This is a genomic window from Moorena sp. (assembly GCF_982860115.1).
Genome location: NZ_CEYLVT010000015.1, coordinates 1 through 57,671 on the forward strand (window position 1 = coordinate 1; position 57,671 = coordinate 57,671).

Below are 57,671 nucleotides of genomic sequence, written 5' to 3' on the forward strand. Positions count from 1 at the left end.
ATCGCTTCTATTTTACCCACCCCCCACACCCCACACCCCATACCCTGTCTAGTTTAATGCCTTGTTGTCACCCCCTGAGTCCTTTCCCCCTTGCCCCTTCTCCTTTTCCAATCCCAACTATCTGTAGCACAATTAGATAGAATCGATAGTATTTTGCCTTTGTATCCCAGCCTTTTGTCGCCCTTGGTCAATGGAAAAAAAAACCCATCGATATTATAGGATGGGGATTTTTTGATGGATTTTCCATTAAGGATTTGCCATGGCGCATGCTATAGAACTTGTGCCCTCAGCCAGGCTATCGGTAAGGATAACATCTTACGGAGTTTGGGGACATAGGCTCTTTGGCTAAATACATCGTAATGGTTGTATTCAATCACATTGAGAATTTTCTGATAGAGCATCAACGCAGACCAAACCGGCCAACGGGCATCACGGCTTAGGGCTCTAATACCTCTTTCTGCTTTGGTATAGTAATCCCTTGCCCGTTGAATTTGGAAACGCATCAGTTCCTGCCAACGGTCATCAACCACACCTTTGAACAAATCATCCTCAGTGTAATTAAACCGTTCCATATCTTCTAAGGGTATGTAAATACGACCTCGTCTAGCATCCTCTCCAATATCTCGGAGGATGTTAGTTAGCTGATTTGCAATACCTAATGCGATCGCTTCTCCCACTGGATTATAGGAATCTATTTGCTGATCCCAGGGTGCTTTACTAGTGGAGTTGTCAACCCCGAGTACAGCACTAGACATTAACCCCACCGTACCCGCCACCCGATAACAGTAAAGATTCAGTTCATCAAAGGTTTCATAGCGACTACGGTAGAGATCCATCTGCTGACCGGCAATCATATCCTTAAAGGGTTGAATATCTATGGGAAAGCGTTCTAGGGTATCGACCAAAGCCACATCATAGTCATCGATGGGATGTCCCGCAAAAATAGATTGCAGATGTTCTTCCCACTGATCTAGGGTTTCAGGAGTGGTTAAAGCCGCCTGGGGACCATCGACTAGTTCATCAGTTCGTCTGCACCAGACGTATATTGCCCAGATGGCTCTACGTTTGGCTTCTGGCATTAGTAGGGTGCCAAGATAAAACGTCTTAGAGTACTTCGCCGTAATCTGGCGGCATAATTCGTAGGATTTTGACCGGGAGGCCAGGTTTCTCATGGGCTGAGATTTGGGCAGTTGGAGCATTCTTAGCAACGTTGGAGATTGGAAGCTTTCAACTTTCATCCTTCAGCCCTCAGTACTGGCCCTTGGCATGGGTGAAGAGACTAACGGGGTGTCAATCTCTGCTTTCTGATTGCCGGCTAGTGGTTGAGCGCTGGTTTTTGAAAGCCTAGTGCTGTTGTTATTTATTGCCTGCGATGTCAGCTTACCAGAAAGTACGGCTCCTTCCATACTTGCTAGGTAACGTTGCATAGTGTAATCCCCGCTTAGGAAGAAATTGGCAATGGGTGTTTCTTGGGAAGGACGGTGGTTCTGGCGTCCTGGGGTTGCTTTATATACCGAACGGGGAGTCTTAACCACGTGGTATTTTAGCAGTTGAGCTGAGTTATCACTACCAAAATGCTTGGGGAACAGTTTCTCCAGTTCTGCTAGGGTGGCATTCACAATTTCGAGATCGGATTTGCCAATCCAATTTTTAGCAGGCGCTAAGACCAATTCCAACATTGAGCGGTCGGGATTGGCGTACTCCTTGCAGGTATTGCTCATATCAGCATAGACACTAAGCAGGGGTGAGCGAGAAAATAACAGATGGTCAATATCCGTCAGTTTGCGGTCAAACCACATCTGCAGGTTAATTACCGGTACCCCCTCTAGCCCATCCAGCTGTTTGAAAAATTCCATTTCACCCCAAGGTTTGGGGATCATCAGCTTCAAAGGGTCTACCGGCATAGCTGATACATAAGCATCCGCTGTCAGAACTTGATCGGGCGCTCCATTCAATCCCCGGATCAAGAACCCACTGACACTGTTGTCTGAATTGAGTAAAAATTCTTTAACTGGGGCATTCAAACGTACTTCTCCACCCCCCTGTGTGATATAATCAACAATAGGTTGGCAAAGCCGCTCGGTGGGAGAACCATCTAAGAATGCCATCTTGGAACCGTTCTTTTCCTGTAGGAAGCGGTTAAGAGCAGTTAGAATTATAGTGGACGAAATTTCATCAGGCCCAATAAAGTTTAGTGCCTTAGACATGGCGATGAAGACTTCCTTCTCTACTCGTGGTGGTACGTTCTGTTTTTTCAACCATTCCGAGAAGGAGTATTTGTCCATTTGTTCGACATACTTTTGCCCTTGAAGCATTGCCGGAATCAACCCTATCCCAAAGCGAATCTTCTCGGGCCAGGTCAGCATGTCGTTATTGCGCAGAATTGCCACAATCCCATTGACGGGAGCTGGTATATCCGGGAAGTCAAACCGGGAGTATGTTCCGGGTTGATTTGGCTGATTAAAGATCATGGTGTGCTCTTTCCACTGCAACCGGTCTTCAATACCGAGTTCTTTAATTAGCTGCAGCATATTGGGATAGGCACCAAAAAATATATGAAGACCAGTTTCATACCAGTCTCCATCTTGATCTTTCCAGGCTGCCACTTTACCGCCTAAAACATTTCGTCGTTCTAGGACAATCGGGGTGTGACCAGCGTCGATTAGATATTTAGCACAGGAAAGCCCTGCTAGTCCGGCTCCAGCGATCGCAACTCGCATGTGATGGTAATACTGTAAATTTTTCGCTTAGGGGTGTTCTTCTCATTATACTTTGCATTTCGTTACATTTTACATCTTCCAGGTTTTTCTCAGGGGTGCAAAAAGGGGGAAGTCCGGGACGAACGAAATTCTTTGGTCTGATGGCATTTTTCTGACCTGCTGTAATACTCTTTCTGCAACCATGGCATGCTCCCCCCTGTTCACTCAGGTTAACTAAAACCCTAGCGCTATTTTAAAGCACACGGAAAATAAATGGGTAGCGGTAGGATACATTGGGATCCCCAAGAATCTTGATAATTGCCATAATCGGCAGTACCCAACTGAACAGAAATAACAGAGGCAGCAAAAGCCAACCAATTAGGATAAAAGTCAAAACCCCAAAAATTACCCCGTATAACCATACATTGAAGTGAAAATTAAGGGATTCTTGAGCATTATCTTTGACTACTTGATCATCGGAGATTAACAAGATAGCCAAGGGAATTAAAACGGATACAAATGAGGCACTAATGAAAATAGCTCCGTGACATAATGCTGATAACAGCTTGCGCTTGTCGGGGTCATAGTCGATGTTATTTTTCTGGTCATACACCATAGCTTATCTCCTTGATTTAGATAATATATTTAATTTTTACTTACCAGTATTTTAGCGTCTATAACCCTATAGGATAGGTCGTAAAGTCCGTCAAAAATTAGGGATGATATCACGACATTATTATTGATGAGTTAGTAATTACTAGACTTATGGCAGAAGTAGGGAAAAGTAAATGGAAAAACAGGAATAGGGAAATTGGCTGGCTAGTTAGGTCTTTAAGAAAGACGTGAGTGTGTGGTGACCGGGTGGGTCGTGGGGCGCATAGAGAAATATACCTATTGGTCGTTAACAATTTTTATTCGTTGTTTTCCGGTTTATATCCTGAGGTGAAGTCCCAGGTTTGACCCTGAACTAAAAAAATATATACCTCTCAGGTAGGAAGTAGGGAATAGGGAAACAAACCTGTGTAGGTCATTACTATCAGAAACGCTATAATATATAGAGAATTATGTAAGAATTAAGCGAAAGTCCCCTATCTAGTCTTTTTGGATGTCCACTGAACTTGAAGCAGAATTGCTCAACGCTGTTGAACACCGCCGTAACTTTGCGATTATTTCCCACCCGGACGCGGGTAAAACCACATTGACAGAAAAATTGTTACTCTATGGTGGAGCAATTCACGAAGCCGGAGCAGTGAAGGCACGGCGAGCTCAGCGCAAGGCAACCTCGGACTGGATGGAAATGGAGCAACAACGGGGGATTTCGATTACCTCCACGGTGTTGCAGTTTGCCTATCTCGACTGTCAGATTAATTTACTCGACACACCCGGACACCAAGATTTCAGTGAGGATACCTATCGCACTCTGGCAGCAGCTGATAATGCGGTGATGCTGATTGATGCAGCAAAGGGTCTAGAGCCCCAAACCCGCAAATTGTTTGAAGTGTGCAAAATGCGATCGCTTCCTATATTTACCTTTGTCAACAAGCTTGACCGTCCCGCACGAGAACCCCTAGAACTCCTCGATGAGATTGAACAGGAGCTGGGCTTACAAACCTATGGGGTCAACTGGCCGATTGGCATGGGCGATCGCTTTAAAGGAGTGTTTGACCGCCGCAGACAACAAATCCACTTGTTTGAACGCACCGCTCACGGGTCCAGGGAGGCGAAGGATACGGTAGTTGATTTGGGAGACCCTCAGATTGAACAGCTCCTGGAACAAGACTTATATTATCAACTAAAGGAAGAGTTAGAAATTCTCGATGGTGTTGGTCCAGACCTGGATTTAGATCTGATTCATTCTGGTCAAATGACCCCTGTGTTCTTTGGCAGTGCGATGACTAATTTTGGGGTGCAGCTGTTTCTGGATGCTTTTTTGGACTATGCCCTGAAACCAGAATCTCGGAAATCCACAGTAGGCGATATTCCTCCAACTTATCCAGACTTTAGTGGCTTTGTGTTCAAGCTGCAAGCGAATATGGACCCCAAGCACCGGGATAGGGTGGCCTTTGTGCGGGTGTGTACGGGTAAGTTTGAAAAGGATATGACTGTCAGCCATGCTCGTACTGGTAAAACCGTCCGTTTGTCAAGACCCCAAAAGCTGTTTGCTCAAGACCGAGAATCCATTGATGTTGCCTATGCCGGGGATGTTATTGGTTTGAATAATCCAGGGGTGTTTGCGATTGGAGATACGATTTACAACGGTAAGAAGTTGGAGTATGAAGGTATTCCTTGTTTTTCCCCAGAGTTGTTTGCTTATTTGAAGAATCCTAACCCGTCTAAGTTTAAGCAGTTCCAGAAAGGAGTCAAAGAATTGCGGGAAGAAGGGGCTGTTCAAATTATGTACTCTGTTGATGAGTCGAAGCGGGACCCAATTCTGGCAGCAGTGGGACAGTTACAATTTGAAGTAGTCCAGTTTCGCCTCAGAAATGAGTATGGCGTAGAGACTAGGTTGGATATGTTGCCCTATAGTGTGGCTCGTTGGGTAGCCGGTGGCTGGGGAGCCTTGGAAAAAGCTGGGCGTTTGTTTAATACCGTGACAGTCAAAGATAATTGGGGACGTCCAGTCCTATTGTTCAAGAATCAGTGGAATTTGCAGCAAGTCGCAGGAGACCATCCAGAGTTGGATTTGAATTCTAGCGCGCCTGTGGTGTCTGGCTCTCAACCAAAGTCTACCTAGCATCATTGTGTTGCTTCCGCTAAAAGCGAACGCAAAGCTTCATCGCGTAGCGTGGCCGTAGGCCAATCGCATAATTTTAATAAAATCTAGCGCGATAGAGTAAAAAACGATAACTGGTAAGCTAATCATTAGTAATGCGTTGGCGTAGCGTGGCCGTAGGCCAATCGCTTAATTTCCATTAAACCAATCGATAGCACAAAATTCGATAGTGGTAAAACCATCAGCAGTTTTGCGATCGCGTAGCGTGGCCGTAGGCCAATCGCATAATTTTAAATAAAAATATAGCGCTATAGTAAATTACTATAATTTGGTTTCTCAACACAAATCTGTTAAGAACACAACTGTTGCTGCCCCGACTCCCGACTCCCGACTCCCGACTCCCTTGACTCCCAATTAAAAACTGCTATAATCCCCCAATAACCTACCATAATCGAGAAACCAAAACTCTTTTGCCTGCGTCTGCGATAATCAAAGGCACCAGAGTTTTTCCCATTGTTGAGCGTTAAGCGTCACCATCGATGACGAAACTAATTATTCAAATCCCCTGCTACAACGAAGAAAATAGCCTAGGGATTACCCTTTCGGTGCTTCCCCGTCAACTGAGGGGTGTAGATACCGTTGAGTGGCTAATTATCAATGATGGCAGTACAGACCGCACCGTAGACGTAGCCCGCTCCTATGGCGTAGACCACATTGTCAATTTTAAACACAATCAGGGACTAGCCAAAGCTTTCATGGCAGGAATCGAAGCTTGCTTGAAAGCCGATGCGGACATTATTGTCAATACCGATGCGGATAATCAGTACTGCGCTGATGACATTCCCAAACTCATAGAACCTATTATATCAGGTCGAGCCGAAATAGTGATCGGGGCGCGACCGATTCAGAAGATTAAGCACTTCTCCCCTATCAAAAAGTGTCTACAAAAATTCGGTAGTTGGGTAGTCCGAATTGCTAGCAATACTAATATCATTGATGCTCCCAGTGGATTCCGAGCCTTTAGCCGAGAAGCCGCCTTAAAGCTAAATGTCTTTAATGAATACACCTACACCCTAGAAACTATCATTCAAGCTGGACAAAAAGGCATCGCTATCACGTCTGTCCCAATCCGCACCAATCGCTATTTACGCCCCTCCCGTCTAGTCAAAAGTATCAGTGCCTATGTTAAGCGATCGCTAATCACTATCCTGCGAATCTCCATGACCTACAATCCCCTGAGATTCTTTATCACCTTGGGGACAATTCCATTTACTCTAGGAACCTTACTGGGGATTCGTTGGTTAATCCTATACTTCGCTGGTACTCCCAAAGCTCACGTACCCAGCCTAGTTTTAGCTGCTATTCTGATTCTAATGGGCTTTCAACTGTGGATATTTGGCTTAGTAGCAGATCTAATGGCAGTCAATCGTCAACTTCTAGAAGACATCCAACTGCGACTACGCCGATTGGATGTTGACTCCAATCGCACTCCCCATTGGCCATCCACCGGAAATCAACAACAGCGGGAAAACCGTGATGAGGGGGGAGAAGGAGAAGAATTTGTCAATAGTTTCTTGAATAGATAACAGTCCCATTGTTATAGTTAGAAGCTCTTAAGACTACTTGTTATAGTGGGAAACTCTTAAGAGTACTTTTGGCTGAAAAGAATTTATCACTCTCGGACTCTCGGACTAACGCACTCAGCAGTAAATAATGACCAGAGACCTATTCGCCCGTCACGCCCTAAACCAAATCCCTAAAATCCTTACCCTCCTAGACCGCAATCCCCACAGTCCCACCTACGGCTGCTTCGATCGTAATTTCTGGCACTATAAAATTATTGATTTCCCTAGTGGCATGGCACAGGAATTTGTCTGGCCTCTAGCACTAGCCTATCATACCGATTTCCCAGATAACCCGTTCTACCAGCAACCAGTAATTCTCGATTGGGTCGAAGCAGGGATACTTTTTGCTGCATCCAGTTCCCATCCCGATGGCTCCTGTGATGATTATTTCCCCTATGAGCGTGCTGCTGGAGCCGCCGCCTTTTCTTTATTGGCTAGCATCGAAAGTTACAAAGCCATGGGACTCCATAACCCCATTGCCTTACAATTCTTTGAAAAACGAGCAGATTGGCTAGCCCATCACATGGAAAGTGGACAGCTCAGCAACCACCAAGCCTTGATTGTCTTATGTTTAGACCTGCTATCGGAACTGTTGCATACCAATCAATGGGATAGAGCGCGATCGCAAAGGCTAGAGCAAGTATTATCCTGGCAAAGTCCCGAAGGTTGGTTTATAGAATACGAAGGCTGCGACCCAGGCTACCACACCTTAACCATTTCCTGTCTAGCCAGGATTTATCTGTTGAGACTAGACCCACGCCTAAAAGAAGCTCTGATCAAAGCTGTCGAATTAGCAGCACAATTCATCCATCCCGATGGTTCCTATGGGGGAGAATACACTAGCCGTAACACTTACAACTTTTTTCCCCATGGGTTTGAATTAGTAGGACGCTGGTTTCCAGAAGCCCTAGAGATTAATGACCGCTTCTTGGTGGGATTAGCTAATGGTCTTGCTCCTTGTTATGCCGATGATCACATTATTGGTCACCATACCTGGAATTATCTCCTATCTTGGCGAGATTTTGTCAGTAACCGACCCAAACCAACTCCCCGTCCCAGTGGTCGCGTATGGTTGAAAGACGCCAACATCCTAATTGACCGCCGTCGGGGAACAGAGCTTTATTTAGCTTTGAATAAAGGAGGCGTTTTTAAGATATTTCGAGACAATCAATTAATTGCTTCAGATACCCATTTTTCCCTACTAGTACAAGAAAGAGGTAAATTCAAAAATGCTGTCGGTCATCTGATCGATGACTATCAAGTTAAAGTCAGTGAGGATGAAATTCTGATTGAGGGAAACTTGGGATGGGCGAAACAGAAACAAATGACTCCAATGAATTTACTAATTCTGCGGGGAGTAATGTTAACGGTAGGACGCTTCTTTCCCAATTTAATTCGGAAATTATTACAGAAATTATTAATTACTGGTAAAAAAGAAGCTCCCTTCTGCTTTCGCAGATATTTTTATTGGCAAGGTGAGCGATGGTTAGTCATTGATGAATTACAAGCTAAGTCTTGGAAATCGGTACAAAGTGTCGGAATTGGTGGGGACCAGACATCCATTTATGTGGTCATGAGTCGTACCTTTCAAGCAGGACAATTACAACCCTGGGTTGACCTAAGTGATGAGGTGCAAACCTTGGATGATTATGAATGGTTGAAGTTCGAGCAGCGTTTTTGAGATCAGATTACCTCGAAAATACTGCTGAGTGCATCAGTGCTCAAATACTGTGTATTGAAGTTTTACAAAACTATAGCGCTATTTAATTTTCGCTAACTGCTGCATTACTTGCTCACAAAGCTATAGCGCTTTAATAAACCAAATTATTAAATTATGTAACATTTGTTTTAAAACACTAGCGCTATTTTAAAAAACTGTGTTAGATTTAAATCATGAAAAAAACAATAGCGCTAGATTAAAAGGCAAAGACATGGCAGCACAACAGATAACCACCATTGGCACCACTCAAGCAGCTTATCTTTTAGGTATTTGTGTCCAACGAGTTCGCCAACTTCTCAAAAGCGGCAGAATTAAGGGCGCTCAAAAAGTTGGCAGATTTTGGCAAATTCCCCTATTTAATGGGATGCCTAAAGTAATTCCCGGTAAGCGTGGACCAAAAGGAACCTGGAAAAAAGTTGCTCAAAAGGTGGCGACTTACATCCACGTCAACCAGCACATTATTAAGGAAAATAGAAAATACGATACTTACAAGCCTGTCCTGACTGTCAAACAAGGCAACCGTAACACCTACGGTCATTATGTAGAAATCAAAGGCCCATCTCGGTTAGTCTATCAACCCAATTGTCCAAAGCATTGTGGGGCTACGGTGTGGCTAGAAGTTGACCCCGCTGTTGAAATTCTGACTAAAGTTTTTGGTTAGCATCATATGTTGAAGTTTGTTCGCCTTTGGCGTTCCCCTAGGGAAGGTTGAAAGTTGCCTGTTGCCTGTTGCCTGTTGCCTGTTGCCTATTGCCTATTGCCTATTGCCTTTTGCCTATTGCCTGTTGCCTGTTGCCTATTGCCTTTTGCCTGTTACCTGTTGCCTGTTGCCTGTTGCCTATTGCTGCTAATCCATGAAACGACTCATCTCCATTGCCATCAGCCTAGTCATCCTAGGGGTAATTTATACCAAAATTGACTTTCCCCAACTGATCGCTGTATTTAAAGAATGCGATCGCATGTGGATGGCGATTAGTCTGGGCATGGTGATTCCGATCACCCTGTTCACGGCTTGGCGACTGCAACAACTAATGCCGACGGGTTCCCAACTCGGATTTTGGGAAGCCAATCGCCTGATTTTAGCTGCCAGTACCCTAAATATGGTCTTGCCCTCCAAAATGGGAGATATAGCTAAAGCCTACTTTATGAAGCAGCGGGGTAATTTAGCTGGGAGCTTGTCCTTAGCCATCGTTATTTTTGAAAAAGCTTGTGACATGCTGTCTCTACTGCTATGGTGTGTCTTTGGTTTATTACTTTATCCTGGGAAAAGTGGCTTTTTTTGGTTGATGACCGCTGGGATAATTTTCGGCTTAATTCTCGGGATTTTCCTCCTCAGTTCCCGCCAATTTGCCCATTTATTTTTCTTAGTGACCAAAAAAATTGCCCCAAAAAAATTCCGCTCAAAGCTAGAAACAATGCAAATGTCTTGGGGGGAAATGCACGGCTACTTCTGGCATGACCCCAAGCAGTTATTCAAAATTACCCTAACTTCAATTTTTATCTGGTTCTTACACTTATTGCAAATTTGGTTATTTATCCTTGCCCTCAACGCCTGGACACCCTTTTTAACCAATCTCGCTCTGTCCCCCCTAGCTATTCTAGCGGGATTGTTACCACTAACCTTTGCGGGGGTTGGCACCCGTGACGCTGCGCTAATTTTCTTTTACCAACCCTATTTTCCGGCTGCTACCGCTGCCGCCTTAGGGTTACTGTGTACTTCCCGCTACCTACTTCCAGCCATTGGTGGCTTACCTTTTCTAGGACAATATTTGACTGCAGTCCGCGACTTGGGAAAAAAGCCTTCTTAATTTGACGTTTGTCAAGGGGAGATCTATGTTAAATTTATTTAAATTCCGAGCAGTTTAGTTAATAGTTTTGTAAAAAACCCCTCAGGGATGGCACAATTCCCCAACAGCCAATACTATAGTCTGTACCGGAAACCCATCCTTCAAGAGGCAGCTGCAATGCTCAATAGTCATGGTCGTGAGGGAAAAAGGTGAGGCAACAATCTATGTTAATAAGTCCCGGAACTTTACCCCCTAGCTCTGGCAAGCGGGTCAAACCTAATCCAACGGTTCACAAAAACTTCACCAAGTGGAAAACTAGTTGGCAACCTACCAATCAGACACTAGCTGAGCCAATAATTGACCGTAAAAGAGTGGAAGAATCTCTCTTAGCAGTCCAACAGAGATATCGGTCTCTATTTGAAAACTCGACTGATGGTATCTTTCAAATTACGCCTGATGGTTACTATATAGCCTGTAACCCATCGCTAGCTAAACTATATGGCTATGAATCACCGACCCAATTTCTGAGTCATGTAACTGGTGTTGGGCAGTACCTTCACAAAGATACCCAGCGACGCTACCAATTCCTTGACCTACTGCACTCAAAGGGTTTGGTAGAGGATTTTGAATCCCAGGTCTATCGCCAAGACGGCACCCTAATTTGGATTTGCGAAAGTGCTTGGGCAGTGCGTGATGCTACTGGTTACATTCTATACTACGAAGGTTTAGTAAAAGATATTACTAAACAAAAATTAACTGAAGCAGCGTTACAAACAGCACAAGCCAAATTAGAAGCCCAAAGCCAGGAACTGGAGAATGTCTTAAAGAAGCTGGAACTGGCTCAAGACCAGTTAAAGCAAAGTGAAAAAATGTCCACCTTAGGACAGTTATGCGCGGGTGTTGCTCACGAAATCAACAATCCACTTAACTTTATCTGTGGAAATGTCACTCCAGCAAGGGACTATGGCGAGGATTTATTAAGACTGTTGGGATTATATGCCAAACACTATCCCCAGCCTGCAGCCGAAATTCAACAGTACGCTGATGCAATTGACCTAGATTTCCTGATCGAAGATTTTCCTAAAGCCCTATCATCTATGGGATTAGGTGCAGAACGCTTGCAACAGATTGTGCAGTCAGTGCGCCACTTTTCCCGACAGGATACCGATGAAAAGCAGCGCGTAAATATTCATGAAGGTATTGATAGTACCCTGACTATCCTCCATAACCGCTTAAAGCCCAAAGGAAAGAATCCCGGGATTACCGTGACCAAGGACTATGGAAAACTCCCTTTAGTGGAGTGCTACTCTGGTTCAATCAACCAAGTGTTGATGAACCTGCTGTGCAATGCCATTGATGCTCTAGAAGAGTCACAGGTTAACAGGTTCAAAGTTACAGGTTCTGCAGCTGTTCAAGCAGAGAGGTTCCAGGTTCCAGTTTCCCCTCAGTCTTCTGATGATTACCCACAAGGTATAAAGCAAAAAGCAGCAGCCCCCCCTAAGATCACCATTCGGACAGAATTTCTAGGCAGCGATGGTGATCAAGGGGACAGTTCTGGTGGACAGGTCGTGATCAGAATTATCGATAATGGTCCGGGAATGACACAAGAGGTCAAACAGAAGATATTTGAACCATTCTTCACCACCAAATCAATCGACAAGGGAACTGGCTTAGGGCTAGATATCTGCAAGAAAATCGTTGTTGAACAGCATGGTGGTCAAATCACATGTACCTCTAATCCGGGTAAGGGAACAGAATTTGCGATCGCAATTCCTGTGGGTTCATATCATAAAGGCTTGCAGGCAAAAGATCCGAACCAATGACTAACGACCAATAACTTAATTAATAACTAATTAAACTGTTAGCCTCCAAAGACTTGAGATATTCAGTATTGACTCTCGATTCTCGGGTTAGGGCGATTTGGCCAGTCCGGGCAATTTCACGGATACCAAACTTATTCAGCATTTGGGTTAGTGCTACCATTTTCCCAGGGTCTCCCACAACTTCTAGAGTTAGTGAATCATCAGATGTATCTACGACATGGGCACGATACACCTGGGCTAATTCAATAATCTCCGAGCGGGTGGAACTAGTAGTGTTAACCTTTAGCAGCATTAACTCCCTTTCGACACAGGGAATTGGGGTAATATCTTGTACTTTTAGGACATTAATTAGCTTATAGAGTTGCTTAGTCAGCTGCTCAATGCTGCTGTCATCTCCAGGTACTACCATAGTAATTCGAGATATACCAACCTGCTCAGTCGGTCCAACGGCCAGACTTTCGATATTGAAGCCTCTACGGGCAAATAAACCAGCAATGCGAGTTAGAACACCCGCTTCATCTTCAACTAAAACGGAAAGGGTATGTTTCATAGTTTGACTTAGGAGTTGGCTTGGGAGTGCTGGGGGCCTGTGTTGCCTAAATTGCTATCAGAGTGATTTATTGGTCAAACTGTTGACTGTTAAGTGTTGACTAGCCCCTTTTTTAAGGGGCGATAAGGCAGGAGCAACGGTTAACTGTTAAGTTTTTTGAAGCTAAGGGTCAACGGTCAACGGTAAACCAAATACCATTTTATCCAGGTTTTGAGTAACAAATAACTCTATAGCAATCCTAAATAGGTCGTGGCAATTTTGAAAACTGTGATCTTTGCTATACATGGGTTTCAAGCTTATCACCTGTCACAACTCAAATAGGATTGCTATAGTAACACAGTGCTGTATCTAAAGATATATTTTTTCTAAAACTAGGCAGCTAATTGGAAAATTCCTCGGTAAGATAAAAATCGTTAAAAACTGATTGGAGTGAAACCAAATATTTATGGGTTTTTTACAGCGGATTTTTGGATTTGGAAGCCCAGACGAAGCTCCCGCAGCTACTACCCCTTCACCAGATGCACCAGCAGGAGATGACATTCCCCCAGAGCGATTGGGGTTAAACGGAGAATACGACCAAAGCGGCCTTGCCAAGCGAGTTGTTTGGGCCTTTGACCAAGACAACGATCTCGATGACGAGGAGAGGCTCTGGGTTGCTCAAACTGGCGGTAAAGTTGTGCTAAAAGGAGAAGTAGCTAGCCAGGAGGTTCTAGATAAGATGGTTAGTGTTGCCTCCGGTGTGGATGGTTGCACGGATGTTGACACTGATCAAGTGAGCGTCGGCTAATAGGGATTTTGGGGATAATCAAACCTTAGCTCCCAACCACTCTAATAGGATCAGATTCACCTGTTCCGGACATTCATCGTGGGGACAGTGACCAGCATGATCTAACTCCAATAGCTCTAAATTAGAATTGAGTTTAACAAACTTGCGAGCTAACATAGGGGGAATCATCCGGTCTTCTAGTCCCCACATCAATAGCATAGGAATATCTAATTTAGGTAATAGGGATTTGACCGGTAGACTAAAGTTAGGAGCGGTCATCCCTCTCAAAAGTCTACTAAAGGTTGCCGCAGCTCCAGGATCGGTGGCAGGGACACTCAGAATTTCTACTAAATCATCTGTAACTGCCTCTGGATTAGCATAAGCTAACCCTGCCCATTTACGCACAATCCCTGGACGTCTTACCACGTAAAATAGGGTTTTGAGTAGCACTGGTGATGCCACTAGACTCTCAACAGTTGAGACTATCGGTCGGAGCCAACTAGGTATCGCTTCTTCTCGGGCTTGGAAATCTGGTAAATTAATCATCACCAGACCTTTAACCATCTCTGGATGGGTCGCTGCTGCTCCTAGACCAACTAGCGAACCAATGGAGTTACCTACTAACACTACCGGTTTTTGGATAAAAGTTTGCCAAAATTCATAAACCTGAGCTACCCAAAGGTCAATGGTATAGTCAACCGCAGCTTTCCGGGATGCCCCAAAACCCAGCAGATCTAAAGCATAAACGGTATGATGTTGACCGATTACCTCTAGGTTATTACGCCAATGCCCTACCGAAGCACCAAACCCATGAAGCAGAATAACTGGTGTTGTCGGCTGGACAGTTAGGGGTTGGGGTGGGCGAAAATAGGTATAACGGATCGGCCAACCCCGCCAGACCCAATCCCTTTGACTACCAACTCGTTGCTGCCAATGCAAAGATTTGGTCACAACCTGCCTCAACTTCAAAAATATTTACACGCGCCACTTGAGTCCATTATGCCTTCCCTATCAGCCAAAGGAGTAAGTTATAACTATTCCATAGGCCTTGGTTTCCTAAGTGATGTTAATAATTTGAACAGAAACAAGAAAGGAATCAGTAAAATGGCAAGTGTATGTAGTAAGTCTATTTTTTGATTAATCCACTTAAGAAAATAAACAAACGCCTGTGAGTGATAATAGAAGACGCCAACGCGATCTACCCCAAATTAACGAAAGAATAAGGTTTCCCAAGATTAGAGCCATTGATACCGATGGGGCACAGCTGGGTATAATCACACCTCAAGATGCCCTGCGGATCGCTGAGGAAAAGGAGTTAGATCTTGTCCTGGTTAGTGACAAGGCAGATCCGCCAGTGTGTCGCATCATGGACTATGGCAAGTACAAATTTGAACAAGAGAAGAAAGCCCGTGAAGCAAAGAAGAAGCAGCACACGGCTGATGTCAAAGAAGTGAAGATGCGCTACAAAATAGAAGACCATGACTACAATGTGCGGGTCAATCAAGCGGAGCGCTTCCTCAAATCTGGCGATAAGGTCAAAGCTACCATTACCTTCCGAGGTCGGGAAATCCAACATAGTAATTTAGCCCAGGCACTACTCGAGCGCATGGCTAAGGATTTACAAGAATTGGCAGAAGTCCAGCAAGCACCTAAGCGGGAAGGTCGCAACATGATGATGTTACTCTCCCCCAAAAAATAGTGGTTATAGTGATTGGTCATCAGTCATTGGTCATTGGTCATTAGTCATTGGTCATTAGTCATTGGTCATTAGTCATTGGTCATTAGTCATTGGTCATTAGTCATTGGTAACCACATGCCCAGGTGCCTGGAATTGAGACCTCAATACCCATGCACAGATCAAGCAGCTTAAAATACCAAGGACAACTGACTGAGGACTAGTCACGAAGGACTAATGACTCTATGAAATTGCCATCTCCGACTCGCCTGAAGGGTTACTGGATTAGAACAATCCTAGAGTGGGTGAATCTTCGCCCAGAAGAAGGCGAGCGGACATTGTTGATGTTCGTCTTCCATACCACCACTTCCATGGGACTGCTTTGGTTAGAGTACAGTGCCATTGCCTTGTTTCTAGAGAAATATGGCGCGAAGTGGTTACCGGTGATTTATATTGCTAGTTCCGTGATCTGCTCTGGGTTGGGAGTATTATACTCCTGGTTGCAGAGGATTTTACCCTTGAGGTCAGTCTTGGTAGCGATCGCTATCCTAGCTGCCTTACCCTTGTTAGTGTTCCGCGTAGGCTTGGAGATCGAGTATGGCTATATTACTGTAGTCACCATCTTTCTATTGCGATTGTGGATGGATGCCGTGTACATCCTCAATGACCTTAATTCCCAGGTCACGGCTAATCAGTTATTCAACATTCGGGAAATTAAGCGTACCTACCCCCTAATCTCCAGTGGGCTTTTGGTAGCTGATGTCCTCTCTGGCTTCTCATTACCTCTATTATTGCTGTTCGTGGGACTCAACAATGTGCTGGCTTTTGGGTCTGGCATGATGCTCATCGGAGCACTGACCTTGGTTTATATATGTCAGCACTACCAGCAAGCCTTTCCTAACTCCCCAGCACGACAGTGGGAAGAAATGGAGCCAGACTTCGCTGTGCGTCAGCCTAGTGAATCCCTCAGACGCTATGTCATCCCTTTATTTGCCTTTTTTATCTTAGGGGAAGCCCTGTACCTCCTAATTGAATTTCAGTATATGGGTCAATTGGAGGAAACCCTGGATGGTTCAGCAATTGCTGGTTTTCTGGGTATATTCAGTGGTACTTTGGGACTTTTTGAATTGGTGACCCAATGGTTTATCTCTAGTCGGGTGATTGATCGCTTTGGTCTTTTCCTAAGCGCTATGGTATTACCTGGTGCTTTATCTGTGATTGGCTTAGTGACCCTAGCTAAGATGGCAAGTTGGGTAAAGTTTGATATTGGGTTGCCTAGCTGGATAACAGGGCTATTTATTGGTGTAGTCTTACTCCGATTCGTTGATGAACTATTGCGATTTACTTTAGTAGCTAGTGTTGAACCGGTACTTTTCCAAGCCTTACCGTTAGGGTTACGGTCTGTGGTTCAAACTACTGTGCAAGGGATTGCTAAACCCATGACTACTGGCATTACTGGTCTTGGGATTTTAGCCACCATTGGGCTGCTAAATTGGGCTTTCCCCAATTTTGAGCCATTGCGGCATTGGGTGTTTATTTTCATGGTAGTGATTTTTGCCCTATTATGGCTGCTGAGTACCTGGTTAATGCGGGCTAATTATGGTTCATTGCTGCTGATCAATGCTGAGCAAGGACGTTTGGGTTCTGCCAATACCAATTTCCTGGATACTAAGACCGTCTTTGAGGAAGCGGTAAGACGACTGAAAACTGAGCCGAATAACCGCTCTGCTTACATTCAACTGTTGTCTCAAATCGCTCCAGAAAAAGCGAGTAAGGTTCTTTCTCCCTTGCTGGTAGAAATGTCTACAGATTTGCAGCGCCAGAGTTTAGAGGTGATGTTGCCCTATCCCAACCCAGATTGTCTAAAAGATGTGTCTGGGTTGATTGATCAAAGACCACCAGTAGAAGTCCTGGCCTTAGCATTGCGCTATTTTTGGCTGGCTCAGGAAGACCTGAATATTCGGACAATTAAGCCTTATCTACAACCGGCTGTTGACCCAACCGTAAGAGCTACAGCAGCTGCTTTAATTATGGGTCGGGGTACACCAAAAGAGAAGTTTGAAGCCGTCAAAACCCTGCGGCGGATGCTCACCTCAAAAAAAGAGCAAGAACGGTTAATGGGTACCCGAGCTTTGGCAGAGATGGATTACTTGGAATCCTTGGTGGTTTATATTGATAACCTGTTAAGGGATAAGTCATTAAAGGTACGGTGTGCTTGTTTAGATGTGATTGCTGCTAAACGATTTGAAAAGTACTATCCGTCTTTAGTCAAGGCACTCTACTACACATCTACCCGCAATGCTGCTCGTATAGCGTTGGTCAAACAAGGGGATGAAGCCATTCCTTTATTGAGGGTTTTGTCTGAAGATATTCACAAGCCAGACGTAGTAAGGCGGCAAGCTTGGATGGCTCTCGGTGAGATTGGCAGACTCCACGCCCTAACTGAAAAGGGTACTCCTGAAGCTATGAAGCATTTGGTGCAACAGTTGATGAGTAGTTGGGGGACAACCCGTCGTAATATTCTCACGATCTTGCTCAAGATTCCAGGGGAAGTTGGGATTGAAGCGGTGATGAACCAGTTAGGGCGTAGTGGTATAGAAACTTTAATTGAGCAAGAATTGATGTTTTTGGGTCAAATTTATGGCGCACTGCTGGATTTGACCTCAAAGAAAATAGCTGGACTGGAGGCAGATTTGCTGCGGCAGGGGCTTAATGATCTTCAACAAGATCTTGTAGAGGTGTGTTTCTTACTGATGAAGTTTCTTTATCCATCGAGTGCCATCAAAGCAGCTGAGTTTAATCTAGCATCCCATTCTCGCTCAAACATTGCCCTAGGGCTAGAAATTTTGGATAATACCCTAGATATTCCTAATAAGAAAGCATTTTTGTCAATTTTAGACCGGCGTTCTCTGAAAGAAAAATTAGCTGCCCTAGTGGATTTAGTACCTTATCAACCCATGAATGTAAGCGATCGCTTACGTCGCTTAATCGAGTTACGACATTTTCTGTCAGATTGGCCCCTAGCCTGTTGTTTTCATGTGGCCAGAGCAGCACGCTGTTCCCTAGCACCAGCAGCGGCTCTAAGTTGTCTACGTCATCCTACCGGTTTTGTGCGGGAAGCGGTTGTGGCTTATCTCAAAGAGATGTCACCTCGTGCTTGTGCAGAGTTATTGCCAGTGCTTAGGAATGACCCAGACCCTTTGGTAGCTGCTCAAGCACAAGAGATAATCGGATAGTTTGATCAGTATAGTTGCCTATTGTTTGTAAACTTTGCTGGCATCATCTCTAATCTCTAATGTCTGATGGCAGTGGACAGTAGACCATGACGTTCAATAAGGTCTGAAAGTAAGCTATCAGCTATCAGCTATCAGCTATCAGCTATCAGCTATCAGCCATTGGCCTGTGGCCAAGCTACTTGAGGTGCGAACAGCTTTTGAATAAAATAAGCTGACCGCTGACCGCTGACCGCTGAATACTTACGTCTGAAATTACTACAGTACAGTGGTTGAATCTTAATTTCACCCCTTAATACCACCTCATGGTCTAGTCAGCCATTAACTATAAACAATTATCCCTATGGGTTAAACTTGTATTTTACTACAGCACGGCTATTCGCTAGCAGCCAACCGCAAACCCAACCACTAACCAATGTTATCTAGCATTGATCGTTTAATTTTTATCAGGGGTGTCCCAATTTTTCACGAATTGCGGGACGATTTTCTGATGCGACTAGCCTCTGTGATGGACGAGCTAGACTTTCCTTCTAACCATACCATCTTTGCTCAAGGGGAAGAGGGTAGGGAACTTTATATTGTAGTCTCAGGTTTGGTAAGAGTTCACATTGGTGAGCGGAATTTGGCACAGTTCAAGCAAGGAGCGTGCTTTGGGGAGATGTCCTTGTTTGATGCAGAACCTCGTTCCGCTTCTGTGACCACGATCGAACCTTGCCATTGTTTGATGTTGACACAGCTACAACTTTATGATGCCATTGATGAGACACCAGAATTTGCAATTAAGATTATTCGTATGTTGTCCCGCCGTATTCGCGAACTTAACCGAAATTTGAATGCTGATCAGGTTAAAAATCCACCATCGGAGTTGAGAAGGGTTGGAAGTCGTTTAACTGATTTCCGTGCTTAAGATAAGCCTAGTTTTTTGGGACTAGTTTTTTTGGGACTAGTTTTTTGGTACTAGACCTGGCTCGTAAGTCCGTTAATCATTCAAATAATCAGCAACATCGGTTTATAATTAACAGTAACTATGTCTTTTGTTGGTCTACACATTCACAGTGATTATAGCCTACTGGATGGAGCATCTCAGCTACCAGCACTGGTGGATCGAGCTGTTGAGTTGGGAATGCCTGCGATCGCACTGACAGATCATGGTGTGATGTATGGTGCTATTGAACTGATTAAAGTTTGCCTAAAAAAGGGCATTAAGCCGATAATCGGTAACGAAATGTATGTGATAAACGGTGATATTGAGGTCAATAAGCGTTACCGAAAATATCATCAAGTTGTCTTAGCAAAAGATACCCAAGGGTACAAAAACTTAGTAAAAATAACAACTCTTTCTCACCTCAAAGGGATGCAGGGCAAAGGAATTTTTGCTCGTCCCTGTATCAATAAAGAATTACTGAAGCAATATCACGAAGGATTAATTGTTACCAGTGCTTGTTTGGGGGGCGAAGTGCCCCAAGCTATCCTAAAAGGTGACTTAGATGAAGCCCGTAAAGTAGCTAAGTGGTACCAAGAGGTTTTTGGGGATGATTACTATTTAGAGATTCAAGACCACGGCTCTGTAGAAGACCGAGTGGTTAATGTTGCGATTGTCAAAATCGCTAATGAATTAGGAATTAAAATTATTGCGACTAATGACTCCCACTTTATCTCCTGCTATGACGTAGAAGCTCATGATGCTTTGCTGTGTATTCAAACCGCTAAACTGGTTACGGAAGAGAAACGGATGCGCTATAGTGGCACGGAGTATCTCAAGTCAGCAGAGGAAATGAAACGGCTGTTTCGAGATCACTTAGCGGCCCAGGTGATAGAGGATGCGATCGCAAATACCTTAGAAGTGGCCGATAAAGTCAAGCACTACAATATTCTGGGAGAGCCTCGCATCCCAGACTACAAGGTATCCAAGGATTATACCCCTGACACCTATTTAGAAGAAATTACCTGGAATGGACTGATGAAGCGGCTAAAGTGTCGCTCTCGTAGTGAAATTGATCCAGTGTATAAAGCACGGCTGGAGTATGAGTTAAAAATGCTCCAGCAGATGGGGTTTTCTACCTACTTTTTAGTGGTTTGGGACTACATCAAATATGCCAGAGACAATGATATTCCCGTTGGTCCGGGTCGTGGTTCAGCAGCAGGTTCCCTAGTGGCTTATGTCCTAGAAATTACCAACATTGATCCTGTACATCATGGGCTACTGTTCGAGCGCTTTCTCAATCCAGAGCGGAAATCAATGCCAGATATTGACACAGATTTCTGCATTGAAAGACGGGATGAGGTGATTAAATATGTTACTAATCTCTATGGTGAAGACCGAGTAGCCCAGATTATTACATTTAACCGCATGACCTCTAAAGCGGTATTAAAAGATGTAGCGAGAGTGTTAGGAATTTCTTACCAAGACTCTAATCGTATGGCTAAGATGATTCCAGTGGCGCGAGGTAAGCCAGCCAAACTCTCAGTGATGATTTCTGATCAAACACCAACACCAGAGTTTAAAGAGGCTTACGATCAAGATCCGGAAGTGCGTCGCTGGGTGGATATGGCGATTCGGATTGAAGGAACAAATAAAACCTTTGGTGTCCATGCTGCTGGTGTGGTTATTTCAGCAGATCCCTTAGATGAAATTGTGCCATTACAACTGAATAATGATGGTGCAGTGATTACCCAGTATTATATGGAAGACCTGGAAGCTCTGGGACTCCTGAAAATGGATTTTTTAGGACTAAAGAACTTAACCACTATTCAGAAAACCAAAGAGTTAGTTGAAAAGACTCAAAATCTTAAACTGGATTTAGATCAGATTCCCCTAGATGAAATTAAAGCTAAGAAAATTTTAGACAAGGGTGAACAGAAGAAAAAACCCCTAGATATTCAAAAAACTTATGAGCTCCTAGAGAAAGGCCAGTTAGAAGGAGTCTTCCAATTAGAATCTTCGGGAATGCGTCAGGTAGTGCGAGACCTGAAACCTGACAGTATTGAAGATATTTCTTCAATTCTCGCTCTTTATCGCCCTGGTCCTCTGGATGCTGGTCTGATTCCTCAGTTTATTAATCGTAAACATGGTCGAGAAAAAGTAGAGTATCAACATCCTCTATTAGAGCCTATTTTACAGGAGACTTATGGAATTCTATGTTTACCGAAAGGTACGTTAATTGATCAGCCCGATGGTTCTTATGTGCCCATTGAAGAAATTAAATCTGGCGACCTAGTATTAACCTCTGATGGTAAACAAGTTTGGCCAGCAAGGGTAGCTAAGCAATGGCGCAGTGGTATCAAAGATATCCTGAAAATTACCCTATCTAGTGGTACAGTTATCTATTCCAGTAAAAACCATCGCTTTTTAACACCAGATGGAGACAAATTTGCCTATGAGCTGAAACCAGTAAACCCAGTCGTCAAGAATGCTCATGGTTTGGGTTCTCAAGTTTATGAAAAATATCCCGGAGCCAGCAACAGTTTAGACCCGGTGGTGCGTTACGGGACGGGCTGTTCCAAAGCTGGCTACGAGGTGGAAAATCAGGGCGAGCCCGTCCCTAACGCACCCTACGGAACTCTACAGGCAACCCTATCTAGACCGAAAGAGTCACAGTACAAGACTTGGGATGTTCGGATAGTTTATGTTACCGCTGTGGAAGAGAGTGGGCAAGAAGAGTGTTTTGATCTACAAATGGAGGAACAATCTTCCCCATACTTTCTGGCTCATGGCGTAGTCGTTCATAACTGCTTTCAGGAAAGCATCATGCGGATGGCGCAGGATTTGGCCGGTTATTCTCTAGGTCAAGCGGATTTACTGAGGCGGTGTTTGAGTGGATCAACTGAGATAGTGGATCCAGCAACCGGTCGTTTAGTTTCCCTGAGGGAGATTGCTTCTAAATCTAGTTACTGGTTGGGACGAAAGGTTTTTTCTCTGAATTTAAAGACCAAAAAAATTACCCAACAACCAATTATCGAAATTCATCCTAATGGGATTCGTGATGTTTGGGAGATTACTACCAAAACTAACCGCCACATTCGCGCCACCGATGATCATCTTTTCTACACCACTCTAGGATGGAAGCCTCTGAAAGAGTTTACTATAGGAAGCGCCATCGGTTTAGCTAAAGCATTACCAATTCCCTATACTCGTGAACTGTCGAATAGTAAAGTTAAGCTAACTGATAATATCATTAGACTTGTTTCAGAAGTCGGGAACAGGGAACAGTTAACAGCTAAAAGTGGAAACGAATTAACTAAAACAGTGGCGACTCCGAGTTTAGCACGTCACCAAGGTATTGCTGACTCAGATATTTTCTGGGATGAGATTTTTGAGCTGAAGTATCTTGGCCAAGAGGATGTTTTTGATTTAAGTATTGCTGACACTCATAACTTTATTGCCAATGACTTTATTGCTCACAATTGCATGGGTAAGAAGAAAGTGGCTGAGATGCAGAAGCATCGGGAGATTTTTATCGATGGTTCAACCAAAAATGGCGTGACTCAAGACATAGCTGAAGAGTTATTTGACCAAATGATTAAATTTGCCGAATACTGTCTCAGCTATGATACGGAGATTATCACAGTAGAGTATGGTCCGATGGCGATTGGTGAGATTGTCGAAAAAGGTATCCCATGTACTGTTTATAGCGTTGATAGTAATGGCTATGTGTATACCCAACCTATTGCTCAGTGGCATAACCGGGGAGAGCAAGAGGTGTTTGAATATACTCTAGACGATGGCTCAGTGATTCGAGCCACAAACGATCATAAGTTTATGACCATTGATGGTCAAATGCTGGCCATTGATGAGATATTTGAGGGAGGATTGGAGTTGAAAAAGTTAGCAGAATTACCTGTAGGGTTAATTGAGCAAGTTAGTTAATGTTTATCTAGTTTTGTTAAGGTAATAACCGCATAATAACGCTTTCAGATATTAAGAAATAATTCGCCAACAGCATCTTGACCACCCAACCCGGATTGTGTATAATTTATGCATAAATTTCACAAACTAAACATTAATAAATCAAAATGCTACTTAAATTAGTTAAGATAGTTAAGAATGGATGGAATATCAAGTTTTTGTTGATGGCTACATCCTTACTAACACTTTTATCTTCTCAACCTGCCTTTGCTAATCAGGCATGTTCTACTGTTGAGTTTAATGGTTCGGCTGCCAAGCTTCGTTATAGGAATATACAAGGGGATGCAAGTAGCAGGACAATTTCCCAATCTAATTCAGTTAGAGGTTGGAGTTATAAAGGTCGTCTAGCTAGTTACGTTATATTCAACGGTAGTAAATCAGTTGTAATTGTAGAGGAATTTAATCCAGACACAGGACAATTCGGTCGTAAACTAGCGACTATTAATATTTCAAATAGTGATAGCATTCGCGGATGGGATTGGGATGAGGGAAAAGGAATAGCATCATTTTTGTTAGTAAATAGCTCAGGAACTTTCGTAGCTGTAGAAAAGTTTGGTCTATCAGGATTCGGTTCTCGAATAGCAACAGTAAAACTTTCTAATAGCCCTTTAAGTAAATTGGGTTCTTCTTGGACATGGGATGGTACCTTGGCTGAATACACTTTAAATGGTACAACTAAAGTCGAATATTTTGATGGGGATTCTTGGGGTTCTCAACTTCCTAACAAGAGCTCATTTGTTGGGAATAATCTAGTTGGAAGAAGTTGTTACTAAGAATGTAAGCATTCAGCTTATGGGTATCGGCGCACGCTACTTGAGGTGCCATTGGCCAAGGCCAATGGCCACGCTACGCGAACGCGAACAGTCTGCATAGGTAAGCATTCGTTTAATCACTATTACAAAAACTTGATGGCTGATAGCTGAATGCTTAGATAACTACTAACTATTAATACTTAAAATCACATCGTTACTGCCACCACCAAGAATATCATCACCATCTCCGCCATCTAGATAATTATTACCTTCTGTTGTCGAGGAAGACGAAAATGCAATGGCGATCATATCATTTTTAGGGTTGATAGTAATAGCTAATTCTCCGTAAAGAGAATCATCGCCACTACCACCAGCGATCGCATCATTACCTGCTCCATCAAACGTCTACAAAGCGTCACATAACGAGACTTTGTGTGTTGATTTCCTGCTTCAACGGGGGCATGGGAGCGGTTAACCCTCAGCAGGCTTACGAGTCGAGCCGTACTCGTTATAGCTTTCTAGGTTCATTGAGGCATTCCAATCCCGATCAATCTTATTTCCACAGCAACCACACTCATAAATCCTTTCAGATAAAGGCATTGGCTGTTTATTTCCGCATGATGAACATAATTGACTAGATGGAAAGAACCTGTCAGCTACTACTAACTTGGCACCGTAGCGTTCACACTTATACTGAAGTTGCCGCCTGGCTTCATACAGTCCTAGATCACCGATAACTTTGGCTAATTTATGATTAGCCATCATCCCAGAAACGTTTAAATCTTCTATGACAACTACACTGTGGTTTTTAGCTATATAAGTGGTCATCTTGTGAAGATAATCTTTTCGGATATCAGCAACTCGACGGTGAAGTTTCTGTACTTCAAGCTTGGTTTTTGAGTAATTCTGAGAGCCTCTTACTTTTTTAGATAATTTCCGTTGAACTCTAGATAATTTCCGTTGAGCGTTGCGGTAAGGCTTAAGTCCTTCAAACTCTACACCAGAGCTTAATACAGCTAGGGTTTTTATCCCAAAATCCACACCAACTCTTTCTCGTTCTTTAAGTGTTGGTTCAAAGGTCTTTTCCATGGAGAAGCTAATATACCACTCCCCGGCTTTTTTGTAGATTGTGACTTTTTTAGTTAGACAATCTGGTAGGGGTTCAAACGTTCTAACCTGCTTCAGGAAGGGTAAGTTATGAATTAGTCCACCTAATCGAATCGGTCTCCCTGAATTATCGATAGTAAAGCGATCATTTCTACCCTTGCATTTGAATCTAGGGTACTTACCCCATCCTTTGAAAAACCTTTTGAATGCTTCCCCTAAATTGATGAACGCATATTGGTAAACCTTTGAGGATAATTCCCTCATCCAGGGATACTCAGGTTTGACATGGTTGGTAAATAACCGCTTTAGGGTTTTAATGTTAGGCTTTAACCCTTCATTGTAGGCATCTTTCCACATCGCTAAACCCCAGTTGTACACCCACCGACTAAAACCAGCGTGTTTGGCCATCAAAGTTTTTTGACGGTTGTTAAGCTTCAGTTTTGTCGTGTAAGAGTGATTGGGAGCCATAGCGTCTTAGCCTGTTCTCACCTAGTATTATACCCACAAAACCGCTCAATGAGCAAGGGCGAATACTGGTTAAAAGTAAGGCTAAAAGAACATGAACACGGTCAGCTACAAAGCTCGAACGCAGACGTCAATGGTTGGTCTATGTCTCAGGGGGCGAATATATCCGCAAGCTACTGAAAACAGACGCAAAGTAACGCTAACTATTTACTAAGTCCCAACTCCCTTACCGTTAAGCAAATCGTTGTCATTTTTGCCGTCAATTAGATCATTACCATCCCCAACGTTGAGGGTATCGTTACCATCCCCACCTGTCAGAGTATCAGTAACGGTTGAGGGAATCGTGGAAGCAGAAAAAGACGATTAGAAATCTATAGAAAAATCTCTAGAAAATGAAAAAAAAGTATTCTCTGGGGTAACATGCTCCGGTAAAATGAAAACTCTAATACCAAAACTGAAGAATTGTAAAGTAATATTAAGTAAAGGCATACATTGTATTGAGTGTTTTTTCCTCTATGACCACCCAGTTTTTTGCTTCCCAGTGTGTGGAAATGACTGTGCCACAGGAATCTGTGCCAATTCAGCACTACTTGCGTCAGCCGGAACGGATAGTTTATGCGATCGCAGACCTGAATCGCATCCAACAACTGACTCAGAAGCGCTTTCGGCTGAAAATGAATCCATTACACTTTATGTCCTTGACATTTCAGCCCACGGTAGATCTAGAAGTGTGGGCAGAATCTGACGCTACCGTTCATCTGAGGTCTATCGGTTGTGAAATTATAGGATTGGACTACATCAATCAACGCTTTGCACTGCAATTAACCGGAAAACTGCATCCTTGGGAAGATCACGGAGTCACTAAGCTCACCGGCAGAGCGGATTTAACGGTCAAGGTTGATGTGCCCTTACCTTTTTCCCTTACTCCCAAGCCAATCTTAGAAACCACTGGCAATGGTTTGCTCAAAAGCGTTTTGGTCAGGATTAAGCAAACCTTGATGCACCAGCTGTTGTTGGATTATCGTCAATGGGCTCGCAATGGCACCCAAACCAATATTTATAGTCAGCAGCAAGCACCAGGCGCTCCCGCGACTTGATCTAGCAATCGGTGTGGGAGATGGGGAGATGGTAACCCACCCCTAACCCCTCCCAGGAGGGGAAGATGGGGAGATGGGGAGATGGGGAGATGGGGAGATGGGGCGGGGGCGCGGTAAGTGTCGTGGGAATTTTTCCCTATTGCCTATTGCCTATTGCCTATTGCCTATTGCCTATTGCCTATTACCTATTACCTATTACCTATTACCTCTTGCCTCTTGCCTCTTGCCTTTCCTTAAGGGAGTATGTTCACAATCACCCTTAATCCTTGATAATTCCTTGTGACAAACAGTATTACTGATCTCCCAATTAAAGCTGGTATTGTTGGTACTGGGTTTGCGGCTAAGCTCCGAGCGCAGACATTGCAAGCAGATTCGCGATCGCATTTACTGGCGGTCTGTGGTCATACCCCTGCCAAAACCCAAGAGTTTGCTGAAACCCACGGCACGACAGTGGTGGATTCCTGGCAGCAATTGGTAGAACACCCGGAGCTTGATCTAGTATTTATTAGCACGATTAATCGGGATCATGGCACAATTGCCCGTGCTGCCCTTAATGCTGGGAAACATGTTGTCACTGAATATCCCCTTTCCCTTGACCCCAAAGAAGCCGAATCCCTGATTACCCTTGCCAACGCTAAGGGCAAGCTCCTCCATGTAGAACATATTGAGCTTTTAGGGGGCTTGCATCAAGCCTTGCGCCAATCTTTGCCCAAAATTGGTCAACCGGTTTATGCCCGTTACGTAACTATTGCCCCGAAACACCCTGCACCTAGGGGCTGGACATACAATCTGGAACTATTTGGCTTTCCCTTCATTGGTGCTCTTTCTCGCATTCACCGCTTTACAGACTTGTTTGGTGAGGTCGCTTCTGTGTATTGTCAATCGCAGTTTTGGGATGCTGGTGATCAGTACTTTACGGCCTGTCTATGTAATGCCCAACTGCGCTTTACTAGTGGTCTGATCGCAGATATTACCTATGGTAAAGGGGAAATGTTCAGGCAAAGGTTACGGAATTTTGAGGTCCATGGAGACCAAGGCACACTGCTGTTTGAGGGAGACCAAGGTAATCTGATTAAGGCAGAGGAAACCAAACCAATTGAAGTAGCAGGGCGACGGGGTTTGTTTCTTAAAGATACCGCTATGGTAATTGACCATCTAGTTAAAGGAACACCCCTGTATGTCTCCCCAGTAGATAGTTGCTATACTCTCAAGGTGGCAGATGCATTACGTCAGTCCGCCGCTACAGGTAATGCGATCGCGTAGCGTGACCAAAGGTCAATCGCTTTGTCTTAGTGGTAAGCATTCAGCTATCAGGCTATATAAGTCACAGCGTCGTTCGCACAGCGTGGCCATTCGCGTAGCGTGGCCTAAAGGCCAAGGCCAAAGCCTGTGCCACAGTACTTGAGGTGCTTTTGAATCAAGTAAGCTGACGGCACCTCAAGTAGCGTGAGCTTTTAGCTGACGGCTGACGGCTGTTCGCGCAGCGTGCGCGTAGCGCATATGCTTACATTATGCAACACCTTTATTTTCAAGATAAAGATCCTGATCAGACCATAATCTTTCATTACGTTTTATAACCCTCTCTAGGAGGTCATGTTTTGGGCTGTATTTGTTATCTGGATAGCTTGCCAACCCAATAAATCGTTTTCCTTTATTACTTAGACCATTGACTCCCCATTCAGTGAGAATCAGTTCATGGTTCATATCAAGTTCACTAAGATGCTGAATAAGGTTGTCAATATCGTATCGGTAAGTTGTAAATTTAACTTCAAAATGTGTTTTTTCTGAATCGTTATATCTCCAGAGAAGAATGTCCTTGTCACCTTCTATAGATTTCTTCCATTGGTAGCCATCAATAACAATTGATTCCGGTAACCAGTCCACTACTAGTGAATTTTTTACATCAATCCAATCGGTAGATTTAGAAGCATACAAAAAAGGGGTATGGTCAATAACAATGAAACCGTCTTGTTTTAAGTGATTTTTAGCATTTTTTAACGCTTCAAGTCTATCTATGTCGGTCTTTAAGTGCTTTAATACGGATAACGCGAAAACTATTAAGTCATATTTTTTGTTCATTTTAAATGAACACATATCTGTATTAATAAACTCAATTTTGGCGTTGTTCACGTTATTTACTTTAAAGTATTTTTCTCCTTTATCTATCAGTTCATCACTTAAATCAATACCAGTAATTTCTTTCGCTTCTTTCATAAATATTGGGAACAACCGACCCATTCCGCAACCTAGCTCTAAAATAGATTGTGGCTTCACTATTTCAATTAAGTCCTCATAGAGAGAAAAATCCATTTTGAATGAATTCATTATCTCATCATAGAAATAGGCAGATTTATTATATTCTGATTTGCTTAAACTCATGTCGTTTATTGTCTAACTGGTATTGTGCATCACCAAAGATCGTCCATACAGCTGTCCGTTGCTACACCCGATGCATGCAGAGGACAGAGCAGATATAGACTTTTGGCGTAAAGTAAATAGCGATCGCACTCAGGCACTTTGGGTATCAAATCACCGACCGTCTGATCGGGTGATTGATCAAGTCGAAGTTCAGCCTGAAGCTGGGGGGTATAAAGCTGAGGGCTTTAGATTTTCCTAAAAATCTTAGGCTTCATCTAGCGTTACATAATTCAGCTTTTTTTACCTCACCTACTTACTTTCCCAGTATTTCTTACCACAAAATTGACAACGACGTTGTATAAATTACCTAAACTATACAAATATTAACAAATATTTTAAACTTCATTACAAAATCAGATATACCATTGGCTACCATGATATGTTCTGTAACATACATCGAGTCAGGGTTCCTATCGGCTGATTGGACACACAGCTTTCCCGCTCTCGAACTACCTAATGGTGACGTTAGACAAGGAGGACACTTTGGATTTGCATTCTACTCAACCCCACAATGAACATACTTCTGAAGGCATTAGCGATTATGTCGCCGAGCTTCAGTTTCACATGGCACTCCACGCCCGCAAATTAGTTCCTCACCTCACTAAAGCAGCAGATAGTCGAGAGCAACTATTGCAGCAAACCCAAGCGAATTTTGAAAAACTGGCTTCCCGACAATCCCGTTCAGAGCGATAAAGCACGAGCTCGATTTGCAGCAATCAACGATTCTGTATACTGTAGCGCCTCTTGCCAAACCTGATAGCCAAGAGGCGTTAAATGAATACCATCGGTTGTCAAGTTTGGCTCCATCTGACCTTTACTATCAGTAAACAACTTGTGAAGATTGAGATAGGCTGCTCCTTCTTGTTGAGCAATCTGAGCAATTTGTTGATTAAGATTACGAATGCGCTGATTAGAAATAGCAGTAGCTCGTGTCGGTAAAATCGACTGGATAATCAGTTGAGCTTGTGGGTGATTTTGCCGCAATTGACGAGTAATCTGGCGCAGATTGTTGACAATAACTTGATCGGTTTTCCCCTGACGCAAATCATTGATACCTGCCATCACATAAATTGTATCAGGACGAGTCTGGGAAAATGCCGATAATCGACTCAAAATTTGACTGGTATTCTCACCAGAAATGCCTTGATTGAGCCACAGTTGATAGTTAGGTAATCCCTGTGCGGGTAACCACAAACTTAGGGAATCTCCCACTACCATAGACAGACGATTGTTACCCTGTCCGTAGGCAACAGCTCTGGCTTCCTGTGCCAGGAGTTGTTTCCATTGCTGATAGGTAGGTTTTGTGAGAGGCACTCCTTTGTGATTTAATCCCTTTGCCCAAAACGATGAGAAACTATGAGCAGGTAAGCGAGTATAAAGTTTGCCAGCTCTGAGGGCAGCTAATCGTTGGTAATACAGTTCCGTTCCCGACTTTGGTGAAGGAGTAGCAGGTCGATAGTTGGGTAAACGTTGCTGATACTTTATTTGCTGATACTTTAATACTTTAGCAGGGCTACGTTTCTGCCATTGACTACTAAATTGACTACTAAATTGAGGAGAGGAGGTTTCTACAGTGGTTTCTAGGGTAGGAACAATCTTGTGACTAACCCCAGCCTGCAATGCTTTATTAGCTGTTGACACTAACAGGCTTGAGAGGCTATCTGAGGGATTGGCAGGTAGGGGTGGTGGTGGCGGAGCAGACATTGCTCCACCAGTGAGTAGACTTGTTGTTAACAGATATAGATTGCTCATAATGTGCCCACTTTCTTCTCTATACTCTTTTCACATCAAACAATCGAGGAAATCCGGACAACTTCACAGCCCTTGTAACGGTACTTAAACAAGTATGGAAGCAAAAGTATTACATTGTACCTTAGACCTATCCAAAAAACAAATTTTTATCAAATAAGAGGATATTATCTAATTTTATGGACCTCATGAACCATGAGCTAAACTTGGGATTAAATCAAAAAAAATCCTAAACAAACCAAACGATTGCCCTTGATTAAATTATGATGAAATATCTCAAGTTATAGAAGAAGCTAAGTTATTACATCTAAGTTATTACATCGTCAACATCAAGAAAAAATTTACAATCAAAAAGTCCGGCTAATCCTGGGGGAGGTGCTTCAGAAAAATCAATAATTATCAATTTAAGCTTAGGGGGTGACAACCCAGCTACAATCCTTATGGCTTGAAAATTAGAGCAACTTGTAGTAAAAAAAGAACGGTCTCGATTGTTAACAAGACCGCTATGTTAAAACATGTTACATCAATTTTACCAGACTAATCTTCAAAGTCGATTAAACGCCACTAAATTTCTAACCCTTCAAGTGGTATAAGTATAAATTATGAATTACTCAATTGACATTCGTCCGGTGATACCTGATGATGTACCTATTCTATTCGAGCTAATCATGGCTCTGGCTGACCATGAAAAGCTCTCCCACAAGGTCACTGGCACATGCGAACAACTTCATAAAAGTTTGTTTAGTTCTCATCCTGAGGCCGAGGCAATCCTTGCTTGTGCAGATGGTGTACCGACTGGATTCGCTCTTTACTTCTTCAATTTCTCTATTTATTTGATGAAACCCGGTCTATATTTAGAAGCTCTATTTGTTTTACCTAACTATCGTCGTCAGGGTGTAGGAAGTCAAATTTTTGGCTATTTGGCAAAGATGGCACTTGATAAAGGCTGTGGGCGATTTGAGTGGAGTGTGCTCAATTGTAATGAAAGTGCGATCGCATTCTACAAACAGCAAGGTGCAACCTTTCTCAACGACTGGCGGACTTGTCGCCTTGCTGGTGATGCCTTAGCGGCATTCTCTTCAACTTAAATAGGTTTTTTTCAAGTTTTAAGCTTTTTCCATTTTACAGTTAATTAAACCTACCTACTTAGGACAATCAATATGCTATCCCTTGCTCACGAATTTTATTTTTCCGAAGAAATCTTTGCCTTAGAAAAGAAGCGTTGTCAATTTAAGGATATTTTTTTAGGACACAGTAGCTTTGTCAACGAATCTCAGAACTATTATGTGTTGCCACACACAATGGACACAAAGGTTCTGATTCAAAATGAGGAAAACATTCAGGTTCTGCAAAACATTTGTAAACATCGTTATGCAACCCTGCTCAAAGACAAGGGACATTGTCGCAGCATTGTCTGTCCAGTGCATTCCTGGTCATATGATCTCAATGGGAAGATGTTGAGTTCGGCTAATATAGAATGCGATCATGCCCTACACTCTCTAGAAAAGGAATCCATCGATAGTTATGATGGTTTTGTGTTTCCTAAAAACGATTCTGCCTTGAAAGGTGCTCTAGAAACTTCTAAAGCATTTACAAATATTAACTTCGAAAAGCTAAGTTTATATTCCCATGAGCCCTTCTTCGTTAAGGTAAATTGGAAAAGCTATATGGATACCTTTCTAGATAATTACCACTTAGAAGCATATCATCCTAACTTTAGAACTTTTTTCGATTCAAGATATATTGAAGCGATTTTCCGAGATGATTTTATTGTTCAAGCGATACATCTTAGAGAAAAACCTCAAATCAAAACCTCTGCTCTGCGAGACTATATAGATTGCTATAGCAAATATGTTGGTAAATTCCCAGAAGATTACGGTGCTGTCTGGCTTTGTATTTATCCTAATATTATTATTGAAATCTATCAGTGCTTTGCCCTAGTTGCAGTTGTTATACCAGAAAGCATCGACACATGCTCAATTCACGAATATCGTCTGGTAGAAGAGCAGTTTTCTCAACATCAAGACTTTCTAAATGCATTTGACCAGTATATGTACGAAATAGAATATGAAGACCATGATCTGATGACCAAGATCCATCAGGGAAGGAAAGCACTTTACCAACAAGGTCAGCAACACTGTGGTCCTTATCATCCTACTAAAGAAGCAGGTCAACAGCAGTTTCATGATTACATCCGTAGGATGATTCCTGTAAGCCTAGATGGAAATATATTAGGCGGTTTGTGAGCATCTAAAAAGATTGTCTCTCCCACAATGGATGTGGTAAAACCGTCGTGAAAATGAGATACAATTTATTGGTTTTCGCAGAAGTTGTTGGGGAAAGGATAAAGGAACGCTATAGCGAATATCAATCCAATCCTCATATTCCACCACAACTGATGGAAATCTGATTCAAAAATCTCAATCTCTAAAATAACAGTAGAAAATGGACTCTCAAATGATTGCATCGAAATTTGACACAGATGTACGGAAAACTCATCGCTTAACTCAAGAACAGCTCACTCAATATCACGAAGATGGATATGTTATCGTCCGTGGGTTATTTGATTCAGAGGAGGTTAGCTTAATCCGGGAAGTTTGCGATAACGATCCCAATCTTGCCAATTCTTTCAGGACTGTCATCAACCAAAAGGGTGAACCCTGGCATGCTGCTGTTTGGAATGGTTTAAATGATAGTCTGGTTAGCGTAGTGACTCGATTAACTCGGATTGTCGATACTGCGGAACTTATATTAGGTGAGGAGTGCTATCATTGGCACTCAAAAATTGTTCAAAAGCTGCCATATGATGATACTGTCATAAATTGGCATCAAGGTTACACCTATTGGTATGGTGACGGCTGTCTTTTTCCCAACATTGTAACTTGTACAGTGGCTATCACTGAAAATACTAAAGCCCATGGTTGCTTGCAAGTCATCAAAAAGTCCCATTTAATGGGTCGTATTAAACCTGTGTTGCAAGGTAATGGAGATGTCTGCGATCCAAAGCGTATGGAAAAAGTGATAGAAAGGCTAGAAGTTGTTGATTGCGAAATGGCACCTGGCGATGCTGTATTCTTTCATGCAAACACGATACATGGTTCTCAAGGAAATCACACAGATGATACTCGTATCCTAATGCATTGCCACTATAACGCTGTCTCAAACCAACCTGTTGAGGAAAAAGGTCAAAAATCCCACCCCTACATCCCTCTAGATAAACTTCCTGATTCTGCGATTAAGAATGGACTTTACAAATCGGGATTTGAGGATCAGACTGGCGATTGGAATTGGTATACATCTGACTTTGGAGCTAACTCACAATAATTTATTTTTGTACTAGCGTTACAGCGACTAATCTTGATTGAGAAAACATGAACCTAGAAATTTAGCAGCAAAACTATGAAGCTTACTTTGCTTGCTTTAAATTCTTAAATAGTCCTGCCTATCAATACTCTTTTCATCTAGAGCCTAGAGACTGCATGATAATACAAAACTTCCGAGTGCTTCATGGAAGAAAAGCTTTCGATCGCTCTTAGCGGAAGCTGAGGCCTTTGGCCACGCTTCGCGTTCGCGTAGCGTCGGCTTTGCCGAAACGCTTCCGGAGCGTAGCGTGACCAAAGGTCAATCCTAATTCAGGTGCAAGGGAATTGAATGTATCCTAAGTAGTCGGACATATATAAACCAATACAGTTCAGTTAAGGATTTTTTACTGTATCTATGAGGTATAGAAGTCCTATGCTTACGTTTAATATCTTAAGTTTAAAACTGTTGTCGCGATTGCCTAAAATATTGTTCATGCTTGAAGAGAAGTCGATAGGAAGCAGGTCAAAGTTGCCGAACATTTGTACTATGTACCATGAGAGCAAGCTTAAACCCATGAGGGGGCTATAGATAATGTACAAATATTCTGCATAAGTGACATGCTCCCCCTATTACCTATTACCTATTACCCATTACCTATTACCCATTACCTATTACCTATTACCCATTACCTATTACCCATTACCCAGATTTATTACAAATGTTCTGCATAAGTGACATGTTCCCAAGTCGATATCTGTTATTATTGATCAGTGTTGAGAATTAAAAAATAAATATCTATATTAACTAACAATAGTGCAGTTATGGCAAAAGTTATTATTATTGGCGCAGGTGGAGTGGGTAATGTAGTAACTCAAAAATGCGCCCAGTTGCAAGATGTTTTCTTGGAGATTCTCCTAGCAAGTCGGACTAAAGCAAAATGCGATCAAATTGCCGCTACTATTGCCCATCCCTCATTACAAACAGCCCAAGTTGATGCAGATAACGTTGCAGAAATGGTGGCACTCATTAAGGATTTTCAGCCTGACATAGTTATCAACGTAGCTCTACCGTATCAAGACTTACCGATTATGGATGCGTGCTTAAAAACAGGAGTCAATTATCTCGATACTGCTAACTACGAACCTCCTGATGAAGCTAAATTTGAGTATAAATGGCAGTGGGATTACCACGAAAGATATAAACAAGCTGGGATTATGGCTGTGCTTGGATGCGGATTCGATCCTGGAGTCACAGGAGTCTTTACTGCCTATGCCCTCAAGCACCACTTCGATGAGATTCACTATTTAGATATTGTAGATTGCAATGCAGGGGATCATGGTCATCCCTTTGCTACTAATTTTAATCCTGAGATTAACATCAGAGAGATTACCCAAAAAGGAAAATACTATGAAAACTCCAATTGGGTAGAGGTTGAGCCGTTCTCAGTGCATCGGTCAATCAATTATCCAGAGATTGGCCAGAGGGAGTCATACCTGTTGTATCATGAAGAGCTTGAGTCTTTAGTAAAACACATTCCCACCATTAAACGGGCTCGCTTTTGGATGACTTTCAGTGAAAGTTATCTGACACACCTGCAAGTTCTCCAGAATGTAGGATTAACTAGTATTGAACCAATTGAGTATGAAGGGCATCAAATCGTCCCCTTGCAATTCCTCAAAGCTGTTCTACCTGCACCATCTTCACTAGGTGAGAACTATGAAGGTCAAACATCTATTGGCTGCCATATTCGAGGAATAAAAGACGGAAAACCAAAAACCTACTATATCTACAATAACTGTGACCATGCAAAAGCTTATCAAGAAGTAGGGGCACAAGCTGTTGCTTATACAACAGGAGTACCTGCAATGCTTGGTGCAATGCTAATCTTAACTGGCGAATGGCAAGGTGAGGGAGTCTTTAATGTGGAACAACTTAACCCTGATCCTTTTTTGGCAAAGCTGGGAACCTATGGTTTACCTTGGCATGAGTCAATTAACAACTCAGAAGAATTTGGGGATTAACAAGCAAGATGATTGATTATTCCCAAATCCCATCCCCCTGCTATGTGCTTGAGTCCGAAAAGCTGATTGAGAATCTTGAGTTAATTGACTCGGTTCAGAAAAAAGCCTGAGGGGGTGACAAGGGGGTTGAAAGTTAGGCTGGGCGTCCCTTTGACGTTGGCGATCGCTACTTCAAACAGGCAAAACAATTATTGGTTTTGATTTGTGTGAAGTTGCACCTGGTGATGTTGGAGATGAGTCGGATGGAAATGTCGGAGCTAGAGTTCTATACAAGCTTGCTTGTTTGCAGGGTGTTCAAATAAGTTGTTAACTCGAATCGAGAAATGTTCTAAAATTAGAATGTTGTGTTTTAGAAACTAATGGGTGATATTCTGAGTGTTGTTGCTGATTGCATTATCAAGGCAGAGTCTATTCTTTTCATTGTTGGAGCCGGTTTATCTGCAGACTCCGGGTTACCTACATATCGGGGTGTTGGTGGACTTTTCGACGGTGTTCTTACTCAAGAAGGTATACCAATCGAAGAAGCTATCAGTAAAAACATGTTACAAACTCGTCCCGAAGTAACGTGGAAATATCTGTGGCAAATTGGAGCAGCCTGTCATAAAGCAAAATTCAATCGTGCTCATGAGGTCATTGCAAAAATCGAGTCTTGGAAACCAGGTACATGGGTATTGACGCAGAATATAGATGGGTTCGAGCGCGCAGCCGGAATTAAAAACTTGATTCAAGTACATGGACAACTCTCCGAACTATTTTGTGTAAATTGTTCTTACAGGACAACTGCAGAAGAACTCCTAGCCGGATATAGTAAACCGATGGATTTACCACCAAAATGTCCAGCTTGCGAAGGATTAATTCGTCCGGATATTGAGTTATTTGGTGAACATCATATGAGTTCGTCGGAAGAAACTTTCAAGATCCTAGATAATGCTCCCATTGATCTCATTTTTGTGATCGGCACCTCCAGAGACTACCAATACATTACTAAACCTTTGTATAAAGCTCGTAGGTTAAATGTGCCCATAGTAGAGATAAATCCTGCTGAGACCGTACTTTCAGAAATAGCTAATTACCACATCAGATCTACTGCTGCCGATACACTAGATAAATTGTGGAATATATGCGAAAAACGACTGGTAAGCTAACTCTTTGCAGGGGTGGGAGTAAATACCACTTTGCTTATCACTTCCTGGGAGTTTCAGTGAATTATAATGCTTCGATAATTAGCTTTTACGTCCTTTATAAAATCCGATAATCTTTAAATTATAAATTAAACTTATGCAAGGAAAAAAATTTATAACAGTTGATGGCAACCGTTTTCACTATATGTGGTTGCGCTTTAAGGATGAAAACATGGTTATAATGCTTGCTGTAGCTGGGATAGAGCTTTCACTCCTCGCTGAAAATCAAGCCATTTATGAGGCTTGAGACTCATCAGAGTCTGGGCAAATTCTGACCACAAAGTCATCCCATTAACCCAAGCATGAGTCAATAATCCTATGGTAAAATCACGCTTGTTGTGGCTGAATTTGTTGTTTTCCTTTATAGTGATACTTACTATCAGGATATGTACGGTTACAATGGATCGAAAAATTGGAATTCCATTCTTATAAAAGTCTGATGCTGCACTAGAAAAGTTAAACTTGATAGGCGATCGCTAATTGCATCAGGTCCAAATCCCTTGAAAATCACATTGGTGCTATTTGGTATTTTGTCCATCCCACATTCCGCACTTCGTTTTGTAGTACGAAAGGTGACAGAGCGGAGGGTCTTGCTGTCTAAGTATAAATACGGATGGAACAATCCCAGAAAGAGCTATCAGCTGATAGTTTACAATTACCCTTAATAACAATCTCCCCCATCTCCCTATCTCCGCATCTCCCCATCTCCCCATCTCCTTAATGATGGGTATTCAACGAAATCCCCATCATTAAGGAAGTCAGAGCTCAACGGGCACCAATCCGAATCACGTCTCCATCGAAGGTTGGCAGTGACAGCACAAAGGGATCAGTGGAATAAGTCAATGCTTGTTCTTCCAGAATACCGATGGCAATTTCTTCACCCATGCGCAAACTATCATAGTAGTCAGTAAAGTAGTGAACGCCAGCCATATTGCGACCAATAGAAATATTGGCAGCGAGTTTGTTCAACTCACCCTCCAGAGTCAGAAACTCCCTGGATCTCTCTGAAACCAGTCTCGCCTGATCTTTTGAGGCAGACAGATCAGGGGCACGGAACACAATAGCCTGATCTTTGGGGCTATAGCGTTTAAATCTGATCTGTGTCCTTGGTTGTCCGGGTTTTGGGTTTTTGACTGGTGTTTCTACTAAAACTGCACTGGTATCAAAGAATGCCTTAAGCATGGTCACACAGGCTCCAGCAACAGTGGCATGTCCTGCACCATAGGCAGGGTGCATGGGAGACCCTTCAGGAAATGCCATTGGTAGTAGATAATTCTGTGAGCCAGAGCCATTTTGATTGGCTAGTTCCAAAATGAAGTTGAGAGTACCGTTGCTTTCTAGTTCACGTTGAAACCTTCTAATGTACTTGAGTAATGCTCTGGGTACACTAGCTTTAGCTTCATTAGGTAGGTCTTGAAATCGCCGTAATAGTTCAATCCGGGCTGCCAATGCTTCTGGTCGCAGGCGAATATGGTTATTGAACTTCTGGAAGCGGACAGCTTTGAGTGCTCGTGTGGCGACTTCAGTAACTAACGTTAAGATGTGTGGACCGCCATAAAGGGCAAAACCATTAGCATTGCGACGGGTTGCTGGATTACCTGCTGCCACACCACCCCCAGAAAGATGATCAAAACCAGGATCGAAGGGTGTTTGCATCCCCAGGAGAATGATGCAAGCGTTGAGATACGCTTCATAGAGAGCATCGTAATGAACATAAGTAGCTAAATCTCGGGGAGTGGAGATAAACCGACGAGCTGGACGATCGGGTAGCTTAGGGTTTTGATCATTCTCTAAAACATAGCTTTCTGTGTCTGGCTTAATCCCACGCTGAACCAAGACATAGTCTTCCATGTTGGTCATGTAATCTAGCTTAGGTGTGGCAATGGGAACCTTTTGATCAATTTGCAAAGCACCATAGGTAATTTTCCCTTCTGCAACGTTGCCACCACCATTGAGATCAACATTACCTATCAGTAGAAACTGAGAGAGATAGGGACCGACTTCCACTCCTGGAGAAGAGCCTCGGAATACCGTTTGCTCATCAAGCCTGCCTCTGCCATTCACCTTACGAGGTCGTCCAGTTTGGTTGCGAATATAGTCGAGGACATTGAGACGATTGATAGAACTCTCGATTTTGCTATTCGCTCCTCTTTTCTCAAAGTCATTGAGGGGCTGATCCCTCAGTATGGCTAATTCGTAGACCTCTGCTATCTCAAAAATTAGCTCTTGGTTAGCCTTACCGTTAGCATCGATTAACGGTGGTGCCGGAGGCATGGTAACCGCTTGTGGATCTGGTCCGTTTAGCTCAAAGACAACCCCTGCAGTTGGTGCTTCCCATTGTCTAAAGTCCTCAAGGAGATCAGGGTTAGTTTCAGGTTTAATAGTGTAGTCTTGACCTGTAAATACTACCTCAAATTTGGCACCATGACGTACCCGATCAGAGAAGGGATCAATAAAGCCATCGTCTATTGCACGGCGAAACTCGACAAAATCCTGTGGGTCTTGTAGTAGCCCTGTATCAGGATTGTGAGGTAGCCCTTTGGTAAAGGACATAAAATACTGATCATCAGCGTGTCGCTGTTCATCCCCATTGGCTTTATGGGTAGGATAGTCTCGACTTCTAGCTAGTTTTGCAGCGTCGAGGCGAACGTCAAAAGACTTCTCTGAACGATTTGCCATGGGAACTCCTTAGAAAAAATAATTTTGATATGTTTTGAACATGTCTATATCAAATGTAAAAAGTAATTTATGGCTCTGACAGTACCCACAAGGGTACTTTTTTCAGCCAACAAAAAATGGGTTGGTTTGTAAGCATTTAACCGTTAGCCTTAGGCCACGCTACTTGAGGTGCTGTCAGCCGTCAGCCACAGGTTCACGCTAGACGAACAGCTTAAAATAAATCTCTGTCGAGAGAATTTTATAGTTCGAGATTCTAGAGACTTGAAAGTTTGGATAAAAGCCCTACAACTAATCCTAAACAAAATACCAGTCGCTCAATTCTTCCAAAGAAATATCATTCTCTGGCTGTGGAGCACGGAAATAAGAATGGATCGGAAGTAACTCAGCCGCAGGATTTGCTGATGGTTGAGAAAGAATTTGTTTGATTCGGCTCAAGTAGTTGAAAGCGGTGCTATCCCAGGTGTAATAGTCCAAAACATACTGCTGACAACGTTTCTGTAAATTTTGCCACAGGTGTTGATCACAAAGTATTTCCCTGATTCCTCTAGCAATATCTGCTGGATCACTGGGATCAACTAACATCCCATAGTCTTCATCGCCTACTTTTAGACTTTCACCAACACCACTATTTTTTGTTACCACTATCGGTAATCCAGCCGCTGCTGCTTCTAAAGGAGCAAGACCAAAGGGTTCAAACAAAGAGGTAAGAGTAAACACCGAACCACGCTGAGCAAAATAGCGATAGGAAGCGGCTAGTGCTGGTTGATCGGGTACTGAAAAAGCGCTAATTTTACCCCACAAATTTTTTTCTTGTACTACTTCCCGGATGGGACCGATTACTAGTTTTTCGGTCTGTTGATCGTGGACTTTTTCTTGCAAAGGGTTATCCAATCCACCAGTAATCAGCACGACATTGGCTTTCTCTTGGATGATCACATCGTCAGCAAAGGCTTGCACCAAACCTAGAAGGTTTTTCTTGGGGTCTAAACGACTGGATGCCAAGATAGCCGGTAGATTGCGCCGTGACTCACTGATGTCTCTGCGCAATCGGTCTTCAATCAGTTGATAAGTCGCTTGTTCATTATGAGCGATCGCATCGGAACCAAACACAGAGCTATTCACTCCCGGTGCAATGACGGCAAATCGATGATCATCTTCTATATCGACTGCTCCACGATAAGCATGATGACTGTACTGTTGGAAGCGCTCTTGTGCCGTATTAGTAATATTGAGGGCTGAGTGATTCATGCTCAACCGTTCCGCTAGGATCCGGTATCGGAAATTGTAATACTGATCGATTTGAGCCAGATTCTCAGGAGTGACTTGGAGTTTATCCATTTTTTGAGCCCCCAGGGAATGACCTGTGAAAGTAAAAGGTATCCCTGTCTGTTGCTCAATCAGCACCCCACACACTCCCCCATCACCGTAGTGGGTAGTCATGATATCGGGGAACTTACCTTCCTCTCGATAAAATTCCAGGATGTTTGCTACCCAGTCTTTGACCAGATAGGGCCACAACAATTCTTTGCGTAGGAACTGTTTTGGTCCGGCTGGCAATCGGATAATCCGGAGGTTGTCTACACTCCCATAGCCATCAAAGGTCTCGGCAAATTCTGGCCAATCCGGATCAAGGATTTGGCGGGTGAGAATATCTACTTGGTGACCTTGTTTTGCGATCGCATCTGCGACTTGCCTGACATAGACCAACTGACCACCGAAATCGGGATGTTCGCTAATGTAGCTATTTTTATGGTCAAAATTACCGTGAGGGTTTAGAAATCCAATGTGCATCACACTGACTCGAATAAAAACCAACTGTTACCAAACCCTGACAATTACCAGGATTGACAATCCAGCTTGAGCTTGTTTTGGGGATCTTATATTAACTAAAAATTAAACTTATAATTTTATTATGAAATTGGGTGGTTTTCACGATACATTTAATAGTTTTTAATGTTAAGTTATATTAAGAAGCCTCGGGAAAGACGAGATCTGTTGCATAAGTAGCCAACAACAGGGTGATAACTACGATAGTTACCTCCTAAAAACTGACTTTTACAAAAGGTCTACGGTGAAGGCAGGGACGTTATTCGTAATCAATCGTAAATAAATTCAGGAGAGGTAAGACATTCTATGGTTAGTTCTATGGTTAGTTCTATAGTTAATGAAGCAAAGACCACTACTCCTCACCATGTGGTCATTGTTGGTGGCGGATTTGGTGGACTCTATGCTGCTCAGGCTCTGAGAAAGGCACCAGTGAAAGTAACTCTAATCGATAAACGGAACTTTCATTTGTTCCAGCCCCTACTCTACCAAGTGGCTACAGGGGGCTTATCCGCTGGTGATATTTCCTCACCCCTGCGGGCAATCCTGAGTCACCAGAAAAATACTCAAGTGCTGATGGGGAAAGTAATTGGTCTTGACCCAAACCAGAAAACCGTTCAACTAGCAGACAAAGAACTATCTTACGACTCCCTGATCGTGGCCACTGGCGTTAGCCACCACTACTTCGGTAATGATCAATGGGCAAAAGACGCTCCTGGTTTGAAAACCATTGAAGATGCCCTAGACATTAGACGTCGCATTTATTCTGCCTTTGAAGCCGCAGAAAAAGAAACTGACCCCGACAAACGTCGCGCTTGGTTGACCTTTGTGTTGGTAGGAGGCGGACCAACTGGAGTGGAATTAGCTGGGGCGATGGCAGAATTGGCCTACAACACCTTAAAAGATGACTTCCGCGACATTGATACGTCCGAAGCGAAGATTTTGCTGTTGGAAGGGATGGATCGGATTTTGCCTCCTTACCCACCGGAGTTATCAGTAAAAGCCCAAAATTCTCTGGAACGGTTAGGAGTAACAGTACAGACAAAGACCCTAGTTACTAATATTGATAACGATATAATTACCATGCGTCGAGGAGAGCAGGTAGAGGAAATTAACGCCAAAACTGTTCTGTGGGCAGCAGGGATGAAAGCGTCTGCTATGGGCAAGGCGCTGGCAGAGGCTACTGGTGCGGAGTTAGACCGGGCTGGACGGGTGATAGTACAACCGGATATGAGCTTGGCCGGACATCCGGATATTTTTGTGATTGGTGATTTGGCGAATTTCTCTCATCAAACTGGTAAGCCCCTACCAGGAGTTGCGCCAGTGGCGATGCAACAAGGGAAGTATGTTTCTACTCTAATTCAGAAGCGCCTTAAGGAGGAGACAGTAGCGGATTTCCATTACCAGGATTATGGCAATTTAGCGGTGATTGGACGGAATGCCGCAGTAGTGGATTTGGGGTTTGTTAAGTTCTCTGGTTTCCCCGCTTGGCTGGCCTGGATTTTCATCCACATCTTCTTCCTGATTGAGTTTGATAACAAGTTGCTGGTAATGATTCAGTGGGCATGGCATTACCTTACCTTTAAGCGCGGGGTTCGTTTGATTACCAACCTTGAGGAAGAACCAGCAGGGAATTTCGAGGAGAGAAGAGATTATCGGACGCCGGTACAGGTGTAGGGCTTTAGGGATTAGGGATAGGGTCGGGAGATGGGGAGATTTTCATTAAGGGTAATTATCCTGAGATGATATAACTACTGAAACCATTAACTATTACTCTAAGCCCTAATCCCTAATACTATTAACCTAATCCATGAGTCAGATTTCCTCTAAAGCATCTACTCCTTCCTCGATTAATCTATTAGAGCAACCAGCCGCTTGGCTGTACAGTTTCTGGAAATTTTCTCGTCCCCATACGATTATTGGGACGAGTTTTAGTGTTTTTGCCCTCTATCTCATTGCTGTGTCCATGACTAACAGTGGTTGGACTTGGCAAGGGTTCGGTCAAGTGCTGGGAGCTTGGATTGCTTGTTTGTGCGGTAATGTCTATATCGTAGGACTAAATCAAGTCCACGATGTGGAGATTGACCGGATTAATAAACCCCATCTTCCCATTGCGGCAGGGGAGTTTTCTCTGCAACTCGGCCAGGGGATTGTGGCGGTAACTGGTATCCTAGCGCTACTGTTTGCTTGGTTATTGGGACCGTGGTTGTTGTTGATGGTCAGTATTAGTTTGGCAATTGGTACATGCTATTCCTTGCCACCGATCCGCCTGAAGCGGTTTCCCTTTTGGGCAGCGCTATGTATTTTTTCAGTGCGGGGAGCAATCGTTAATTTAGGTCTGTTTTTACACTTTAGTTGGGCATTGCAACAGGGACAAGTGATGATGCCTACCGCAGCAGTGTGGGCATTGACCTGGTTTATCTTAGTCTTTTCCGTTGCGATCGCAATATTCAAAGATGTCCCAGATATCGATGGGGATAAGCGTTTCAATATCACCACCTTTACCATCCGCCTCGGTAAATTGGCGGTATTTAATATAGCACGGGGGGTGATTACTGCTTGCTATCTGGCGATGGTGCTAGCTAGTCTGCTGCTCCTCGGTTCAGTAAATATCGTCTTCTTGGTAGGAACCCATCTGATCGCATTGGCAGTAATGTGGTGGCGCTCTTACCAGGTAGACTTGGAAGATAAAAATGCGATCGCTAGTTTTTATCAGTTTATCTGGAAACTCTTTTTCCTGGAATATTTGATTTTCCCAGCCGCTTGTCTTTTTAGACTATAGGGTTTCTCAATTAATCGAATCAACAGCGCTACCAAAAATAAAAAAAATAGCCGTGGATAGTATTTCCACGGCTATTTCAACTCCACAATAAGTCCGTTGAAATTGTTTTAGGTGCGCTGCATTCCTATATCACTCAGTTACCAAACCTAACCTGATGTGATCCTATTTGAGCAGACCGGAATTTTTCAGTGGGGGGAAACCCCCCCAGAAATTTAAGGTGTTATGGCAACAGCCAATACTTGTTGAGTGTAGTCATCACTTCACCTGGCACGTCAGTCGGCTCCAGAGGAGTCCATTCGCAAATCTCTGCATAGCCTAGGGCATACATGGTGTGCATGCTATAAATTACTGCTTCCCGAGACCCTTTCAGAGTGTGCTGAGCAAGTTGTTTTTTGAAGTTTTGAGTAAATCCTTGTCGCATAATTTAACAATTGAACTCATTGTGGTTACTTAATGATTATTGTAATGATTATATTTTTATTTGTCAAGGGTTTTTAAAAAGTTTTTTTTGGGTAGTTTTATGATTAATAAAAAACAGCAATGTTATGAAATATAGCAATTATAAAAATTGTGTAGAATTGCTATAATAACTAATATAGTTACAGCAGTTTGCATAACTATCAGCTACACAGGATTGTCTTCCCTGTTCCCTGTTCCCTATTCCCTGTTCCCTTTGCTCATGACACAATCAATCTTGAGGATGCCAGAAAATGCCAGATTAACATCCCAACAGTTTTACGACCTATGTTGTGCTAATCCCGACTGGAAACTAGAGCGAACCGTAGAAGGCGATTTGGTAATTATGGCTCCAACTGGTGGAGAGACAGGAGCAAGAAATGCTAATCTCCTGATTCGTTTGGGAATCTGGAATGAACAATCTCAACTAGGAATAGTGTTTGACTCATCCACAGGATTTCAGTTACCCAATGGAGCTGATCGTTCACCCGATGTAGCTTGGGTTAAGCGGGAAAGATGGGAGGCTCTGACACTGGCACAACGGGAAAAATTTCCACCCCTAGCACCAGATTTTGTGATCGAATTAATGTCTCCCACCGACAACCTGAAACCAGCCCAACTAAAAATGCAGGAATACTTAGATAATGGGGTGAAATTGGGTTGGTTATTCAACCGATTAGCCAAGCAAGTAGAGATTTATCAGTGTGGGCAACCCAAACAAGTGTTAGAGAAGCCTAATCAATTATTAGGAGAACCAATTTTGCCTAATTTTGTTCTAAGACTCGATGGTTTTTGGTAATCAATGGCATAAACTGTTGTCCATTTAAAATACAAAAACACCCCGACCAGATCTACATTACTAGAATCTCTCGGGGTTTTGATGTTTTAGTTTAGTACCTCTCACTCCTTGGCTTACAGATACCTTGGAGTGGTTAAGACTTGCAACCTATTGAGCGGCTATGCCAAAGATAATCAATTTCTAAGGGTGTGGTTATTTCAGGTAAAAATTAGCTGAAATAATTGATTACCTCGTGTACCGGCTTGCTGCTTTTATCATTCGCACTCAAAGTCCACTGGTCCGTTTCCTTCCACTAGAAAGAAGGCACCATACTCAGGCAGGGGCAGGGTTATATCCTCATTTGGGTCTATGACGGTTGACTGGTGCATAGCTGAGTCTCTTACTTTTACTTGCTTGCAAGATTTGTTATGTAGTTTAGCAAGCATATAGTCATAATCAGGAGTAACTTCAACTACGCAAAAGTGCTCATCGGGATTTTGCAGGTAAGTGACCTTTCCTCCGCAGCAATACCCGTCGGCTTGGGCCACACCAGGATTAACAGCAAAGCTGAATAGTACAGTCAGTGCTACTACGGCTAAAGTTAACACTTTGCTGAGGCTAGTTTTGATTGTATTCATGTTTTTTCTGATTGCTGTTTATTGTTGCTATTTTATGCAAGTTAAAGTTGGTGGGTTTGTCTGGAAATCCTATTATACCATTGGTTTGAGCGATCGCGTTTTTACCCAATCCATCGGGCAAGTATTGCTATCGCTTAGGTTAGTTGATGGAGGATTAGGAGCTTTTTTAATAGAGATTACCTTTGCTGCAACAGATTCTTGCTCTACCAGTGACGTTATTTCCTCTGCCGTTGTCTCTAATTTGATCTCCGAATAATTACCCTCTTTTCTACAAGCTTTTCTGGGGTATCAAATTCAGTAACCAAGCCATTGCCCTCTGCCACTGCGATCGCGTAGCGTAGCCCTTCGGGCTAATCGCTTTTAGCGGAAGCTGAGGCCGTAGGCCACGCTACGCGAACGCTTCATCGCTTCCAGGTTTTCTACCCCTATTGCCCCAGAGTTGTTTTCTCGATGGCGGTCTATACAGAAGTTATGGGCAAATTTAGTCAGCCATCCCTTGAGATTGGTAATCTTTGCGGAAAATTTGGGCAATTTTTCCCAAGCCTTGAGCATAATCTCAGAAAGAGCATCTTGGGCTTGGAACCGATTACCCCCCATCCAGCTGCAGAGCGCGATGGTAAAGATAATCTTGATACTGTTCCCAAAGTGGCCAAAAGGCGGTGCGGTCTCCAGTAGACAGTTTTTCCAGGAGGGGCTCCACCCAAGTAGCGGTAGATTCGTTTTCTGCATTTTCCCGCCATTGGCCATCAAAACCTTGGTTTGTTACCTGCATAAGCGCACCTGTAGAAACACCAAATTCAATTTTGCTAGCTCCCATATTTTGTAAATGGATCACTCAACTAAGGAGATAATAGGGCTTTCCGTATTCCAGCCTAGTGTTTTTGCAAAAGCGATGCAGCGAAAACAAGTCTGACCGATTCGCCTAAGTTAAACAAGTGACGTTAGTGAACTTAAGCCGTCAAGTCCAGTCACCCCTTGAGTTAGGATTTTTTTGACACTCCCCGGTCGCGCATACGCGGGGATTCTTCATTCAACGAGCCAACTTGCTCAGTCAGGTCGGAACCAGAAAGAGTAGAGGTTGATTCTCCTGAAGCGTTTGGATCTATGTTCGCGTAGCGTGACCTACGGTCAATCCAGGTTCCGGTGTGCCCCACCGTACCCAAAGCTCTTTTCAGAATATTGATTGCGGCGTTGTGGTCACGGTCTAGTTCGCAACCACATTCACAGACGTGAGTCCTGGTTGATAGTGACTTCTTGACTACCTCGCCGCATTCTGAGCAGTTCTGGCTTGTATAAGCAGGATTCACCGCAACGGTGACTTTGCCAAACTTTTGGCCAAAATGCTCTAACCATTTTCTAAATTGATACCAACCAGCATCATTAATAGACTTGGCTAAACAGTGGTTCTTAACTAAGTTCTTTACCCTCAAATCTTCATAGGCGACCAGGTCGTTAGACCGGATTACGCAACGTGCCAGTCTCTTGGCATGTTCTTCACGCTGCCTACTTATTTTGAGATGATGTCTACCTAATCTATTAACGGCTTTATTACGGTTAGATGAGCCTTTCTTTTTCCGAGATACTCGGCGCTGATAAAACTTTAGGCGTCTTTCCCCTGCTCTATAAAAGCGAGGATTGGGTTCTGTGTTTCCCCTAGAATCAGTGTAGAATTCTTTTAGCCCTACATCCAATCCCACGGTGGCGTCAACCGGCTCTAATTGTTCTTCTACATCGACAGAGATGCAAAACTGAACATAGTAACCGTCCGCCCTTTTAATAATACGAACTCGTTTGATCAGTTTTTTGTCAAAACGCCACAAGTCCCAGGTGCCCTTGAGTTTTAGCTTCCCAATTCCTTTCTTATCACTGAAGGTTATCGACTTCTTGTCAGGGGACAGCTTCCATCCTGACTGTTTATACTCGACTGACCTGCAATGTTTTTGAAACTTTGGATAACCCTTCTTTCCAGGTACTTTTTTCTTGCAGTTCTCAAAGAAGCGAGAAATCGATGACCACGCCCTTTCAGCCGCAGCTTGCCGGGCAGTTGAGTTCAATTCATTAGCAAATGGGAACTCTTTAGCTAATATTTTGCTGTATTTGCTAAGGTCGTATTTACCCGTTCCTTTGTTGTCCATCCATAAACGAATGCAACTATTCCGGATAAATTTAACCGTCCGAATAGCTTGATCAATAGCTTGATATTGATGGGTTTTGCCGTATACCTTAAACTCAATTATAATCATTGACCTTGACCTTTGGTCACGCTACGCGAACGAATCTCGACCTCAATCGATATATTATTACGCTAACACGCCTAGCGTAATTTGTCAAGTCATAACTAAAACTTCTTCACGGCGGCTAAAGGCCGCTGCGAGTCTTCATCCCCGCTCTAAAGAGACGGGGATGAAGACTATCGGGGATTCTTGTAAATTTTATTGAAGCCTTGTCTTTATATTTTTTTTAGTTTATCTAAGTCAAATAATAATCATACCACATCCGTTGGCAACAATAAAAATGTATTGGATGCAAGGCAGAAGGTAGAAGGCAAGAGGCAAGAGGCAAAAGGCAAAAGGCAAGAGGCAAAAGGCAAGAGGCAAAAGGCAATAGGCAATAGGCAAGAGGCAATAGGCAATAGGCAATAGGCAATAGGCAATAGGCAATAGGCAATAGGCAATAGTCAATAGGCAATAGGCAAAATAGTTTCAGGTTTGTTTTTATTTAATCAAAGGTCGTTATGCGCTAAAAATTATAATAAAAATTACACCTAAAAAAAGCGATAATCTGAAAGAAATGCTACGGGATAGCTTTGTATGTAAACTATAAGCTATCAGCTGCAGCGTTTTTATAACTATTAGGGACACAGATTTTTTTCGGTCACCTGTTCCTTGCTAGAAAGCTCTTATAAGGCAAAAAAAGTAGTAAATGTAAACGTATCAAATACATCTAATCAGAGATTTAAAGATTTGGTATAGAGTCTAAAAAAGTATTTACAATCCTCTCAGAGTAACTTAAATTGGTATCCGATCAAACCTGTTAAACTACTTTAGTTTATGACTCAATCTAGATGAAAAAAAAAATATATAAAATGATTTAGCAATTATTAAATCTATAGTCTAAGCTTTCAGAAGCTCTAAAGGTAACAGAATATTCTCAGGGGGTGACAAGCTAATTGACAATCTTACAGGGGTTAGGTTTTAGGGGTTAGGTTTTAGGGAAGATTGCCCTGGCGGGATGGATTGATTAAAACTATCAATGAAGTTGAATTGGTAAAAATTGCTTCAATTGCTGGGAAATACAAATCACTCCGATGCGCTCATTTTCCCCAACACCTAAAACCTAAAACCCAACACCTATCTAGGTTTGAGCTTTGTTGTCACCCCGTGAGCAGACTATTTATTCGTGACGTTTATCAGCTAACCACAGTCAACCCTAGAGGTCAACCATAAAACTACCTAAAAATAGCAATGCTTTTAGGTCAATAGTCTGGTGTCAGCTGTACAACAAAACATCCTAATTTAACGTAACCTCTAGGATTTTTTCCTTACGATTGGGAACTCTTATAGATAAGCCTTAGGTTTATTTAAATGTAATGTTATGACAAATCTCAACACTGTTCTTCAACGAGACCCATTTGCCGATAGCACATTAGTTGTAAACGATGAAGGGATTACCATTCGCCGGATCGACGGCAGTAGGAATAATTTAGACCAAGTCTCTTTGGGTACCCCTAATACGCCTTTGCTGCGTTTGTCTCCAATTGAGTATGAAGACGGAATCCAGTCACCGGCGGGTATCGCATTTGATGCAGAAGGCAATGCTCTGATCGGTATAGATGGCAATACTGTTACTCGCCAACCCATTCCCATATTTACCCAAGCCGAAGCAGACCGATTAAATGGATTGGGATTGAATGTTATATCGAATACAGAGGGCTTAAGCAATGTATCTGATGCGCCCTTTGTATTGCTTAACCCACCCGATCGCCCTAGTACCCGAGTGATCAGCAATGCCACCTCTAACTTAGAAGAAGGAGAGTCTGATCCCAATAGTAATGACTTAAGTGCTTTCATTTGGGCTTTTGGTCAGTTCGTCAACCACGACACTGATTTAGCAGCCAATGGGTCAAAAGAACAGAACGAAAACCGGTTAGAATCACTCAATTTCCCCATTGATATTCCCGCCGATGACCCGAATTTTCCACCAAACACTCCTCCCACTCAAGAAATTTCTATACAAGCAGATGGTGGCTTGCAGTTTGACTTTGAACGGGATGCGTTTTTAAGCGGTACTGGAGTCTCTGGGAGCCCAGGACAAGCCATTAATATTGTTACCTCTTGGCTTGATCTTTCTGTAGTTTATGGGTCTACGGAAGAAGAATATCAAGCAATTCGTGCTTTTTCAGAAGGTCGCCTCAACGTCTTTTCAGATGAAACAGTTACCACTAATGACGACTTGTTACCCCTTAACATCACAGGTGCTGATGGAGAACTGATCAGTGGTAAAGGCGCTTTTATGGATGTGGGTTTTCTAGCGGGGGATACACGAGTTAACGAGAATGATAGTTTGGCATCCCAGCATACCCTCTGGATGCGTAACCACAACCGCCTTGCCCAAGAACTTTATCGGTTTCATACTGACTGGACAGATGAGCAGATATATCAACGCGCTCGCCAGATTAACATTGCCCAATATGCAAATATTGTTATCTACGAGTGGCTCCCCCTGATGCTGGGTAATGTGATCACTGACTACAGTGGGTATAACTCTAATCAAACTCCAGAAATCACTAGTGAATTTGCTGCTGCTGGTCTTCGTGTTGGTCATACCCAAACTAATAACCGTATCGACACTATTGATGCTGATGGTAATCTCACCAGTTTGCCATTACTGAGCACATTTAGTTCACCGAATATTAATGATAGTAGCGATATAGATAATATCTTGCGCGGTGCGAGTCAAACAATTACTGAAGATGTTGATACTAATATAGTTTTTGACCTGCGCAATGCTTTAGTACCAGGAGCGATCGGATTTGACCTTTACTCTGCTAATCAGCAACGGGGAAGAGATCATGGTTTGGCTGACTATAACCAAGTGCGAACCAGTCTCGGTCTACCACGAGTAACCACTTTTGAGGAAATTACTTCAAATTCAGAGTTAGCAAATACTCTCGAAAACCTCTACAACACTGTAGAAGATATCGACTTATTGATTGGGCTGTTTGCAGAAGATGCTGTTGCTGTATCCGGTGCCGGAGAAACTATTCAAGCCATGCTATGGGAGCAATACGAGCGGATACGGGATGCTGACCGCTTCTGGTTCGAGAGACCGATTCAAGATGGCGGTTTCTTTACCCAAGAGGAAATTGCAGCAATAAAAGAAGTGACCTTTGCTGACATTATCAAGCTCAACACCGAAATTACTACAATTCCAGACAATGCCTTTATAATCAGCTCCGACAACAATCCCTCCTCTGATGGACTGCTAGATTTAACCGGTTTGTCGGGACAAGCTACAGCAACTGTGACTAGAGAGGCGGACTATGACAATTTAATTGGCTTTTATGTAATTGCTGATCAACAGGGAACGATAATTGATTCGATCACGGGTCAATCTTTTACGCCTGGCCAAGAGGGTTATGCAGAAGCGGCTATTGATGCCAGCGTGGTTGATTTCAACGTAGATGAAAACTTGACCACGGTGAATTTTGATGTTACTCTACCGGGTGGATCTATCCTAGCTCCCTACTTAGTTACAGATGGGGATTTGGATGATGTAGAAAATGGCGATGCTGACGTATTCTTTGCGTTCACCGCTGCTAACAGTGATGGCATGAGCCACATCCTTGAACTTGGAAATAGCAGTGACAACACATTCACATTCGCCTTTGAAGATTTAAGTGGTAATGACAGTGAAGAAAGCGATCGCGACTTTAACGATCTAGTGATTGAGCTTACTCTTTTATAGGGTTTGTATTTGATAGAAAAAAAATACCAATTCCAGTAGGGTGGGCAAAGTATCTAATCATGAATACTCAGTAAGCATATGCGCTACGCGCACGCTACGCGAACAGCTATCAGCCCTCAGCCGTCAGCTAATCAACGGGAGGTAGTAAACAAGCTGGGGGGTGCTGCTACGGCTGGTTGAAAATCCCTGCTCGTTTTACTGATCCGACCCCGTGCAGTTAAAGCGCCTGCTACCTGATAGCTGATAGCTGACGGCTGTTCGCGTAGCGTGCGCGTAGCGCATATGCTTACAATACTCAAAAGAACCAAACGCTTTTTGCCCACCCTACAAGCTACTGCCACTGATCTACTGAGCAGCTAAGCTAAAACTCCTCTGTACAATAGCACCACGTTTCCCGAGGGATTTTGGTTGCTGTTGATCCACACTATACAAAACACCTCCTGCATTCCCCGATCTAACAGTCAGTTTTTGTTTAGCAATCCAGGTTTTCTGATATCCCTTGGGTAAGGTTTCTTCCAACTCGATTTTGCCATCAACTACCACTCGTACCCAAGATTGCTCTGTAATACTCAAGCGTACTTTAATTAATGGATTAGATGGGGAAGGTTTGGGTGTGGGGGGTGGTAATGGTTCTGGGTTAGGGGCTGGTGCTGGTTGTTCTGGTTTATCTGGGGTTGTCTGCTCCTGAGTAACTGATGAGTTTTCGATCTGTTGATTAGTGATATAGGTGAACACGGTGTTGAGTAGATAAATTAGTCCACCAGCAACACTGACCAAGCTTAGGATTATGATGTAAGGATAATAGGGTTCTATGGTTTTGGCTACGGTCTTAACAGTCTTGCTTTTGGCTACAATCTTAGGAATCTTTTGAGGAGAGCTTGGAGTCTCAGAGTTCTGTTGTGAGGGGGTACCGGTATACAAGACTAAGGCACCAGACTCAGTGTTGTCGGTGTTGTCGGTGTTGTCGGTATTATCGGTATTATCGGTATTATCGGTGTTCTCGGTTTTTAAGGAAAATCCAGAATTAACTGGAAACGTTTTGGCTATCCCTGGACCATCTAGACCCAAAAACTCTGCATACCGACGAATGAAGCCTTGAATGTAAACTGGCTCGGGCAACCGCTCCGATTGCCCTGCTTCAAGGGCTTGCAATATATGCAATCGAATAAAGGTTTTCTCAGCGACTTCCTCAATAGGTATAGATTTCTCCTGCCTGAGTTGGCTGAGATAGGTCCCTATTTTCTGGAGTTGCTCCTCTTGCTCTAGACTTAAGTGGCTCACCAAATCTCTCCACCCATTAATCCACGTTAACAATTTTTATACATAAACACCGGATACTAACATCTCCTGGGCATCTCACCATAGAACTTATAAAAAGTTAACAAAAATTAACAATATAGCCAATTTGCTGATGAAATAGGAAAACTCCCTCATTGTAGGGTATGGTTTCCATTGGCATCCTCCCCCGGCGGGAACAATCGGAGGGCTGGGGGATTTCCACGTTATACCGAGTTGCATTCAAAGAGAGTAGATTGGTTGGATAAAGAGATGGGGAGATGGGGAGATGGGGAGATGGGGAGATGGGGAGATGGGGATATTGGTGGAAGAGGAAGTTATACGTTTGACCGCAACTTGATATCACTGTGAGTCTTTACCCTTTCGTTGAGTTGGCTTACTCTAAGCATTCAGCTGACGACTGAATGGTGTTCGCGTAGCGTGCGTGGCACAGGCTTCTAGCCTGTGAAGTAGCGCATATGCTTACAACAGCTAATCTTTGGCAATAATTTCAGGAATAATTCCGGTTTTTTTTCTTTAGGGTATCTCTACGCTTTAATAAGACTTTTCTAAGCCAATATTATTATTGGTAAACGTTATTAATTTTTCTATAATACTTAGCAGTCTATTAACTGGTTATTTACTAAAATAAAATCAACGTTTTATCGTTTCGCTCTACTGTTCAAAGTTTAGCAAATAAAAGACATGTTTGAAACAAAATGTCAACTTCTCACGGTGGTTATACCTGCCAAGTCATTTTTTTTTCTCCGACTAAAGTAAGGATTTAGGGTGTAGGGTATTGACAAGAGCGATACAAAGAGATAGCATGGCAATCGTGACCAAATGCCAGCCGAAAAAACTAGATATATAACGATTAAAGCAGTTGTAGAAGGAGGGAGTGGTAGAAATGCTCATTACTATAGCGAAGGCTATAGCTCAGCAGCAAGCAACAATAGAAGAACTGAAACAAAAAATAGATCAACTACCTGTAAGTAGCAGAATTAGAACGCAAAGTTTAATCAAAACCGCTATCAACAGACCTACTAAAAAAAACGGAAACTCAGAAATAATAAAAACAAGATACAGCATAAAAAACTAAACGTCAACCATGCAGACAGCAAGGACATCCAGGAAAAACCTGGAGTGGCTCTCGGCCTAAGAATCCTTGGCAAAATACTGCTAATTTATCGGCTAATTGATTAAGTTTAGTAAATATTAAGTTTAGTAAAAAAAATGCTCTACTTAGGGGTGGTCTGTGATAGATGTTGAGCAAGCTAGACCGGCTCAACTTGATAAAACTGCACTTGCTCCTGGTTTGATTCCATAACCAACGTTGCTGAATCCTTAGATAGAATTCAAGGGAATTTTTATGCTCGCATACGGATTTATAACATTATTGAGTCTAGGTTCTGAGTACTACTTTAAATACGAGATTGATGCTCAGACTGGTTTCCAGATTTATTGGATTACAATTCCTGAGGGACTCGATAAAGAGCGCTATAGCAAACAAACAATCTCCGAGTTTCTAGCCGAATCATCAGTTGCACAAATTCTCAAACCTGGAGAATCCCTTGATAAGAGCCTTTATCAAGCTAACCTAATTTTACCGGGATTACCTGCTTCACCGTTCGATGCATTTTATAATATTGAACTAACCTACGACAGCGATTCATTTAGGTTAGGGGTTCAATCGACTGACTCTTTTGGATTTAGTCCCGAAGGTTCAACTTATTTCAAAGATTTAAATCTGAGTTTTACCCAGCAACTTAATTCCGAAACCGCTACTGTCAGTGGAACAGTGACGGCGGTTTTCTCTGGTCAAGATATTGTCCTTGAGGCCGGGTTGAGCGATGGCTCTGAACTGATTTTTAATTACAATCCTAATAATCCTCAGGAAATCCCGATTCAACCCTGGGGCAATTTAGAGTTGACGACTTTTACGGTGAAACCTGGTTCAAATCCTCTTCAACCCCAGGTGCTCTATTGGTTTGGAGAAAAGTCGGGAGAATGGGTTTATGATTGCTCCTTGAGGAATAGCGAAGATGCACCCGCCATCGACTTACGGATTCAAACGGAGCCAGAAACAGTGGAGTGGGGATTAGGGTCTATTGCTGTTAAAGATGGCTTGATCGAGAGTGAAAATGCCACCCTAGAAGCGGCAAACCTAAGTTCTGCTAGCAAACTGATCAAGGCACTCCAAGAGAGCAACGAAATCACTATTGCAACCTGGATTAAACCTAGCAAAACGGGTCAAAAATACCCAGCTATAGTCGTTACTCTATCCGAAGATCCTCAAAATCCCTATGTGACTCTCGCTCAAGGGGATTCAGAATGGCTAAAGGATTATGGCAATCGCTGGTCGGGGGATTGGTACCATCACGACGAGTATAGTGTGCTATTGCGCACCAACACTAATGATAGAAACCGATATTGGCAAATCCTGACCACAAGTCCCGACACAGTAACAACCGACGAGCTAACCTATGTTGTCTATACTTTCTCACAGAATAACTTCGGGGATGAGAGTGATAATGCCAAGGTGTATCTCAATGGGCAGCTAGACAATTCTAAATGGATTAATAGCGATGATGAGGAGCGTCATTTTTGGAGAAATTGGAATCAGCAGAGTAATCGTTGGAGAAATTGGACTCAGAGGAGTAATCGTTGGCCAAGTCGAGATGATGATGACGATAATCGTTGGGAAAGTCGGGATGATGAGGAGGATTCTTCTCGGGAAAACAGGGGTGATGAGGAGCTTCATCCTTGGACAAATGACCCTGCTGTTAAGTTAGCTTTAGCAAATGACGTTTTATTTATCGAACGCAGGGGCAACTTCCCAAGGAATGAAGATTTCCCTTGGGAAGGGGAACTCTACGAGGTGGCAATTTATGACTCTGCCCTGACTCCAGAGGCGATTTACCAGCGCTACTACCCCACTATTGAAATTTTGGGCAACCTGACGCTGACTAATATGCCCAGTCCTTTGAACCAACCCCTAACTGCTCAACTGACTTTGGAGGGTATGCCGGATGTAGAGGACTATTCAGAGTCTAAGCTCAATCTTAAGGTTGACACCTCTGAAATCCGGGAAGTTACTCCTGAGTTTGACTTCACCAAGATTGCCCTGGAATGGGAATCAGAAGCTGGAAGCTCCCCAAGCTGGTACTTTAAATGGGGACAAGTGGATAGCACGTTATGGAAAACGTCAATTCCCTTTACGGCAGTTCAAGGGGATGCGCCGGGTAAACTTGCCCTCAATTCACCGGAATTCGATTTTCAAATTGGATTAGGACAAATTAATACCCTAGAGGGGTTGTGTCTATTCCTGAAATCAGATAGCACCGGGGAGATCTGGCAGATGTCTTCCATCACCTCTGTGCCTGAACTAGTACTCCCCCAATTAAGGGATTATCGCCCATTTGATTGGACGGTAGATTTCAAGCTACTCTTTGCTCGTAACGATCAACAACGGAGTCAATTTGACCCCCTGGGAATTGACGATGGAAAAGTTGTTCTCAAGGGCAATTGGTTGGGAGAAAACCTTGTACTCCATGGCTGGTGGCGCAATGAGCAGTTTGTCCTGGAAGGGCAAAGAAATTTAACTCTACCGTTTGAAGTTACCTTAGGTCCAATCTTTGAACCCGGTACCTCCCAAAAGATTATCGACCAGGTAGCGATCGCA

The 57,671-nt window shown here is 43.0% G+C and carries 50 protein-coding genes and 3 pseudogenes (1 of these 53 running past the window's edge); 33 read left to right on the top strand and 20 right to left on the bottom strand.

Annotation, left to right across the window (positions count from 1 at the left end; all coding sequences use genetic code 11):
- Window positions 1–269: 269 nt before the first annotated feature.
- The 3 genes from crtB to AC4II3_RS04590 form a co-directional block, all read right to left on the bottom strand.
- On the bottom strand, window positions 270–1,199 hold the full coding sequence (gene crtB / locus AC4II3_RS04580; RefSeq protein WP_488009210.1) for a 15-cis-phytoene synthase CrtB: 930 nt from the start codon (window positions 1,197–1,199) through the stop codon (window positions 270–272).
- A 42-nt stretch (window positions 1,200–1,241) separates the two neighbouring features.
- A complete protein-coding gene (pds, locus tag AC4II3_RS04585) occupies window positions 1,242–2,720 on the bottom strand; it encodes a 15-cis-phytoene desaturase (protein ID WP_488009175.1) in 1,479 nt (492 codons plus the stop codon).
- A gap of 232 nt (window positions 2,721–2,952) precedes the next feature.
- Window positions 2,953–3,315, bottom strand: a complete 363-nt coding sequence (locus AC4II3_RS04590; RefSeq protein ID WP_488009177.1) for a DUF4870 domain-containing protein — start codon at window positions 3,313–3,315, stop codon at window positions 2,953–2,955.
- A 489-nt stretch (window positions 3,316–3,804) separates the two neighbouring features.
- On the opposite strand from AC4II3_RS04590, the gene prfC reads away from it, so the two are divergent.
- From prfC to AC4II3_RS04625, 7 genes are all read left to right on the top strand, one after another.
- Window positions 3,805–5,433: a peptide chain release factor 3 gene (gene prfC / locus AC4II3_RS04595; RefSeq protein WP_488009179.1), complete on the top strand. Its 1,629-nt coding sequence runs from the start codon at window positions 3,805–3,807 to the stop codon at window positions 5,431–5,433.
- A gap of 518 nt (window positions 5,434–5,951) precedes the next feature.
- Window positions 5,952–6,998: a glycosyltransferase family 2 protein gene (locus AC4II3_RS04600; RefSeq protein ID WP_488009181.1), complete on the top strand. Its 1,047-nt coding sequence runs from the start codon at window positions 5,952–5,954 to the stop codon at window positions 6,996–6,998.
- Window positions 6,999–7,125: 127 nt separating this feature from the next.
- A complete protein-coding gene (locus AC4II3_RS04605; RefSeq protein ID WP_488009183.1) occupies window positions 7,126–8,718 on the top strand; it encodes a hypothetical protein in 1,593 nt (530 codons plus the stop codon).
- A 250-nt stretch (window positions 8,719–8,968) separates the two neighbouring features.
- Complete coding sequence (locus tag AC4II3_RS04610) at window positions 8,969–9,418, top strand: helix-turn-helix domain-containing protein (RefSeq protein WP_488009212.1); 450 nt, start codon at window positions 8,969–8,971, stop codon at window positions 9,416–9,418.
- A gap of 16 nt (window positions 9,419–9,434) precedes the next feature.
- The gene (locus tag AC4II3_RS04615) at window positions 9,435–9,608 is read left to right on the top strand and encodes a hypothetical protein (RefSeq protein ID WP_488009185.1); all 174 of its coding nucleotides are present in this window, start codon (window positions 9,435–9,437) and stop codon (window positions 9,606–9,608) included.
- Between the two features lie 3 nt (window positions 9,609–9,611).
- Window positions 9,612–10,565, top strand: a complete 954-nt coding sequence (locus AC4II3_RS04620; RefSeq protein ID WP_488029389.1) for a lysylphosphatidylglycerol synthase transmembrane domain-containing protein — start codon at window positions 9,612–9,614, stop codon at window positions 10,563–10,565.
- Between the two features lie 203 nt (window positions 10,566–10,768).
- Window positions 10,769–12,367, top strand: coding sequence for a sensor histidine kinase (locus tag AC4II3_RS04625; protein ID WP_488009189.1), 1,599 nt, complete (start codon window positions 10,769–10,771; stop codon window positions 12,365–12,367).
- 19 nt (window positions 12,368–12,386) lie between these two features.
- On the opposite strand, the gene ilvN is transcribed toward AC4II3_RS04625, so the two are convergent.
- A complete protein-coding gene (ilvN, locus tag AC4II3_RS04630; protein ID WP_488009191.1) occupies window positions 12,387–12,917 on the bottom strand; it encodes an acetolactate synthase small subunit in 531 nt (176 codons plus the stop codon).
- Window positions 12,918–13,362: 445 nt separating this feature from the next.
- On the opposite strand from ilvN, the gene AC4II3_RS04635 reads away from it, so the two are divergent.
- Window positions 13,363–13,704 carry a BON domain-containing protein gene (locus tag AC4II3_RS04635; protein WP_488009193.1) on the top strand — a complete coding sequence of 114 codons (342 nt, stop codon included), beginning with the start codon at window positions 13,363–13,365 and terminating at the stop codon, window positions 13,702–13,704.
- 18 nt (window positions 13,705–13,722) lie between these two features.
- Here AC4II3_RS04635 and AC4II3_RS04640 read toward each other — a convergent pair whose 3' ends face one another.
- Entirely contained in the window at window positions 13,723–14,634 is a 912-nt protein-coding gene (locus AC4II3_RS04640) for an alpha/beta fold hydrolase (RefSeq protein WP_488009195.1), read from the bottom strand.
- 217 nt (window positions 14,635–14,851) lie between these two features.
- Here AC4II3_RS04640 and infC point away from each other — a divergent pair, with 217 nt between their 5' ends.
- The 5 genes from infC to AC4II3_RS04665 all read left to right on the top strand — a co-directional run bounded on the left by infC (window position 14,852) and on the right by AC4II3_RS04665 (window position 24,270).
- Window positions 14,852–15,382 (top strand): translation initiation factor IF-3, encoded by a 531-nt coding sequence (gene infC / locus AC4II3_RS04645; RefSeq protein WP_008188853.1) that lies wholly within the window; start codon window positions 14,852–14,854, stop codon window positions 15,380–15,382.
- A 221-nt stretch (window positions 15,383–15,603) separates the two neighbouring features.
- Window positions 15,604–18,594: an MFS transporter gene (locus AC4II3_RS04650; protein ID WP_488009198.1), complete on the top strand. Its 2,991-nt coding sequence runs from the start codon at window positions 15,604–15,606 to the stop codon at window positions 18,592–18,594.
- A gap of 412 nt (window positions 18,595–19,006) precedes the next feature.
- Entirely contained in the window at window positions 19,007–19,498 is a 492-nt protein-coding gene (locus AC4II3_RS04655; RefSeq protein WP_293077037.1) for a Crp/Fnr family transcriptional regulator, read from the top strand.
- A 120-nt stretch (window positions 19,499–19,618) separates the two neighbouring features.
- Entirely contained in the window at window positions 19,619–23,458 is a 3,840-nt protein-coding gene (gene dnaE, locus AC4II3_RS04660; protein WP_488009200.1) for a DNA polymerase III subunit alpha, read from the top strand.
- Window positions 23,459–23,604: 146 nt separating this feature from the next.
- Window positions 23,605–24,270, top strand: coding sequence for a hypothetical protein (locus tag AC4II3_RS04665; RefSeq protein ID WP_488029390.1), 666 nt, complete (start codon window positions 23,605–23,607; stop codon window positions 24,268–24,270).
- 165 nt (window positions 24,271–24,435) lie between these two features.
- Here the strand turns inward: AC4II3_RS04665 and AC4II3_RS04670 are convergent, their stop codons facing one another.
- From AC4II3_RS04670 to AC4II3_RS04685, 4 genes and pseudogenes are all read right to left on the bottom strand, one after another.
- Complete coding sequence (locus tag AC4II3_RS04670) at window positions 24,436–24,558, bottom strand: hypothetical protein (protein WP_488009204.1); 123 nt, start codon at window positions 24,556–24,558, stop codon at window positions 24,436–24,438.
- Between the two features lie 33 nt (window positions 24,559–24,591).
- Window positions 24,592–24,645, bottom strand: a pseudogene (locus AC4II3_RS04675) (hypothetical protein); the annotation flags it as partial.
- 75 nt (window positions 24,646–24,720) lie between these two features.
- A complete protein-coding gene (locus tag AC4II3_RS04680; protein WP_488009206.1) occupies window positions 24,721–25,824 on the bottom strand; it encodes an RNA-guided endonuclease InsQ/TnpB family protein in 1,104 nt (367 codons plus the stop codon).
- A 207-nt stretch (window positions 25,825–26,031) separates the two neighbouring features.
- Window positions 26,032–26,163, bottom strand: a complete 132-nt coding sequence (locus tag AC4II3_RS04685) for a hypothetical protein (RefSeq protein WP_488009214.1) — start codon at window positions 26,161–26,163, stop codon at window positions 26,032–26,034.
- Between the two features lie 173 nt (window positions 26,164–26,336).
- On the opposite strand from AC4II3_RS04685, the gene AC4II3_RS04690 reads away from it, so the two are divergent.
- From AC4II3_RS04690 to AC4II3_RS04700, 3 genes are all read left to right on the top strand, one after another.
- Window positions 26,337–26,918: a DUF1997 domain-containing protein gene (locus AC4II3_RS04690; protein ID WP_488009208.1), complete on the top strand. Its 582-nt coding sequence runs from the start codon at window positions 26,337–26,339 to the stop codon at window positions 26,916–26,918.
- A 65-nt stretch (window positions 26,919–26,983) separates the two neighbouring features.
- The gene (locus tag AC4II3_RS04695; RefSeq protein ID WP_490722777.1) at window positions 26,984–27,181 is read left to right on the top strand and encodes a hypothetical protein; all 198 of its coding nucleotides are present in this window, start codon (window positions 26,984–26,986) and stop codon (window positions 27,179–27,181) included.
- Between the two features lie 16 nt (window positions 27,182–27,197).
- Window positions 27,198–28,181, top strand: a complete 984-nt coding sequence (locus AC4II3_RS04700) for a Gfo/Idh/MocA family protein (RefSeq protein ID WP_488010370.1) — start codon at window positions 27,198–27,200, stop codon at window positions 28,179–28,181.
- Window positions 28,182–28,427: 246 nt separating this feature from the next.
- Here the strand turns inward: AC4II3_RS04700 and AC4II3_RS04705 are convergent, their stop codons facing one another.
- On the bottom strand, window positions 28,428–29,297 hold the full coding sequence (locus tag AC4II3_RS04705) for a class I SAM-dependent DNA methyltransferase (protein ID WP_488010369.1): 870 nt from the start codon (window positions 29,295–29,297) through the stop codon (window positions 28,428–28,430).
- Window positions 29,298–29,367: 70 nt separating this feature from the next.
- On the opposite strand from AC4II3_RS04705, the gene AC4II3_RS04710 reads away from it, so the two are divergent.
- On the top strand, window positions 29,368–29,535 hold the full coding sequence (locus AC4II3_RS04710; protein ID WP_158069663.1) for a hypothetical protein: 168 nt from the start codon (window positions 29,368–29,370) through the stop codon (window positions 29,533–29,535).
- Window positions 29,536–29,819: 284 nt separating this feature from the next.
- Window positions 29,820–30,029 carry a hypothetical protein gene (locus tag AC4II3_RS04715; protein WP_488010368.1) on the top strand — a complete coding sequence of 70 codons (210 nt, stop codon included), beginning with the start codon at window positions 29,820–29,822 and terminating at the stop codon, window positions 30,027–30,029.
- On the opposite strand, the gene AC4II3_RS04720 is transcribed toward AC4II3_RS04715, so the two are convergent.
- The gene (locus AC4II3_RS04720; RefSeq protein WP_488010367.1) at window positions 30,018–31,088 is read right to left on the bottom strand and encodes a GDSL-type esterase/lipase family protein; all 1,071 of its coding nucleotides are present in this window, start codon (window positions 31,086–31,088) and stop codon (window positions 30,018–30,020) included. The two genes, AC4II3_RS04715 and AC4II3_RS04720, sit on opposite strands and share 12 nt — an antisense overlap.
- 599 nt (window positions 31,089–31,687) lie before the next feature.
- Here AC4II3_RS04720 and AC4II3_RS04725 point away from each other — a divergent pair.
- The 8 genes and pseudogenes from AC4II3_RS04725 to AC4II3_RS04760 all read left to right on the top strand — a co-directional run bounded on the left by AC4II3_RS04725 (window position 31,688) and on the right by AC4II3_RS04760 (window position 37,837).
- On the top strand, window positions 31,688–32,173 hold the full coding sequence (locus AC4II3_RS04725) for an N-acetyltransferase family protein (RefSeq protein WP_488010366.1): 486 nt from the start codon (window positions 31,688–31,690) through the stop codon (window positions 32,171–32,173).
- A gap of 72 nt (window positions 32,174–32,245) precedes the next feature.
- Window positions 32,246–33,331 carry an aromatic ring-hydroxylating oxygenase subunit alpha gene (locus AC4II3_RS04730; RefSeq protein ID WP_488010365.1) on the top strand — a complete coding sequence of 362 codons (1,086 nt, stop codon included), beginning with the start codon at window positions 32,246–32,248 and terminating at the stop codon, window positions 33,329–33,331.
- Window positions 33,332–33,530: 199 nt separating this feature from the next.
- Entirely contained in the window at window positions 33,531–34,409 is an 879-nt protein-coding gene (locus AC4II3_RS04735; RefSeq protein ID WP_488010364.1) for a phytanoyl-CoA dioxygenase family protein, read from the top strand.
- An 80-nt stretch (window positions 34,410–34,489) separates the two neighbouring features.
- A pseudogene (locus tag AC4II3_RS04740) lies at window positions 34,490–34,621 on the top strand (TauD/TfdA family dioxygenase); the annotation flags it as partial.
- A 588-nt stretch (window positions 34,622–35,209) separates the two neighbouring features.
- Window positions 35,210–36,409, top strand: coding sequence for a saccharopine dehydrogenase family protein (locus AC4II3_RS04745; protein ID WP_488010363.1), 1,200 nt, complete (start codon window positions 35,210–35,212; stop codon window positions 36,407–36,409).
- A 178-nt stretch (window positions 36,410–36,587) separates the two neighbouring features.
- A pseudogene (locus AC4II3_RS04750) lies at window positions 36,588–36,719 on the top strand (agmatinase); the annotation flags it as partial.
- A 49-nt stretch (window positions 36,720–36,768) separates the two neighbouring features.
- Window positions 36,769–37,554, top strand: a complete 786-nt coding sequence (locus AC4II3_RS04755; protein ID WP_488010362.1) for a Sir2 family NAD-dependent protein deacetylase — start codon at window positions 36,769–36,771, stop codon at window positions 37,552–37,554.
- 133 nt (window positions 37,555–37,687) lie between these two features.
- On the top strand, window positions 37,688–37,837 hold the full coding sequence (locus AC4II3_RS04760; RefSeq protein WP_488010361.1) for a hypothetical protein: 150 nt from the start codon (window positions 37,688–37,690) through the stop codon (window positions 37,835–37,837).
- 518 nt (window positions 37,838–38,355) lie between these two features.
- Here the strand turns inward: AC4II3_RS04760 and AC4II3_RS04765 are convergent.
- On the bottom strand, window positions 38,356–40,269 hold the full coding sequence (locus AC4II3_RS04765) for a vanadium-dependent haloperoxidase (RefSeq protein ID WP_488010360.1): 1,914 nt from the start codon (window positions 40,267–40,269) through the stop codon (window positions 38,356–38,358).
- Between the two features lie 294 nt (window positions 40,270–40,563).
- The gene (locus AC4II3_RS04770; protein ID WP_488010359.1) at window positions 40,564–42,060 is read right to left on the bottom strand and encodes a glycosyltransferase; all 1,497 of its coding nucleotides are present in this window, start codon (window positions 42,058–42,060) and stop codon (window positions 40,564–40,566) included.
- 342 nt (window positions 42,061–42,402) lie between these two features.
- On the opposite strand from AC4II3_RS04770, the gene AC4II3_RS04775 reads away from it, so the two are divergent.
- Together AC4II3_RS04775 and AC4II3_RS04780 are read left to right on the top strand one after the other, a co-directional pair.
- Window positions 42,403–43,770, top strand: a complete 1,368-nt coding sequence (locus AC4II3_RS04775; RefSeq protein WP_488010358.1) for an NAD(P)/FAD-dependent oxidoreductase — start codon at window positions 42,403–42,405, stop codon at window positions 43,768–43,770.
- 133 nt (window positions 43,771–43,903) lie between these two features.
- Entirely contained in the window at window positions 43,904–44,875 is a 972-nt protein-coding gene (locus tag AC4II3_RS04780; RefSeq protein WP_488010357.1) for a homogentisate phytyltransferase, read from the top strand.
- A gap of 220 nt (window positions 44,876–45,095) precedes the next feature.
- Here AC4II3_RS04780 and AC4II3_RS04785 read toward each other — a convergent pair whose 3' ends face one another.
- A complete protein-coding gene (locus tag AC4II3_RS04785; protein ID WP_488010356.1) occupies window positions 45,096–45,296 on the bottom strand; it encodes a hypothetical protein in 201 nt (66 codons plus the stop codon).
- A gap of 258 nt (window positions 45,297–45,554) precedes the next feature.
- Here AC4II3_RS04785 and AC4II3_RS04790 point away from each other — a divergent pair, with 258 nt between their 5' ends.
- On the top strand, window positions 45,555–46,130 hold the full coding sequence (locus AC4II3_RS04790) for a Uma2 family endonuclease (protein WP_488010355.1): 576 nt from the start codon (window positions 45,555–45,557) through the stop codon (window positions 46,128–46,130).
- Between the two features lie 254 nt (window positions 46,131–46,384).
- Here the strand turns inward: AC4II3_RS04790 and AC4II3_RS04795 are convergent, their stop codons facing one another.
- Window positions 46,385–46,747, bottom strand: a complete 363-nt coding sequence (locus tag AC4II3_RS04795; protein WP_488010354.1) for a hypothetical protein — start codon at window positions 46,745–46,747, stop codon at window positions 46,385–46,387.
- Between the two features lie 34 nt (window positions 46,748–46,781).
- Here AC4II3_RS04795 and AC4II3_RS04800 point away from each other — a divergent pair, with 34 nt between their 5' ends.
- Window positions 46,782–47,003, top strand: coding sequence for a hypothetical protein (locus AC4II3_RS04800; protein ID WP_488010353.1), 222 nt, complete (start codon window positions 46,782–46,784; stop codon window positions 47,001–47,003).
- A gap of 104 nt (window positions 47,004–47,107) precedes the next feature.
- On the opposite strand, the gene AC4II3_RS04805 is transcribed toward AC4II3_RS04800, so the two are convergent.
- From AC4II3_RS04805 to AC4II3_RS04820, 4 genes are all read right to left on the bottom strand, one after another.
- A complete protein-coding gene (locus AC4II3_RS04805) occupies window positions 47,108–47,344 on the bottom strand; it encodes an RNA polymerase sigma factor (RefSeq protein ID WP_488010352.1) in 237 nt (78 codons plus the stop codon).
- Window positions 47,334–47,519: a hypothetical protein gene (locus tag AC4II3_RS04810; protein ID WP_488010351.1), complete on the bottom strand. Its 186-nt coding sequence runs from the start codon at window positions 47,517–47,519 to the stop codon at window positions 47,334–47,336. Before AC4II3_RS04810 ends, AC4II3_RS04805 begins: the two co-directional genes overlap by 11 nt.
- 208 nt (window positions 47,520–47,727) lie before the next feature.
- Window positions 47,728–48,990 (bottom strand): RNA-guided endonuclease InsQ/TnpB family protein, encoded by a 1,263-nt coding sequence (locus AC4II3_RS04815; RefSeq protein WP_488029234.1) that lies wholly within the window; start codon window positions 48,988–48,990, stop codon window positions 47,728–47,730.
- Between the two features lie 242 nt (window positions 48,991–49,232).
- Window positions 49,233–49,421 (bottom strand): hypothetical protein, encoded by a 189-nt coding sequence (locus tag AC4II3_RS04820; RefSeq protein ID WP_490722778.1) that lies wholly within the window; start codon window positions 49,419–49,421, stop codon window positions 49,233–49,235.
- A gap of 920 nt (window positions 49,422–50,341) precedes the next feature.
- Here AC4II3_RS04820 and AC4II3_RS04825 point away from each other — a divergent pair.
- Entirely contained in the window at window positions 50,342–52,714 is a 2,373-nt protein-coding gene (locus tag AC4II3_RS04825) for a peroxidase family protein (RefSeq protein ID WP_488009066.1), read from the top strand.
- A gap of 345 nt (window positions 52,715–53,059) precedes the next feature.
- Here the strand turns inward: AC4II3_RS04825 and AC4II3_RS04830 are convergent, their stop codons facing one another.
- Window positions 53,060–53,995: a helix-turn-helix domain-containing protein gene (locus AC4II3_RS04830; RefSeq protein WP_488009068.1), complete on the bottom strand. Its 936-nt coding sequence runs from the start codon at window positions 53,993–53,995 to the stop codon at window positions 53,060–53,062.
- 901 nt (window positions 53,996–54,896) lie between these two features.
- Here AC4II3_RS04830 and AC4II3_RS04835 point away from each other — a divergent pair.
- Entirely contained in the window at window positions 54,897–55,088 is a 192-nt protein-coding gene (locus tag AC4II3_RS04835) for a hypothetical protein (RefSeq protein ID WP_488009070.1), read from the top strand.
- A 270-nt stretch (window positions 55,089–55,358) separates the two neighbouring features.
- Window positions 55,359–57,671 carry the 5' portion of a LamG-like jellyroll fold domain-containing protein gene (locus AC4II3_RS04840; RefSeq protein WP_488009072.1) on the top strand. 1,299 nt of this gene lie beyond the right edge of the window, so only the first 2,313 of its 3,612 coding nucleotides appear in the window; it begins with the start codon at window positions 55,359–55,361; its stop codon lies off the right edge, out of view.

Bases quoted from the DNA above. Each gene is read 5' to 3' on its own strand.
- crtB (WP_488009210.1), bottom strand. From the start codon at position 1,199: ATGCTCCAACTGCCCAAATCTCAGCCCATGAGAAACCTGGCCTCCCGG.
- pds (WP_488009175.1), bottom strand. From the start codon at position 2,720: ATGCGAGTTGCGATCGCTGGAGCCGGACTAGCAGGGCTTTCCTGTGCT.
- AC4II3_RS04590 (WP_488009177.1), bottom strand. From the start codon at position 3,315: ATGGTGTATGACCAGAAAAATAACATCGACTATGACCCCGACAAGCGC.
- prfC (WP_488009179.1), top strand. From the start codon at position 3,805: ATGTCCACTGAACTTGAAGCAGAATTGCTCAACGCTGTTGAACACCGC.
- AC4II3_RS04600 (WP_488009181.1), top strand. From the start codon at position 5,952: ATGACGAAACTAATTATTCAAATCCCCTGCTACAACGAAGAAAATAGC.
- AC4II3_RS04605 (WP_488009183.1), top strand. From the start codon at position 7,126: ATGACCAGAGACCTATTCGCCCGTCACGCCCTAAACCAAATCCCTAAA.
- AC4II3_RS04610 (WP_488009212.1), top strand. From the start codon at position 8,969: ATGGCAGCACAACAGATAACCACCATTGGCACCACTCAAGCAGCTTAT.
- AC4II3_RS04620 (WP_488029389.1), top strand. From the start codon at position 9,612: ATGAAACGACTCATCTCCATTGCCATCAGCCTAGTCATCCTAGGGGTA.
- AC4II3_RS04625 (WP_488009189.1), top strand. From the start codon at position 10,769: ATGTTAATAAGTCCCGGAACTTTACCCCCTAGCTCTGGCAAGCGGGTC.
- ilvN (WP_488009191.1), bottom strand. From the start codon at position 12,917: ATGAAACATACCCTTTCCGTTTTAGTTGAAGATGAAGCGGGTGTTCTA.
- AC4II3_RS04635 (WP_488009193.1), top strand. From the start codon at position 13,363: ATGGGTTTTTTACAGCGGATTTTTGGATTTGGAAGCCCAGACGAAGCT.
- AC4II3_RS04650 (WP_488009198.1), top strand. From the start codon at position 15,604: ATGAAATTGCCATCTCCGACTCGCCTGAAGGGTTACTGGATTAGAACA.
- AC4II3_RS04655 (WP_293077037.1), top strand. From the start codon at position 19,007: ATGTTATCTAGCATTGATCGTTTAATTTTTATCAGGGGTGTCCCAATT.
- dnaE (WP_488009200.1), top strand. From the start codon at position 19,619: ATGTCTTTTGTTGGTCTACACATTCACAGTGATTATAGCCTACTGGAT.
- AC4II3_RS04665 (WP_488029390.1), top strand. From the start codon at position 23,605: ATGCTACTTAAATTAGTTAAGATAGTTAAGAATGGATGGAATATCAAG.
- AC4II3_RS04670 (WP_488009204.1), bottom strand. From the start codon at position 24,558: ATGATCGCCATTGCATTTTCGTCTTCCTCGACAACAGAAGGTAATAAT.
- AC4II3_RS04680 (WP_488009206.1), bottom strand. From the start codon at position 25,824: ATGGCTCCCAATCACTCTTACACGACAAAACTGAAGCTTAACAACCGT.
- AC4II3_RS04690 (WP_488009208.1), top strand. From the start codon at position 26,337: ATGACCACCCAGTTTTTTGCTTCCCAGTGTGTGGAAATGACTGTGCCA.
- AC4II3_RS04695 (WP_490722777.1), top strand. From the start codon at position 26,984: ATGGGGAGATGGGGAGATGGGGAGATGGGGAGATGGGGCGGGGGCGCG.
- AC4II3_RS04705 (WP_488010369.1), bottom strand. From the start codon at position 29,297: ATGAGTTTAAGCAAATCAGAATATAATAAATCTGCCTATTTCTATGAT.
- AC4II3_RS04710 (WP_158069663.1), top strand. From the start codon at position 29,368: ATGCATGCAGAGGACAGAGCAGATATAGACTTTTGGCGTAAAGTAAAT.
- AC4II3_RS04720 (WP_488010367.1), bottom strand. From the start codon at position 31,088: ATGAGCAATCTATATCTGTTAACAACAAGTCTACTCACTGGTGGAGCA.
- AC4II3_RS04725 (WP_488010366.1), top strand. From the start codon at position 31,688: ATGAATTACTCAATTGACATTCGTCCGGTGATACCTGATGATGTACCT.
- AC4II3_RS04730 (WP_488010365.1), top strand. From the start codon at position 32,246: ATGCTATCCCTTGCTCACGAATTTTATTTTTCCGAAGAAATCTTTGCC.
- AC4II3_RS04735 (WP_488010364.1), top strand. From the start codon at position 33,531: ATGGACTCTCAAATGATTGCATCGAAATTTGACACAGATGTACGGAAA.
- AC4II3_RS04745 (WP_488010363.1), top strand. From the start codon at position 35,210: ATGGCAAAAGTTATTATTATTGGCGCAGGTGGAGTGGGTAATGTAGTA.
- AC4II3_RS04755 (WP_488010362.1), top strand. From the start codon at position 36,769: ATGGGTGATATTCTGAGTGTTGTTGCTGATTGCATTATCAAGGCAGAG.
- AC4II3_RS04760 (WP_488010361.1), top strand. From the start codon at position 37,688: ATGCAAGGAAAAAAATTTATAACAGTTGATGGCAACCGTTTTCACTAT.
- AC4II3_RS04765 (WP_488010360.1), bottom strand. From the start codon at position 40,269: ATGGCAAATCGTTCAGAGAAGTCTTTTGACGTTCGCCTCGACGCTGCA.
- AC4II3_RS04770 (WP_488010359.1), bottom strand. From the start codon at position 42,060: ATGCACATTGGATTTCTAAACCCTCACGGTAATTTTGACCATAAAAAT.
- AC4II3_RS04775 (WP_488010358.1), top strand. From the start codon at position 42,403: ATGGTTAGTTCTATGGTTAGTTCTATAGTTAATGAAGCAAAGACCACT.
- AC4II3_RS04780 (WP_488010357.1), top strand. From the start codon at position 43,904: ATGAGTCAGATTTCCTCTAAAGCATCTACTCCTTCCTCGATTAATCTA.
- AC4II3_RS04785 (WP_488010356.1), bottom strand. From the start codon at position 45,296: ATGCGACAAGGATTTACTCAAAACTTCAAAAAACAACTTGCTCAGCAC.
- AC4II3_RS04790 (WP_488010355.1), top strand. From the start codon at position 45,555: ATGACACAATCAATCTTGAGGATGCCAGAAAATGCCAGATTAACATCC.
- AC4II3_RS04795 (WP_488010354.1), bottom strand. From the start codon at position 46,747: ATGAATACAATCAAAACTAGCCTCAGCAAAGTGTTAACTTTAGCCGTA.
- AC4II3_RS04800 (WP_488010353.1), top strand. From the start codon at position 46,782: ATGCAAGTTAAAGTTGGTGGGTTTGTCTGGAAATCCTATTATACCATT.
- AC4II3_RS04805 (WP_488010352.1), bottom strand. From the start codon at position 47,344: ATGGGGGGTAATCGGTTCCAAGCCCAAGATGCTCTTTCTGAGATTATG.
- AC4II3_RS04810 (WP_488010351.1), bottom strand. From the start codon at position 47,519: ATGCAGGTAACAAACCAAGGTTTTGATGGCCAATGGCGGGAAAATGCA.
- AC4II3_RS04815 (WP_488029234.1), bottom strand. From the start codon at position 48,990: ATGATTATAATTGAGTTTAAGGTATACGGCAAAACCCATCAATATCAA.
- AC4II3_RS04825 (WP_488009066.1), top strand. From the start codon at position 50,342: ATGACAAATCTCAACACTGTTCTTCAACGAGACCCATTTGCCGATAGC.
- AC4II3_RS04835 (WP_488009070.1), top strand. From the start codon at position 54,897: ATGCTCATTACTATAGCGAAGGCTATAGCTCAGCAGCAAGCAACAATA.